Source organism: Hymenobacter swuensis DY53, from assembly GCF_000576555.1.
In the GTDB taxonomy this organism is placed as follows: domain Bacteria; phylum Bacteroidota; class Bacteroidia; order Cytophagales; family Hymenobacteraceae; genus Hymenobacter; species Hymenobacter swuensis.
The window spans coordinates 57,672-112,207 of the sequence record NZ_CP007144.1 but is presented as its reverse complement, the minus strand read 5'-3'; the positions used below and the strand labels follow the sequence as shown (position 1 = coordinate 112,207).

Sequence of the window (54,536 nt, the reverse complement as noted above, 5' to 3'; positions counted from 1 at the left end):
TCGATAGCTTAAGCATCTGGAGGAATGGGGAGGCCAATACCTTCACTACTTATACGCCTACTGGACGGGTGGCACGCCTGGACCGTATGCATGGCCTAATTACATATCCGATAGCTCCTTACCAGAAGCAAGTGCTTACGACAAGTGGTGCACTTAATGCCGACTCGACAGCTATCGTAGCCCTGAGTTTGACTCAAGGTGGTGCCACTAAAGTCTTACTGCCAGGAAGCTCCTTAGCTACCCTTTTTCACGCAGTTGAAAACCTGCCGGCGAAAGACTACAACTGATACCAACGCCAGCTTACTATTTGGCCCACTCTTCGAGTTGAAAACTAAAGCTTTTTAGGTGCTTTGTTCCACACAAGCCAATGATAGTGAGGTGTTTTAGGCAAAAAAAACTTGCCTTGTGACTGGAGCAGGAAGCGCAGCGCCAAGTGGCCCAGCAGCGCGTGCGTCAGGCCGACCAGCAGCACAGCCGTGGCGGGGTTAGCATATAAAGCTCCTACCTTGTTTGAACCACCGTGGCTGTTGCAGAAGTCTTGCTGCAGGTCTGCCGAGTGAGGATTCAGCGAGCTGAACCAAACTTCAAAGACTCCCGAAGGGGCTTTTATAGGCCCCCTAGCGTTTGCATATACGGTTATTATACTACCCCCTTGACTTCTGCAACAGCCACGACCGTTTTCCTGAACAACGCTACCTACTTTCACGGGCCGTTGTACTTGCTTTTTGTCGTTGTTCCAGCTTATGAGTAGATGCACTGTCTCCGACCTTTCTCCGCTCGACTGGTTGCCATTGGCCAGCGACGTGCCCGCCGTTTCGGGACTGCCCTTGGGCTTTGCGGCGTACTTAAAGCTGTTGCCTCCGCTGGGCATTGATCGCTCCGTTCCGGTAGCAACCTATTCGTTCAAGGCCCGCACGGTGGAGCAGCTCAACGCCCGTGCTACGTTTTGGACCACATACGGCATCGTTGGGGGCCAGCCTGCCCCGGACCGGTTAACCCCCATCACCTACCGTCAAGTGGCGGCGGAACTGGGCGTGGCCTATACCCCCGCGTTTGGTAACGAAGCCATCTCCCGCGCCGACGGCGGCTGGCCCCCGCACCTGGGCAGCAGCTTGGCCTTGGAAGTGGCATTCGCGCAGCAACTGATCGCCGTGCTCGGCCCCCAAACGGACACGTACTTTTTTGGCTCGGTGGGCGAGGGCAATTACCGCTGGGACGCACAGGACATGCCCACCGACTGGCTGGAGCAGGGGCAAGCTGGGAACGTGGTCGATTTGTACCAGCAAGAGCGCCGCTGGCCCACGTACACGTTTGCCGCGGACCGGGCGTGGTGCCTCTATCAGGGGGAGGACCAAGAGCTGGCGCTGGGTTGTTCGCTGGCCACAGCGCAGCAGCTGCAGACCCACCCCACGTTGGAAGCCTGGCCCTTCATGTAAGAAGGGCCAGACTTCCTTCAGAAGTCTTCAAGACCCTGTTTAGATAGACAGCTTACGTACTAGTTTTTACCTTCCTCTTTATCGCTTGGTGCGTTACGTGATAGATTAATAGTTATCATGACGATAGGTAGGTAGAAAAGCACGTTTACCCACCCCCCAAGTTCTTTACTAAATTCGCTGCTGAGCCAAATTGGTAGCATGGCCAGCGCGAAGGCAAATACTTTAGACTTCTGGGATGAGTTTGGCTTCGTCATCCAATAGAGGGGTGAACACAGAGCCAGTACTACTGGAGCTAGAAAGAGCAAACCAGCAAGAGCTATGGGGGTATTTTCCGATAGAAGGAGCGTCAGCCCAATGGGGGTCATGTGTGCTAAACCCGTCAAGGCCATCTGTAAGTGAATCATTTATCAAGTTTACCGCTCCTTAAACTGAATTGCTGCGTTTAGGCCACCACCGTTTAGGTGAATGACTCAAATGACCTCTACCTTTCCTTCTAATATTTGCCTAGTTCCATGCCAGACAAAGTCAGTACCTTACCGCCAATAACAACACATCAGGCATTTTTGGACTTTCTGGAATTGCTTCAGGAAGACTTTCGCGGACACGGTAGTCGGTGGGAAAACGGCAACCTGTCCGATTATCTCGAAGCGATGCAAGCTTGGACAGCTGACATGAATGGGTACTACAGGAACACTGGCCAACCTGTTCCAGAAAATGTGCCTTGGCAAATCTTTGCTGACATCCTGCGAGCAGCCCGGTTCTACGAATAATCACTCATTTAGCGGAGCTCGTTTACGGTACTACCATTTTCGTGAACTCACTTTGTTAATGGACTGGCTTAACCAGCGAGTGCGTCACGTTGCTCTTGTGCGGCGCGCAAGGCCAGCATAAGGTCTAAAAAAGAGCCATATAGCAGCTGCGTAGGTGCCGGGTCTTGATACATATCTAAGACGCGAACCACGGCGCAATCCTGTCCGTCCGGGGTACAGTGGTTAAAATCAAAGCAAATCGGCTGCAATTCGAGGTCGTACGCGAATTGAATATAGCCTTGCTGCCGGAGGGTGCCCGGTTCCTGTAAAAAGAAGTAATGGTCCAGTAAGCCGGCCTTCCACTCTTTGGGGTCGTGCAGGATGAACGAGACGCCCGTGACGTCATCCAAGTCTAAGAAGTGGCGGTAACGTAGAAATTCGACATACAGCGCCGGGAAAGAGTGGCCGATGGCAGCTTCCAACTCGTGGATATCTGCCTCGGTGACAGTACTGGCAATGGGCTTCCAGGACGCCCAGTCGCCTCCCCAGCCCTCTTTTAACGGTCGCGAAGGGTCTAGCATGGCGGCATCCACGAAAATAGCAGGCTCCCACATCAAATCGTGAGCGGCCCGAAATGCCAAGGCAGCGTCTATATAATCTCGAACGAGTATTTGACCATCGTTGCTCATGGTTTTAAAGTAACGCTCCTTTCCTTGAACCCCAAGCCGAGCAGCAGCCGGAGCCCCTCCTGTAGCTGCAAGGGCTCCTTGCGGCCATAGTCGAGTTTAAGAAACTCGTCTACGATTCAACGTTTACGAAATGCGCCGAGGGGATGAGTTTCGTAAACTCACCAAGGGTCCCGGCAACACAGGGGGAAGGGCGTTCCCAATGGGTTCGGTCGGGCAGCCGGCGGGTAAACCCGGCCTTTACCTTGCCGCCTGGATTATATAACAAACGCCCCCGTTGCCGGACGGCAGCGGGGGCGTTTGTTATATAATCCCACAGGAGCAGGAAACGGCTTTGCGGCAAGACCGGCGGTTACACCCCGGTAAATTTCACGGTCACCAAGGGCTGGGTCTCGTCGCAGCGGAGGAGGTACGGCTGGCTGGCCAGCAACATCGCGGAGTCCTTGTAGGCAAAGTCGAACTCCTGCAGGATGCTGCTGTCGAAGTCGCCGTGGCGGTTGAGCAGTTCCGAAAACTGGCGGCGGTAGGCGTCCTTGTCCGTTTTCTTGAGCGAGTGCCAGTGCTTGAGCGTGTCGGTGCGGCTGTACCGGCGGCCGGCCCCGTGCGCGCAGCTCCACAGCGCCTCCGCCCCCGCGGGGTCCCAGCGGTTGGGCTTAACGATGAGCGACCCCCGGCTCATGGACAAGGGGATCACGACCTCGGCATCGCCCACCAGCTGCGTGCTGCCCTTGCGGTGGATCACCCCGTCGGCCGTAAACTCCAGCAGGTTGTGGCAGCTGTCCGCCAACGCCGGCGAACCGGCCGCTACGTACCGGTTGCGGAGCAGAAAGTCGTACGTTTTGTACACAAACTCCCGGCGACGGCTCGCCGCGTAGGCCAGCACGCGGTTGTACTCGCGGACGTAGTCGGGGGTGGCTACGTCCCTCGGCAGCCAGTCCCGACCTGGGTTGTGCTCCTGCAACAGGGCACAATTCTGCTGGTACATGTAGACGCCTAGGTTGCGGCTGCCGGTGTGCACGACGAGGTACAAGTACTCCTGCGAGGCCTCGAGCGACAGAAAATGGTTTCCGCCGCCCAAGCCTTCGTCGGTCATGCCGTGGACCTCCCGCTCAAAGGCACGGTAGTGCTTGGCTTTGTCGAAGGGGCGCAGCACGTCCTGGCGGGGAATGCGCAGGTAGGCCACGCCGCAGCCCATGTCTTTGCCGGTGACCAGCGGGTAAAAAACCTCGGTGGTTTGAAAGGCCACCCCGACCGGAATGGACCGTTCGGAGCAATAGTGAATGTCGGGGAATACGGCGATTCGGCCGATGGATTCTTGTTCCTCGAAGGCGAGGAGGGACTGTAGCGCGTTCTGCTCCACGCCGCTACGATCCGTAAAATAGACTGTTTTCACGGGGGTTGGGTTTACCAGAAAATAAAAGGGCGCGCGCCGGGGAGCAGCCGCAAGAAGTGCGCGCGAGGAGGGGCCTCAGCATAGGCCGTCACGAAGGTAGCAGAATTTGAGAGTTCAGAGTAAGGAGCGTTATTTTATGAGATGAAGCAACTGCTTTTTGTCTGGATGTGTCTGGCGTGGTGCTGGGATGCCGTGGCCCAATCCGCTGGCCCGTTGCCCTTGCGGCCCGCGTTCATCAATGTGAATGCGGCGGCCCACGGCCTCCCGGGGTATGACACGGTGGCCCGCCCCGGGGTACAGCAAATTCCCGGGCGCCTAGCCTACGTGGGACCGTACCGGGTGTGGGTGTCGGGGGCCGGCGAGGTGGCCACGCATGCCGTGGCGGACCGGAATGCGCCGCACTTCGTGTATTCCCCCAGTAGCGCGTTTGGCTTTGCGGACTTTGCGCGCTGCTCCAGCGTGCATGGCAATAAACTCGTGTTCGTCAGCATCACCGACGGCTACTTGCAACCCCGGCGGTACCGAGTAGTGGAGATGTCGCTGGACCGCCAGGCCGTGGTCCGCCATTACCGCAGCCGCTTGCCCGTCTGCGCCACCTACTCCGCGGACGGCACCCACATCGTGGTGGAAGCGCAGGGCCGCCAACAGAGGGTGCCTTCCGCATATTAGAGGCCCTTCGCCAAACCCCTGCGGCGACCCGATTACTCGAGTTCCGCTTCCTGCCCATTGAGTCTACTTTAAGGGTCGTGGCTTAAACGCATTTTGTTCAACCGAAGGAGGAAAAATAGGTAAATTCAATCCCTGTTAGCCTATAGCCTCTGCTTATGAAACCTGCCTTGTTAGCCCTGTCGCTTCTGCTGAGCGTAAATCAAGAAGTGACTGCCCGCAATCCCGAGTGGGTAAAACTGGACCAAGAGCTGATTCGAGCAGTTAACGCGCTGGTCAACCAAAAGCCGGCCGTTGTCCAGCAATACTTTGCAAAAGGATTGGAAGGTACCCACCACCTCGGTTTTGGATGGAAGTCTAAGGACTTCGCTGCCTCTGGAGGCTATATGACCATTAAAGCTAGGTGCTACTATTACCACGATACCTTGGTTAGCTACACGATTGCGCCTTGGCTCCCGACGGAGAATGCAGTGAAGGACTTATATGTCAACCAGTTTTCTGCTGTATTTAAGCCCACGCCGGGGCAAGTGCGCCCCTACCACTACAACCCCGCCTCGCTTCAGAAAGCCCTGGGCTCTTACCGCCCATCGTACCCGCTTGCTACTACGCCTGCGACCATTGCGGACTACATGTCACCCGAATCCGGGCTGGAGTACGGGTATTCAGGGGGAGAGGCACCGGTTGTTCTTCCAAACAGACGCGCCTTTATTCTCCTCCAAGACCAGCTATCTACGGCCGATATTGTACTACTAATGCATGCTGTAAACCCGGCGAGTCGGTTGACCGCAATTGAATACTACCTAAAAAACAAAAAGCGCTTCACCCACGCAGAGCAGCAGTCCCTTAACCAATGGGTAAAAGTGGTTTTTAAAGAGTTGCCGAAGGTAGAGAGTCTACAAGGCTGTATCGGGGGATTGTACAATGCCCGGGAGCTAGTGGCAAGGTTTACTAAAACTACGCTGTAGCCGATCGTACTCTGGTAGCGTGTCCAGCCAAACGGTTGGCAATCAAAAGGAGGAATTGCTTTCCCCGTCTAACCAGACAGCCATGATCGGAGCCCCCACACGTTACACCGTGCGTAAAATGGTCCGAGAAGTCCTTGCAAGAATCTTCTGGCTTATTGAACGGCAACCGGCGTGGACGGGAACGAGATGGCGAGTCGCTTGCCCGATGGCAACACGCAGTGAAACGACCCGCTGACGGTGCGACTGCTCGGATTATATACCGACTGTCCCGTGGCCATCGTGGCGTCTCCTTTTTCGGTGCTCACCCGCACGAGGTCGGTCTCGTTGAGGAACTTCACGCGGGGACTGGCGGTAAAATACGCCCGCAGCCGACCCTCCACCACTAAGTCGCCTGTTACCACCAGCAGCGGTGCTTGGTCGTATCGGGCTTGTTCGATACGGCCTCGACCCAGCGGGAAAGGCAAGAAGCCGGGCTGTTGGGCGGTGAGCGATACATGGGGCCAGCGCTGCTGGACGGCCGCTAGCTGACGGGCCTGCCACTGCCGGTGCCAATTCCAGCCGAAGAACCCGACGAACAGCAGGACGAGTATGCCCAAGGTCCAGGCGACGGCATCCTTTAGAACTTGTGGCGCCCACTCACTGCGGAAGAAAGCGCGCAGCAGGCCCCAGGGAATGAGCACGTACTGCGCCAGTCCCAGGGCTACGATAAAGAGCAGCGCCAAGAGCCAGAAAAGGATGATGAATAGGCCTTCTATCACTACGGAGAACTGTGTTTACATAAGATCTGCTAGGGGCCATTCGCCGGCTTAGCCACCACTCTTGCCCATTGTCAGAAAGCCGAACACCAGCGCCAGAACTCCGCCGATAACGAGCATGAGCGCAGATACAGCGTAGCCACCCGCTCTTTTTCGCTGCGATGGTAGCAGCAGGAAAACGACGAGCAGGGCCAAATTCACCGCTACGAGGTACCCGAGTAGCGGCAACAAGGAGAATAAGAACACGTCTTTGGGGCCCGATTCCCGGGACGCAATTGCGGACATAACGGTGACGCCGATGACCACCAGGCCCAGGTTCATCAGCACAACATCTTTCAGCACAACATCTTTCATGGCAACGGACATGGCCAAACGGCAGGCCTGGGGAAATAGGGGCTCACAAAGCCCTAGCGGCTACTTATAAGCAACCCCATACAGGACCGTCATATTCCGGTATTCCTCATTGACGATCAACACCTTAGTTGCTCCTAGTTTGGCGGCTGCAGCCCGCAGCTTTTTGATGGCCCGTTTGTCACCCATCCCACTGGTCACCCCACCGCCTAGTGGCGAACGGCCTTCTACCTCTCCCACCTTCGTCATCCCGACCACCTCATTCGCGTCGCGGGTGATCATAATGCTGCCATTGTCTACTTGCAGGGCTTCTGTAATAACAGGCACACTAACGTGAGTACTGGGCGAAACCGGCCACGAACTGCACGAAGCGGCAGTGGGCGACGCCAATAGGCTTGTCCATAGGATAGCGGCGAAGTAAGCGTTCTGCATGAGGGTAAACAAAGCTGAAGGGGATGAATATAGCGGTAAGGCCGCAGCACCGAAAGGTACGGCGTGCTATCATTTTTACACAGCGCGAAGTTGTCCAGAAAGAGTAGACAATGAAGCACGATGGACAAGTGTTCAGTAAAGGGTAGCTTGCCTTGGCTCAAAGGGCGCCGGTGTTGCCGCTGACGAGCGTTACCCAACGAGGGCTTGCACAAACGAAACCATCAAATACAGAACGCCGAGCCCAAGCCCCGCCAGGACGACTTTGCCCGTCACTTGCTTGAGCGGGCTGGGGCCATCGACCCACTCCAAGGCTTTCTTGGCCAACGCGAACATGCCTAGGATGGGAAGCATTATCAGGCCGAAACCGGGTGGACCGAGGACTACACGGGCGAGCAGCAGCAGAAGCACCACGGAAAAGCAGGGATAAAAAATGGCCGGTGAGCCAAGATAGGCAAGCCGACCGCCAATTGGCTAGAAGAGCCCCCAGAAATACGTGCGCTTGGTCTACGCAAACGGTCCTACTACCTGTCCGACCTCGTGAAGGCGTAGCTCCGCTTGGGCGACGTGACAGGGGCGACCTACACCGCGCAGCTCATCGACCGGCCCGAGGAACAAGGGCCCGCGTTACGGCTCATAGCCGACGCCATGCCGCACTAGTCAATGACTAGTGCGGCAGTAGTTAAAGAGGCGTTCGCGTGGTTTCTGACTAGTCACGACCTCAATGGAAAACACCGGCGCTTTTTTTGACCATAAAGCAAGCAGCCCAACACGTTAGCAAGTCGGAGCAGACCATCCGGCGACCAGTCAAGCAGCATGCTAATACTAGTCATGTCCAGGTCGAGCAGCCCCCCAAGGGCAACACGTATCTATCTCCTTAGCGCGGACTGTCTTGGTTGCCCTTTTGTTTTTTGAACACAACAGAGGCCATGAGCAAGGCCGCGCCCCCAATGCACAGCGGCGAACCCAACCTCGCCAAGGGGTCGTTGCTGCCAGAATAGTGGCCCATCATGAAGGCTCCGGCCAAGGCCATGAGTATGCTCAAGGTAGCAAAAAAGAAGAAGAGGGATGGGGTTTTCATGGGGATTCGCAGTTGATGGTATCGTGGAAGAAAAAAGGTATCGAGGCCGTGGGTCACTTCTGGCAAATCGGCCAGTTGGATTGGGGTGGTCCAGTAAAAACGGACAGTGAGCTAAGGTAGGTTGGATTGCAATTCCTGTTCAAATTGATGAGGCGAGCGGTAGCCGAGGGCGGAGTGGCGGCGGTCGAGGTTGAAGCACGTATCGAGGCAAGGGGCTACTTCCAGGCGGGCTTCTTCGAGCGAGGCGAAAACGGAGCCGGGCCAGCAGGGGCAGCAGCCCGCAGCAGAGAAGGAGCAGGTGTTTCATTTCAAAAATGATTTTAAAAAACAGCTATAAAGCACCAAGCGGAGCTTAAGCCGGCAAGGTGGCGGCTCCCCGCTTGGTCCCACAAAGCTGCCACTCGTCCGTAGGCCGCACCGCGCACTTTTACACGAGTGCGGCAAAACACCCGTTGGTCGCCGTCGAAGCCACGCTGATGTGGTGTTCGCGCGCAAACAGCCGACGCCAATCGGCACAAGTTGGGGACTGTACCATCTGCGCTACCAGCGACCACAGCCGTAGCACCGTATCGGTTTGCCAAAGCAGTTACGCGACGGGACCGTTCATACGGCTGCCAGGAAGCAGACGCCGAGAGCACGCCCTTGCACGGTGGGCCGAACATGACCCTGATGGCGGCTCTCACCCCGAACGGCCTGCAATCGGCCATTGCGGTGAGCGTGGACAAGGTCCTCACCAGCGCGGCGAAGCCTGGGCAACAGTGAGAGGTGCCTACCTTCGGGTGCGAGGCTATTTACACGAGTGCGGCGAAACAGGCACCGGGCGAGGCGGCAGCAGGGCGCCGGCGGTGCTCAGCACCAGGGAGGTGGTTTTGCTGCTGCCACGCCGGACCACGTTTTTCCGCGCTCGTGGAAAAACGTGGTCCGGGGCCCGGGTTATTGGACTAGTTTTGACTGCTTACTTTGGGGCTGCGCCTTTTTCAGGGGCCGTATTCGCAGCGTCCTGCTCATCGGCTTTCCTCCTTTTTTATGCAACACTATTTCCGCGCCAAGCCCTATTACTGGTTTTTTCAACTGCTGGGCTGGGAGGCGTTCTGGGGTACGCAGGTGCATGCGGCCTTCATGCTGAAAAAGTACCAGCCAAGTACGCTGAATTGGCTCACCATGACGGTCGTGTTTGGGCTGCTGCTCACCCATGGCTACCGGACGCTGCTGCTGCGTTTCGGGGTGCTGCGCCTGCCGCTGGTTTGGCAGGCGGTGGTGGCGATGCTGGGCCTGCTGGGCCTCTCGCTGAGTATGCAGCTGCTGCTGCCCGCTGCTTTTACGCTGCTGGCCGGCAAATGGCAGTGGCCTTACACGAGTGGCGTAGCCGGCTTCGTGTTTGGGGTGATAGACATCGGGCGCTACCTGATTGTGTGGGTGCTGGCCTACCATTTTTTCGTAGCGGGCGAGTGGCTGGCCCAGGCCCAGGCGCGGGAGCTGCACGCTGCTGCTGCACGCCGCCAGGCCGAGTTGGATTTGCTGCGGTCTCAAATCAACCCCCACTTTCTGTTCAATGCCCTGAACTCGGTGCGCGCCCTGACCCTGAGTGACCCCCACCGCGCCCGCACCGCCGTCACGCAGCTCGCCGATTTGCTGCGCTACACCCTGAACTATGAGCAGCGCCAACTCATCCCGCTGGGCGAGGAGCTGGCCGCCGTGCAGGACTATCTGGCCCTGGAGCAAACCCGCTTCGGCCCCGAACGCCTGCGCCTCGACCTGCAAGTGCCAGAGGCCCTGCTGGCCTGGCCCGTGCCACCTGCCGCCCTGCTTACGCTCATCGAAAACGCCGTCAAGCACGGCATCAGCGCCACGCCGGGCGGCGGCTTGCTGCGCCTCGTGGCGCAGGCCGCGCCCGCCGAGCCGAACAACAACGCCCCCGCCGCCGAGTGCCTGCACCTGGAAGTCAGTCAGCCCGGCCACCTGCCTGACCCAGCGGCCGTGCTGCCTGCCTGCCTGCCCGGCCAAACCGGCGGCCTGGGTTTGGTGAATACCCGTCAGCGCCTGCTGGCCCTCTATGGTGACGGCGCCCGCCTCACGCTGCGGGAGCAGCCAGCGGGCACCGTGGTGGCCCGGCTAAACGTGCCGGCAGCGGTGCTGGGGGTAAAACTCATCGCTTGAATCGCCAGCTAGTTGAAGTCGCCCTGCGCGTGCTGCCTCACCCCCGCCCACAGAGAGGGGGTGAGGCAGCACGCGCAGGGCGACGATTAGGACCGCTAAAATGTTATACTCCCATGTCCACCTCTTCTCCCCTCATCCGCGCCCTTCTCGTCGAAGACGAATACCTGGCCCGTCAGGAAATGCGCTACTTGCTCAAAGAAGCCCACCCCGACGTGGACATCATCGGCGAGGCTGCCGATGCCGACACCGCGCGCCGCCTCATCCGGGAGCTACGGCCCGACTTGCTGCTGCTCGATATTTCGCTGCCCGGCGAAACCGGCTTTGACCTGCTGGAAAGCCTTGACGAGGTGCCACACGTGGTGTTCGTAACCGCTTATGACCAGTATGCCACCCGTGCCTTTCAGGTGTCGGCCCTGGACTACGTGCTCAAGCCCGTGCACCCGGAGCGGCTGGCCCAGGCCCTGCGCCGGGTGCGGCAGACCCTGCTGCCGCCCGTTTTGCCGCCCGCCGCTGCTGCTCATCCGATAGAAGACGATACTGCCGCTGGCCCGCCCGCGCCACCCGCGCCGCCGCTCACGCCCCAGAGCCAGGTGTTTATCAAAGATGGCGAAGCCTGCTATTTTGTGCGGCTGGCCGATATTGATATGTTCGAAGCCGTAGGCAACTACGTGCGGGTGTACTTCGGGACGCAGTCACCGCTACACCACAAGTCGTTGCAGCAGCTGGAAGACAAGCTTCCGCCCGACCTGTTTTTCCGCGTCAACCGCCAGCAAATTCTCAACCTGACCACCATTGAGCGGGTCCATGCCTACTACAAAGGCGGTCTGCTGCTGGAAGTGCGCGGCGGCCGGCGCATCGATGTCTCGACCCGGCAGGCCGTACGATTTAAGGAGTTGCTGAGCTTATGAGGCCGGCAGTTTTGAGCAGTGGCGCTTGTTCACGAAAACGGTCGATTTTCTATTAGGGCTTGGGATACTAATCTTCCAGAATGCTGTACAACTCGCGGTTGACGTAGTAATGATTGCCGCCAATGGTCTGCTTTTCCAATACCTGCAGTTCCACCAGCTTATTGAGGTAATCGCGGGCCGTGTTCTCGGCATAGGTCCGGTCCTCGGTCAGGTGCTTGACGCGGGTAATGGGCTGGGTAAAGATTTTCTGCACCAACTGGTCGGGGCGGCGCAGGTTTTTCTGGCCCGCGACCACTTCCCCGATGGCGTCGCGGGCGGCCAGGATACGGTTGATTTTGTCAAAGGTCAGGTTCGCCGTGACTTCCACGGCTGTGAGCATGTACAGCAGCCAGGCTTGCCAGTCGCCGCGCTGCGAGACGCCGGCCAGCGCCCCGTAGTACGCCTCCTTGTGGGCGACGATGTAGCGGCTCAGGTACAGAATCGGGTAGTCCAGCAGCCCTTTGTGCACCAGGTAGTGGATGTTGAAAATGCGCCCCGTGCGCCCGTTGCCGTCCCGGAATGGGTGAATAGCTTCGAACTGAAAGTGCCCAATGGCCATTTTGAGCAAGGGGTGCAGTGGGTAGGCGTGGTCGTCGTTAACAAAGGCCAGTAGGTTGTCTAGCTTGGCTTCCACCACGCCCGCGCCCCGGGGCGGGGTGTAGACGGCCTTTCCGGCGTTGTAGCCGCTGCCGCCCTGGCGGATGATGGTCGAAGAAAATGGGGGGCGGATGCCTTCCTCAACCTGCTTGATTTCGCGAAACATGCGCACGAAGTAGTCGCGGGTAAAGCCGGCTTGCGTTTGCAGGTACGCGTGGCCGCTCCACAGCGCCTCGCGGTAGCGCAGCACCTCCTTGGCCGGCCCCTCGGCCTGCTCGGCGGCGGTTTCGCTAAAGGCGCGGTACAACTCGTCGTCGGTGGTGAAGATGTTCTCAATCGCGCTGGAGGCCTTGGCTTCCTGCAAGCTGATGGAGTTCACCAGCAGCCCTTGGTTGGGAATGGCCACGCTGCGGCCGTGCAACCGCCCCAGGGCTTCGCGGGCATGGCCGAGTTGCTCGAGCACTTCGGGCGTGCGCCACAGTTCCTGGGCAAGAGGCAGCTCCGGCAAGGCATTCCAGGGCACGTCCCGGCTGGGATTAATGGCGTACAGGGGATGAGCTGGCATTAAAACGCAGAATAAATAAGGTTAGCAGGCGTGTGCTACCGCAAATGTATCCTAAACACCTGGTCAAAACATTAAAAATAACTTTTTTTAATGTCAGCCCATCAACTGCGCCTTAAAACAGTTGCTTCTCCCCTTCGGGGATAAAAGTAGGGCTTGCGGATGCACACGAACTTCTACAGTAGTTTACCCAAAGGAGCGTAATTATGCCCTTTCACTAATTTTCTTCCGATGAGCGACGCCTTGCCGGTGTTGTTCCTTTGTTTTGACGATGATGACCTTTGCCGACGTGGTGAGCAACAGCGGTGATTCCGTGCTGGAGTCCTATACCTACGCCGAGGGCCGCCTGCAACTGGTGCTCGTTCTAGGCGAAAACGACCAGAAAGTCGCCTTGTCCCTGCCTACGGACTGCCTCGCCTTTGCCGGCTCCGTTCTAGCCAGTAGTGAGCGTGCCTACCGTAGCTGCTTTCTTGCCCTTGAAGACTTATCGCAGGTACTTGCCGTGGAAAACGGGGTTTATGTGCCCGCTTCCGACTTTGGCAAGCTCATGCAGCAGACCCGGGCCAACTATCACTTGGCGTATGGTAAGAAGGCAGCCGAATGGACGCATCTTCTTTCCTTGGTTGGGTATAGCCGTTTGGCATCTTGCTTAGTGGCTGATGTAGGGGCAATCTCTGTCACAGAAATAGCAGCTTAAGCACCCCTCTAGTTTACGCCGCCAAATTCAGCGAAACGGTGGTGGCCTAAACGAGGCAATTCAGTTTGAGGAGCGTATTTTGACGCGTTTTCAGAACCTGTGCACCATGACGGAAGAAGAACAAAGGAGCCGCCTCGTTGCCGCGCGTGCACGGCTTCCGGCCCTACAAGAACACTTGGCCGAAGCACCCGGTGGCCCGTTCGTTTTTCGGGCCTCCACGCAGCCGAAAGCTCGGCTGCTGCGCATCATGTCATTGCGGCATCACCACAACTTGGAACAAGGCAAGGTGATACAGGGCATGCCCACCCTACTCGAAGCAATAGAGCAGGCGAGCGGCGAACAGATTGCCAGTTTGAGCCTCTACCTGCCGGATGGTACGCCGTTCGTTGGCCAGCTGCTGGCCGCACTGTACTACACGCAGGAATATGACAACTTGCTCGGGGCGCTTTGCTACTCACAGGGCAAAGTGGTTTACGAACCAACCGTCCAGGGCACGCGGGGATGATGGCTTGGCTGATGCAGTCATTCGCCCTTGTTCAGCAAAACGGTCCAGGGATAAACACGGCAATTTGGTTTAAGGAGGCTTTACTCGTTCGGGCCGCGGCTGACAGGCGCAGCTTCTGTCGGCACCGGCCACCCGTGGTAGGCCAGCCAGGCCCGCATCATGCCCACGTACGCCTTCAGGTAGTTCGCGCTCAGGAAGAAGTTCGTCCAGTCGAAGCGCTGCACTTGCACCCCCAGATAGAAGAGCCACACGGCCGCTCCAGCCGCCGGCACAAGCTGCCGCTCTTCGACCGAGAGTGTGCGCACGCGCTCGTAACCGGCCAGAAAGTGGGCCGCCTTGTCCTCGTACTGCTGCTTGTCCGCCTCGATATTGAACAGCTGTAGGCAGAAGTAGGCCACGTCCAGCACGGCCGGGCCGTTGCCGCAAAAGTCAAAGTCAAACACCGTCATCTCGTCTTGGTCGGTGATGGCCATGTTGTCGTACCAGAAGTCGAGGTGCACCGCGCCGGTCGGCAGTGCGGCAGGGCCCGCCTGCGCAAACGCGCGCGCTATCTGTTGGCTGGTGTCTAGCAGGTACTGCATCTCGGGCAGTTCATCAGAAAAAAAGGTGCGCGCCGAGGCGTAGGCCTGCGTGAGCAGCAGCTCGGGCGTGTAGGTGGGGCGAGCAAGAGGCTGTCCACGGGTGAGCTGGTGCAGCTGGGCCAGCATAGCGCCAAGTGCTGTGCAGGCCGCCGGGGTCAGGAAGCGCACCTTGCCGCCCTCAGCAAAGGAGAAGAGCACCAGGTAGCGGGGGCCTTCCGGGGCAGCCACTTCGTGGAGGAATGTTCCGACACTGTCGGCTAGCGGGTAGGAAACGCGCAGCCCCTGTTCCTGCAGGTGCCGCAGCAGGGCCAGCTCGGCCTCCACCTCGGCGCGGGTGCGCCAGTTGTGGCTGTACACCCGCAGCACGTACCGGCGCTCGTCATCGGCGAGCAAATACGTATGGTTAATGCCCGTCTTGAGCAGGCGACAGGTGCTTTTCGGGCTGAGGCCGTAGCGCCCGGCCACGAAGCGGCTCAGGGCGTGGGCGTCAAGCGTCGAGGCCGACACGGGAAAGAGCTCCGGCACCACCGGCGCTTGGGCCAGAGCTAGGGTATCGGCGATAAAGCCCGCCTTGCCCAACACATAGGCCCCGCGGTCGTGCTTAAATTGTGCCGCCAGTGCCAGCTTGAACTGCTCGTACTGCCGGGCGCGGGCCGGGTGCGCGTTCAGGTAGTCACGGAACGCGAGTTGCTTCCACATCGTGTTGCTGGCCGGGCAGACGTGCAGGTGATAAATCTGCTCGCTCACGCCCCCTACCCGGTAGCCCTTGCCGAACGACATGTAGGCGTCAATGCTCTCGCGCTGCGGCACCTTAAAATAGGTATAGCCTAAGGCCTCGAACTGCTGGATGAGGCCGGCACTGAACAGGTGCTCCGATGGAATGGCCACCAGCACGTCAATGTAGGGCTTAGACTTAATCGCCGCAATGGCCGAGCTGCCGAAGTGTTCAATGGCCAGCAGGGTCTCGGGGCCGATGGCGGCCAGCAAGCGCTGCTTTTCCTGCTCAAACAAGTCTTTCCACCCCGCATCGTGCGCCACCAGTTCAACGGGGAAGAAGGTGTTCCATTCTTCCTTGGTCAGGGACCGTAGTTCTTTCGACATGTACGAGATACGATAAGGCAGGGAGAGCAAACAGCTGGCAAAAGTAGACAGTCACCCCACTTGTTCACGAAAACGGTTATTCAGGTAACCAGTCCTCGGTGTGCCGGTGTTGTCTCAAGCCCACTGCCTCAAAGGCGTCCTGCTGCCCCCGCGTGGTGACGACACCTAGCTGTGCGAGCAGGGCATTGATGGCGCCCTGATTCGGCCCCCATACCTGCCGCTGCCCGTTCTGCCAGCACAAAGCCGCTTGCTGGCCGTGCCCCCCGAAATAGTCGGCTTCGACGTAGCCGACAGCCACGAGGCCGATGTGTGAGCGTACCTGCTGTTCCAACTGCGTGGGCATGAAATCGAAAGGCGCGATGTCTGCCGAAGTCACTCCGTTCACGATGGCATCGTAGAGCACGTCCGTGATGGGAATCAGGCAAAGGCCCTGTGCGAGCGGCACGCGTACGGCTTCTGGGTAGGCTGCGGCCAATGGGCGTAAGGCATTAGTGGATCCAATAAATGCGCGCAGACTATAACCCATAGAGCAGTATATGAAATCGTTAGATCGGTGAACACGGGCCACTCAAAAATAGGAGCGTTTTAGGCCGGTTTGCATTGAACCCACCACTTTTGTCGTCATGAAAGCAGAAATAAGGGGCTACTCGGTCACCGAGAACGAAGACCTGTCCACCTATGAACCTGAGGCGCAGCAGGTGTTCGGCTTCACGTTGTTGTTCGAGATTGGCATACAAGGCCAAGAAGGGTCCGATTTCTTTGAAGTAGAGGTCGCCTCTCCTGCCTTCTTGGAACGCCTTGCGTCACACCCACTTTTTCTGCGGCACACCATCTTAGCCACCGATTACAACATTCCCGCAGCCGTCGCCCTAGTGCGCAAATATGTGGAGAAGCTGGAAGAGGACTCGTGGGAAAAGTTAGCAAGCAAGATCAGCCGGGTCCTTCGATGGGAATTTGAAGATTACAAAGGCTAGCAAAGTCAGTTTGCAAAAACGGTCATGGCCTAAACGCGCTGTGTTCAGAGTAAGGAGGGTAAGTTTACATTCGCCGCTGTTGCTCGACCTTTATGCTCCCTAAAACGCAAGAGGCCAATACATTTCTTCATAAGGTCCTGCACAAGGCGTTTGTTGAAAGCTTTGGCCTTTCCCACCAGTTCTTCTTTCTGGAATTTCGAGATGAGGCCGGCGAAGACCACCTCTTGAACATTGACACCGAAGTCACCTCGAACTATGAGTGGGACGAAAGCTGGGGCTTGACCGAGGAAGAACGCGTTCTGGTGCTGTTCAACAAAGTGAACTTGAAGTACCTCACCTACATCGCGTGTGACGATGAGACCAATCTGGTCCTGCGGTTTGAAAATGGTATCGTAGTGCGGTTAAACGGCTCAACAGCGCACGGCTATCCGGAACCGTGGACCCTCGGAAACAGTCCTTCTCAAAGGCCGGGGGGCTACACGCTTAGGGCCTTCTCGGGCGACACGTACAGTATCTCGCAGTACTCAGCTTAGCCACGTATACAAAAACGGTCGTGGCCTAAACGCGCTTTGTTCAAATTTAGGAGCCTTAGATTCACCACACACTGTCTGTTTAAATGTGCTTTCTAGTTCACCGCCCCCACTATGTTTGCAACACATCCGGCATCCATTTGCCTAATGGCAAGTGTATCGCCTTTTGGTCAGAGATTACGCGTGTAGAAGGGGGCAAACTAGCCACTGCTGAGCATGAGCTTGACGATAATCTGTACTTCCTTTTTGTGCATGCGCGAGGCTCGGTTATCAAAACCAACAGCGATTTCGACAGCATTGACGGCTATGTAGCCATTGAGCAGGGGCTCCTACGCCACTTGCTTGGCTTCAATCCAGACTGGCAACAAGTGGTAGACCGCCGGTTTGCCCAAACCCCGCGCTGGAAGACGGAATTGTTCGTCCCCTTTTATTACGTAGACAAAGTTGTAGTTTATCCACTGCCTTAGTTCATGAAAAGGGTGGTGGCCTAAACGCGGCAATTCAGTTTAAGGAGGGTTTATGGAAGGGGGATTGTATAAGGAGTCCACAGCTACCTTACACGTGTAAGGATTACCTTGAAGGGAGCAACGTTCCAAAACCCGTATGACATCAAGAGTTTTAGCTTCGTCTGATGTGATCAATTTCCCTGATCATGACTTCAGTGATAATGCTATAATGGCTTTGCTTAAAGCGGAAGCAGATATCATACTTCAAGACTTCGCGATAGACTCGCTGGCCGGTTGGGAAGTCCTTTATCGTGCTGTCTATGGCAACAGGCCCACTATTGGTGTCTGCACACGCATGCCTTCTTATAAACTGGAAAAGCAAAAGCTCATCACTATTCATATTCCTATTCCCACCCGCGATATTGTTTCCTGGGGTGTTGACCCGAAGCAGCATATCACGCTTGGCGTACATCCCAGTGAGCATAAATACATCAAACCGCTAGCAGTCGAATTCACGGATTTCACCAATTGCACTGACTATATAACAGGCTCTATGCGTCGTGCGATAGCGTTTTGCTTTGAGAACGGATTTAGAGTCAATAGCATCCTTATAAAAGCGAAACAACCAGCAAATTCGCGTTAGTGCCAGATACGGCTCCTACAGTTCAGCGAAACGGTGAGTTCCTTAGCGTGCTATATTTTCCGTTTTCTGAGAGGTCCCCATCTACACCATGGCAGGGTTGGTCAGAATCTGCTTTCTGACCAACCCTGCCATGGTGTTTTTTCATGTGAGCTGTCTAATGCCCGGCTGCACTACTGTCTACGCCACTAGGCTGTCGGTTTCCACGTTCCAGAACTTGCCGCTTTCGGGGCGGGCCTTGATGCCGCGGAAAAGGCCGGCGGCCGACTCTTCCACCGTGAAAGGAGCACCGCTGCCGCCCATGCGCGTCTGCACCCAGCCGGGGTGCATGGGCGTCACTGCAATGTTGCGCTCGGCCACGCGCTCGGCCAGGATGGCGGCGTACATGTTAATGGCGGCTTTGGAAACGCGGTATGCCGGGCTATCGGGCCCGGCGAAAGCGGGCAGGCCCATCTTGGAGGAGAGGAAGACAATCTGGCCGCCATCGCGCACCAGCGGCAGCATGGGCTCGGTAAAGAGGATGGTGCCGTCCACGTTAGTGGCGAAGGTGTCGCGCAGGAGTTGGCGCTCGGGCGCGAGGGTGCCCAGGTCGGAGCCCACGCCGGCATTGTTCACCAGCACGTCAATACTAGGGGCCAGATGACCAATGGCAGCCACCGCCTGCTCAATGCTGGCGTCGTTGGTAACGTCGAGGGTAACAACGGTGAGGTTGGGGTGGCTGAAATCGGCAATCTGGCCCGAGCGGGACGTGCCAATAACGCGGTAGCCTTCGGCCAGCAGCTTTTGAGTGAGGGCCAAGCCAATGCCGCTGTTCGCGCCGGTTACCAGGGCTGTTTTTTCGGGGGTGTTCATCAATTTTGGGGTAAGAAAAAAGGGGGAAATATCAGGTGGTGACGACGATTTTGCCGCCGGCCGCATTGCTGTCCATTAGCTGGTGCGCGGCCACGATGTCGTCGAGCGGGAAGGTGCGGCCGATACCCAGCTTGACTTGGCCGGTTTCAACCGAGTTGATAAAGGCTTGTAGGGCGGAGGCCGGGGCCGTTACCTGGCCGCTGTCGTAGATGGTCAGGCCCACGGTGGCGGGGATGAATTCCATGGGGGCAAAATCGGGAATGGACCAGCTTTCGGAAAGCATGCCTGTCATGCAGCCTAGCCCACCGGGCTTCAGGCAGTTGAGCGTGTCGCGCAGCGCGGTGGCGCCCACCAACTCCAGCGCCCGGTCTACGCCCTGCGGAAACAAGGCCCGCACCTGTTCGCGTAGCTGGCCGTCATCAACCAGCACGTGGGTGGCACCATTGGCCATGAGTAGATCGGACTTCGCGGCATTACGGGTGGTGGCCAGCACCGTGAGGCCGTCTATACGGGCGAGCTGCGCGGCCAGCAGCCCAATGGACGAGGTGCCGCCGCGAATCAGCAGCGTCTGGCCAGCCTGGATTTTCAGGGCCAGGTGCAAGGAGCCGTACACCGTCTGGAACAGCTCGGGAATGGCCCCAAGCTGCGCCCAGGGCAGCTGGCTGCGGAAGGGGTAGAGAATGGCCTTGGGCACCACGGTGTACTCGGCGTAGCTGCCGTCATAGTCGCGGCCCAGGCCGCCCATCAGGGCCGCCACCCGCTGGCCGGGCTGGTACTGGCCCGAAGGGTCCTGCACCACTTCGCCCACACACTCAATGCCCAAGATGCGCGGAAACTGCACGCCCGGCGACAGGCCCTTGCGGGTCATCAACTCCGAGCGGTTCAGTCCAAAGGCCCGCACCCGCAGCAGCACCTGCCCGGCGGCGGGCACCGGCACTGGCCGCTCTTCCAGCCGAAACTGGTCGGCGGCGCCGGGGTGGTATAAAACGGCAGCTTTCATAGCATAAGGGGCGTTATTTTGTTGCCTCCAGGTTGATGAGGGCGGCGTCGAACTCGGGGTTGACTTTTTTGTAGAGCGGCGTCGGCTCCACCGTCAGGATCAGCTCGATAGTGGGGCCGCAGATCAGCTCGAACAGGTGGCCGCCGTGAATGAGACCATCGAACGTGGCCACGTTAATGTGGCTGTGGGCCACCGGCTTACCATCATGCACGGCCACGTCACCCGTCAGCGAGGTCACCTCAACGGGCTCCGTAAACGGGATGACCTTGAAGGCTTTGCGGCCGTAGTCAAATACGCCCACCCGCGCCGACAGAGCGTCGCCGATGGCCTGGTAGTGCGCGCTCTTGACGTTATTCTTTTGGGCGAATTCCGTCAGGCCCGACACGATTTCATCGCCTTTCGAGAAAACCAGCACGTAGGTTTTGGTTTGCCCGCTGGTGCTTAGCAGCTTCACTTTCAGGTTGGGCGCCTTGCCCAGCGGCACGGGCTTGGCCGTGGTCAGCGAAACATACTCCTGGGCCTGAACTGCCAGGGAGCTGGCAGCCACCAGTACAGCCGGGGCCGCGAGGAATTTGATGAAGGAAAAGCGCATAGGATTACGGTTTAAGGAAAGGCTGGATACCCGCCCACACGGCCGGGAAGTTGCTGAGAAACGCCCCGTGCGAGGCGTTGGGAATGATAGCCAGCTGGCTGCGGTGCAGGTCCTGGGTTGTGCGGAGTAGCCGCTCCACGGGGTTGCCCTCGTCCCGGTCGCCGGCCATGACCAGCACCGGGCACCGGATGGTTTGCAGCAGGGCGCGGTCCACGGTCAGGTGGTTGTACATGCTCACCACTTGGGCAAACATCTCCCCCAGGCGCTGGGGCTGGGGCATCAGCGTCAACTGCTGGCGCACGTAGGCGCTATCCAGGGCTAATGCCTGCCGGGGGCTGAAATCGAACTGCCGCTGGCCGGCCGTCACTTCGCTGGCTCCGATGGTGATGAGCTTGCGCACCCGCGCGGGGTAGAGGCTGGCCAGCTTGTAGCCCGTAAAGCCTCCGTCGCTGAAGCCCAGCACGATGGCGCTGTCGGGGGTGACGGCCCGCAGCACGGCCAGCACGTCGTTGGCCCGCTGCTCGTAGGTGAGCGGCGCCGTGCCCAGCTCCGATTTGCCGTGGCCGCGCGTGGAAACCGCAATTACCTGGTAGGTTCGTGACAGGCTGTCAATGAACTGGCGCATCTCGTAGGTTGAGCCGAGCAGACCCCCGTGCAGCAGCACCAACGGCCGGCCCCGGCCATACACCTCGTAGTAGATCCGGGCGTCGCCGGCCTGGGCGTAGTGCCCGGCCCGGGGGTTGTTGCCGTACTGCACGGCCCCCTTCGGCGAGGGCGCAGCCTGCAGGAAGGCCCGCAGGGGCTTGGCCGGTCGCGGCTGGCCGAAGGTGGTGGTAGCCAGGAGCAGGAGCAGGAAGAAGAGTGAGTACCGGGTCATAAGGGCATCGTGTTGAGCAATGCAAAGGTCCGGCCTCCGTCGCCCCTGCGCCCTTAACCTAGCGTAAGAAATAGCCTTAGCTCAGGTTAAGCCCGGCGGGCTTTCGGGACCCGGTCTTTGCGGATTTTGCTCAGGAATTCCGGCGTCATGCCCAGGTAGGCGGCAATCTGGGTGTTGGGCAGGCGGCGGGCCCAATGCGGGTGCTGCGTCAGGAAGTTCTCGTACCGCTCCTCGGCCGGGGCACTGATGCTTTGCAGCAGTCGGTCCTGCAGGACAATGTAGGCCCGCTCGACGAGGATGCGGAAGTTGCGGTCGAACGTATGGTAGCGGGTGAACAAATTCAGCAAATCATCTTGCCGGATTTGCAGCACCGTGGCCGGCTCCAGCGCTTCGATGTACACGCGGCTGGGCTGCTCGGCGTAGAAGCTGGCCAGGTCCGTTATCCACTCCTGCTCCACGGCAAACTGCAGGTTGTGCTCCTTGCCGCCCGGGGCTACGGCATACAGCCGAAAGCAGCCGGCCACCACGAAGCTGGCAGACCGGCACACCTCCCCTTGCTGCAACAGAAACTCCCGGCGCTTCACCGGCCGCGCCGTAAAGCGCTGCGCCAGCTCTTGCTCTTCCTTATTGGTAAGTGGGAAATAGTTGCTTCGGAAATACTGGCTGAGCGCTTCCAGTGGGAGGGAGGGTTGGGACATAAAGCAGACTAAGGGAGCAGAAACAGCAGAATAGGCTACTGAGGCAGCGGCACCCGCCTGGCGCAATGGGGCCACGCGGCAGCCAACAGGAAGTGCGCGCCAGGCCAGCCGGCCGTCGGTGTTGCTTTTTCGCTACCAGTTGCCGCCCCGGTTGCAGGCCGCTATGCCCGCCCGGCGCCAGCACCAGGGCCGTCCCGGCTTCCCGCACGAGTGCCGGAAGCCGGGGCGGCCTGGCTGCTTAGCGGGTAGCGACGCCGCTGGCTTTGGCAATAACGTTGAAACTGAGCGTAAATACGTCGTCGATGGCCTTGTCGGCGGCGGCCCCGAAGAAAGTCGAGCCGTACTTCACGTTGTACTTGCTACGGTCGATGCTGGCCGTGCCCGAAGCGGCGGCCACGCCGTTTTTCACGCCCACTTTAGCCGGGAAGCTGAGCGGGTTGGTTTTGCCCTTGATGGTCAGGTTGCCGGTAATGGTGGCGTTGTTGCCGGTAGCGTCCCCCTTCAGCGCCTTCACGCTGGTGATGACGAACGTAGCCGTGGGGTTTTTCTCCACCCCGAAGAAGTCGTCTGATTTCAAATGACCCACCAGCTTGGCGTTGTAATCGGCATCGGTCAGGTCGGTATTCTTCAAGGACGTCATGTCCACCACGAAGGTGCCGCCAATCAGCTGGCTGCCTTTCACTTGCACGGTGCCTTCTTTGATGCCGATGGTGCCGCTGTGCTGGCCCCCGACTTTCTTGCCCGTCCAGCCGAGCGTGCTCAGCTGGGGCTGCACCTTGTAGGTTTCAGGCGCGGCGGCGGCCGTAGCGGGTGCCGCAGCGGCCGGACCGTTGGCAGCGTACACCGGAGCCGACAGCACAGTAGCGGCCAGCAGGAAGGGGAACAAAAGGTTTTTCATGGGTTCTTGGGTAAAAAGGGGTGAGTTGAAATAGGTAAAAGGGAAAGGGCAGCCCCTGTGTCAGGACTGCTGACGCAGCCACTGGCGGGCGGCGGCCAGGCCAACGGCCGAGACTTCGTGCCCGCCCTCGAAGGCTTCGTAGTGCGGATGGATGCCCAGTGACTGCAGGAACGTCACGGCCTCATCGGCATAAAAGGCCGGCAGCTTGTCGTCGTGGCGGCCGTGGCTGAGGAAGAAGCGTACCTGCTGCACCGCCGCCGCCGGGGCGTGGTGCTGGCGCGATTCGGCCAGCATCCGCCCGCTGAAGGCCAGCACGCCGCGCACCAGCGCCGGGTGGGTCAGGGCCACGTCGTAGGCCATGATGGCGCCCTGGCTGAAACCCAGCAGGTACACCTGCCCCGCCGCACTACCGTACCGGGCCGAGGCTTCCCGGATGAAGTCGAGCAGCAACTGCTGCCCGGCCAGCTGCTGGGCGTGGTTGAACACGGGCTTGCCTGAGGAAAAATCAACCTCGTAGAAGCCGAAGCCCAGCGGTCCGAACACCAGCGGGGCCCGTACGGAAAGCACCAGCGTGTGCGTACCCGCCAGCTGCTCGCCCACGGGCAGCAGGTTGAGCTCGTTGCCGCCCACGCCGTGCAGCAGTAGCAGGAGTCGTTGGCCCCCCGTGGCCTGGGTCGGGTTGAGTGGGCGGTAAGCCAGAGATAAGTCGGTGAGCAGCGGGGGCTGCGTCGTGGTGACAGTTGTCATGGAGGTAGTTGGAAAAAGAGCGGAGAATGGCCGGCCCCAGCTTACGCCTGGCCCGGCGCTGCGGCACGCAGCAGCACCCGAATGCCCCAGGGGTCGGTGGCTATTGGTCCGTCGGGCGTCGGGTCCACGGCATAGCCGGCGGCTTGCAGGCGGGCGGCAGCCGCGTCGCGGGAGCCGGCATCGGGTAGCCACAGCTCCCAGCGCAGCAGGCGGGCATCGGCCTCGGTGGCGACGGGCGAGCCGGCGGCCCATACGTTCAGCCCCAAATGGTGATGGTAGCCGCCGGCCCCCACGAACAGCGCCCCCGACAAGCTCCAGGTCTCAATATCAAAGCCCAGGGCCGAGTGATAGAAGGCCGCCGCGTCGGGCAGGCTTCCAGTATAAAAGTGCAGGTGGCCGATGGTGGTGCCCGCCGGCAAACCTTGCCAGGGCGCGTCGCCGGCCGCGGCCAGCACGCCCGCCACATCCAGCGTGTCCAGCGCCGACTGCACTTCGCCCTGCTCGCTCACCTGCCACTCGGCGCGGGACCGGTCGCGGTACACCTCAACCGTGAAGCCGTCGGGGTCGGTGATATAGGTGGCCTCGCTGTACTTATGGTCGGAGGAACCCACGTGCAGCCCCCGGCCCCGGGCGTGACGCAGGAACCCGCCCAGGTCGGCCCGCGTGGGCAGCAATACCGCTAGGTGGTAGATGCCCAGCCGGCCGCGCGCGGGTACCGGCCGGGCCCCCGGCTGCTCGTGTAGCTGCACCAGCGCCTCGTCGCTGCCGGCCACGCCAAGGGCCGCCGTGGCGGACTGGCCGGCGGCAGCCCCGGTGCGAGCCAGCACCCGGAAGCCCAGCACCGACTCGTAAAACGCCAGGGAACGGGCCAAGTCGGCCACCGTTAGGTGTACCGTGCCCAGACGAATGGTTGCCGGCAGGCGGGCCGGGGCGTGCCTGCCGATGCGCTCGGCAGGCAGCGAGGAATACGGAAGCAGCTTGGCCGTCATAGCGTTAGAAGGCAAAAAACAGGAACAGAAACTACTTGGCCAGCCCGAGTTGCTGCAGGTAGGACTGGTTGTCCCAGTAGAGGTATTCCTCCACCATCACGCCGGCTTTCCACACCCCAATCGTGGCCATGGGCAGCTTGAACTTCTTGCCCGTGGGCTGAATGAACTTGCCGTCGCCGGTGGGCATGGGCTTGGTAAAGGTGCCGGTCATCACGCCGCCCACGGCCGTGAGGTTGCCCTGACCCAGCTTGAGCGGGTGCTGCTTGATTTCCGTGTCGGGGGCGTACACGAACATGGCCTTCAGGTCCGTGATGTGGCGCTCGATGCCGGTGGTGGTGTGGCCGTCGGGCCAGTGCACCAGGATGTTCGGGGCGTGGCTCTCGTGCAGGCGGTTCCACTTCTCGTTGCTGAACACGTCGTAATCCAACTCATCGAAGGTTTTCAGGTGTCGAGCCACCGGGTCGCCGACTTTCGTGGCGGGCCTGGCGGCGGCAGGTTTCGTGGCGGGAGCCTGCGCCGCGGCGGTCAGGGAAGCGGCCAGCAGGGCGAGGGGAAGCAGGATCTTGTTCATGAGTCGGAGGCTGTCTGTTCTTTCGGGGTGAAAGAGTAAGACAAAGGTCCCCCGCTGGCCGGCCCTGGGCATTATCCTAGGATAAGAACGTGTCGGCCCGGCGCGCATGCTGGAACCCTCGCCCGGCATGGGGCAGGGGGGAAGGGCCGTTAATTCAAACTATAGGATGCACAGTGCGGGCAGCACCGCCTGGGTAAGCCACGAAGAAGAATCAACGGCCAAAAACGGGCAGAAAACCTACTCGCACGAAGTGCGAATGCTGGAAAAGGTAGGCGGCCAATGGAAGCTGGTGGGGCAGTCCATTCACCAGTACAAGCCGTAAGGCACCATTACAGTAAGTACGCTGTTGCCCTATAGCTGCCGCCGCACGCGGCTCAGCGACTCGGGCGTGATGCCCAGGTAGGAAGCAATGAAGTGCTGGGGCACGCGTTGGGCAATGCCGGGGTATTTGCGCAGAAAGTGCTGGTACTTCTCTCCCGCCGACTGGCTCAGCGCGGCGTTGACCCGCTCCTGCAGGGCCACGAAGCGACTTTGCATCAGCAGCCGGAAATACCGCTCAAATACCGGAAAGCGCGCGTAAACAGTTTCCATATCTGCCTGCGCCAGCAGCAGCACCTGCGCGTCTTCCAGCGCGTCGATGTGCAGGGCGCTGGGCTGCTGGGTCAGCAGGCTGTACATATCCGACACCCACCAGTCTTCCGGGGCAAACTGCAACGTGTGCTCCTGGCCCTGGGCATTAAGCGAGTAGCAGCGCAGGCAGCCCTGGGTTACGAAGGCCAGGTGCGTGCAGGGCTCCCCGGCCTGCAACAGGTGCTGCCGTTTGCGCAACGTCAGGGGCTGCAGATACTGCTGGAAGACGGCAAAGTCGTCGTCAGAAAGGCGCACCCGCGCCTGTAGGTGGGTGCGCAGCAACTGGTACGCCACAGGTAACTCCATGCCTGAAAGGTAGGGGTAGCAGCGGATTCTCGCCACTAGGCGCACCGCCTGCGCGCCGATAACAGCGAGATTGTCCAGTCCGGCGAAGGCTACACCAGCAAAGCCAACTGCGAGAACGGTATCCAGCGCATCAACGCCCACTGCCCGCCCCAGCGCTTCGAGTCGTTCTTCACCGCCGGCCAGTACGGTTGCAACCATGTGGCTGCTAACAGCGAAATCATCGGCCGCAGCGAGAAGTACCCCACCGCCCCGGCCCGCGACCACGGCCTGCCAGTCATCATGCGCGAAGCCCCCGAGGCGCAGGTACAGGATCTGTGCTACCCACCCTGCTTGCCACAAAAAGCCCGCACTTCCAGTCAGGCAATACGGGCTTTTTGTGCTGCATGGCAGTTGGTTACTGTACCTGTACGCTGAACCTGCCGCCGGAAATGATTTTGGTGACCCCGGAACCAAGGTGCTGCGCCGTAAAGCTGAACGTGCCGGTCACGGTGCCTTCAGTGTAGCTATCGACCGTCACGGTGCCGCTGCCGTACACCGTCCCGGCCTTGGTTCCGGCGTAGTATTTTTCCGTAACAGTGCTTTGAGTATTGGCCCCGTACACATACGTGGTGAGAGTCGCGCTACCTGCCGCAGGCACGGCCAGATTGTAGGTGCCTACCGCCTTCGGGAACCGTAAATCGATGCCGAGGGAAGGCGCTGGGGCCGATTGAGGGGCGTAAGTACCCACCATGATGCTATCATTTCTTGTCCTTCCGCTAAGATTGGCGGATGCATCATACTCCGTCCCATCCAGCGTAAACCGCATAGATTTTTCGGGAGCCGGCGTACCGGAGCCGGAACAGCTCAGGAAGGCATCCAGCAGAATAGAACCCAGGTAAAAAGCGAATAGTAGTAGACGCATAGCAAATGAGAAAAGAGACAATTTAGGAGAACGTATAGTAACTGGTATGGACCGGTGCATATCAAGTAGCGGAAGTTCCGGCCCCTGGCTGAGCGCAAGATAGGATAAATGCCTCACTCCGAACCCATTCCCACCCTCCGCCGTTCACACCGCGCCGCCCTCGCGGAACATGCCTACCTTTGCTCCCGATGCGCCTGTTTGCTTTGCTGTTTGCCTTGTACCTCGCCTGCCTTTCGTGTCTGCCCTGTGCCGACGATGAGGTGCCGACGTGTGCGGAGCCAGCGCAAACGAGCATTAGCGCCACCCCGCATTCCGACTGTGGCCGCAACGCCTTCGGGAATTGGTGCTCGCCGCTGTGTCAGTGCCATTGCTGCGCCGGGGCCGTCGTCAGCTTTGTCGGGGCCGCGCCGCTGGTCTTCCCCGGGTCCGCGCAGTGGGCCGCCGGTCCCCGCCACGTTCCGTTGGTCGTGGCCGCCTCGACGCGGATAGCCGCTGCCGTGTGGCAGCCACCGCGGGCCTAATTCTTCTCCTTTTTCCTGCTGATCCCGCCGGGTAGCCGGGCGCCGTGTGCGCTCCAGCTGCCCCATTCGTGCGTTTCGCACCATGCCGGGTCAAGTCGCCGCCGCTCCCGCCCACCGGGCTGGGGCTGCCGCGCCGCAGGGTTTCACGGAAGCGTTAGACCTAACCCCCACGCAGCGGATGTTCGACCGGCTGATTCATTTTTCCATTCACAACAAGCTCATCATCGGGCTGCTGACCCTGTCCCTGGTGGCCTGGGGCAGCTACTCGCTCCAGCACTTGCCCATCGACGCGGTGCCCGACATCACCACCAACCAGGTGGTGGTGTACACCGTGGCGCCCTCGCTGGCCGCCAGCGACATTGAGCGGCTCGTCTCGTTTCCCGTCGAGCAGAGCGTGGCCACCATTCCCGACCTGGAAGAGGTGCGTTCCTTCTCGCGCTTCGGCCTGTCGGTGGTCACCATCGTCTTCAAAGACCACGTGGACATTTACTGGGGACGCCAGCAGATTGCCGAGCGCCTGCGGGAAGCCGAAGAGCAGATTCCGCCAGGAGTGGGGCGGCCCACGCTGGCCCCGGTGAGCACCGGCCTGGGCGAGATTTATCAGTACGTGCTGCGCCCCGCGCCCGGCTACGAGAAGCAGTACGATGCCCGCGAGCTGCGCACCATGCAGGACTGGATAGTGCGCCGCCAGCTGCTGGGTACGCCCGGCGTAGCCGATGTTTCCTCGTTCGGCGGCCTGCTCAAGCAGTATGAAATTGCCCTCGACCCCACCCGGCTCCGCTCCCTGGGCGTGAGTGTGGACGAGGTGTACCAGGCCGTGGCGCGCAACAACCAGAACACTGGCGGCGCTTACCTCGACGTCAACCCCCAAGCCTACTTCATCCGCACCGAAGGCCTGGCAGCTACCCCCGCCGACCTGGGCAACATAGTGGTGCGCAAAACCGCCACCGGTCTGCCCGTGCTGGTACGCGACGTGGCGCAGGTGCAGCTGGGCTCGGCCGTGCGCTACGGCGCCATGACCCGCAACGGCCAGGGCGAAGTAACCGGCGGCGTGGTACTCATGCTCAAAGGGGCTAACGCCAACGAGGTGATTCAGGCCGTGAAAGCGCGCATGACGACGGTGCAAAAATCCCTGCCCAAGGGCGTCATCGTCGACGTGTACCTGGACCGCTCCGAGCTGGTGGGCCGCGCCATTGGTACCGTCACCAAGAACCTGGCCGAGGGCGCGCTGATCGTGATTCTGGTGCTGGTGCTGTTTCTAGGCAACTGGCGCGCCGGGCTGGTGGTGGCTTCGGTGATTCCGCTGGCCATGCTGTTTGCCATCAGCTTGATGCGCGTGTTCGGCGTGTCGGGCAACCTGCTCTCGTTGGGCGCTATCGACTTCGGGCTAGTGGTGGATGGGGCCGTCATTATCGTGGAGGCCATCGTGCATCGCCTGCACGGCGGCACGCTCACGGCCACCGCCCGGCTCAGCCAGGACCAGATGAACGAGGAAACCTACCAGGCCGCCGCCAAAATCCGCTCCTCCGCCGCCTTCGGCGAAATCATCATCCTGATTGTGTACCTGCCCCTGCTTGCGCTGGTAGGCACCGAGGGCAAGATGTTCCGCCCCATGGCCCAGACCGTGGCCTTCGCCATTCTGGGGGCCTTTATTCTGAGCCTGACCTACGTGCCGATGATGTCGGCGCTGGCCCTGAGCCGCAACACCCAGCATCAGGCGAACTTCTCGGACCGGATGATGGCCTTTTTCACCCGCTGCTACGAGCCGGTTTTGCTGTGGGCGCTACGGGCGAAGGCCCTGGTGCTGGGTACGGCCGTGGCCCTGCTGGTAGGGGCGGTGCTGCTGTTCCGCACGCTGGGCGGCGAGTTTATCCCGACTTTGTCGGAGGGGGATTTTGCGGCCGAGATGCGCACGCTGGTGGGCAGCTCTTTGGAGTACACGACCAACAAAACCCAGCAGGCCGAGCGGATTCTCTTACAGCAGTTCCCGGAAGTCAAGGAGGTGGTGGCCAAGGTCGGGTCGGCGGAAATTCCCACCGACCCCATGCCCGTGGAAGCGGCCGACCTGATGGTGGTACTGGAAAAGGATAAAAGCAAGTGGACTTCGGCCAAGACCCAGGAAGAGCTGGCCGAGAAGATGACCGAGGCCGTCAGCGTCATTCCGGGCGTCACGTTCAGCTTCCAGCAGCCCATTCAGATGCGCTTCAACGAACTCAGCAGCGGGGCCAAGCAGGACGTAGTGATGAAAATCTACGGCGAGGATCTGCAGCAGCTCAGCCGCTACGCCCGGCAGGCCGCCGCGCTGGCCCGCAAAGTCCCCGGCGCGGTGGACATCTACGCCGAAGAGGTGACCGGCCTGCCCCAGATTGTGGTGACGCTCGACCGCAACCGCCTGGCCCAGTTCGGGCTCAACGTGGAGGACGTGAACCGCACGGTGCAAACGGCCTTCGCCGGCCAGACCGCCGGGCAGGTGTTTGAGCAGGAGCGCCGCTTCGACGTGGTGCTGCGCCTGCGGCCCGATCTGCGCCAGGACATCAACTCGGTGAAACAGCTCTTCATTGCCGTTCCCGGCGGCACCCAGGTGCCGCTGGAACAGGTGGCCACCGTGGCCCTGGTGGACGGCCCCAACCAGATTCAGCGCGACGACGCCAGGCGCCGCATCACGATGGCCTTCAACGTGCGGGGCCGCGACGTGGAAAGCGTGGTGACGGACCTGCAGGCCCGCGTGGACCAGCAGCTGCGGTTTGCGCCGGGCTACTACGCCACCTACGGCGGGCAGTTCGAGAACCTGCGCCAGGCTACCGACCGCCTGCTGGTGGCCGTGCCGGTGGCGCTGCTTTTGATTTTCGTGCTGCTGTTTTTCACCTTCCGCTCCCTCAGGCAGTCGGTGCTGATTTTTACGGCCATTCCGCTCTCTGCCATTGGCGGGGTGTTGGCGCTGTGGCTGCGCGGCATGCCGTTCAGTATCTCGGCCGGCGTGGGCTTCATTGCCCTGTTCGGGGTGGCCGTGCTCAACGGCATCGTGCTCATCGGCTACTTCAACCAACTCAAAACCGAAGGCGTGACAAACCTGGTGGAGCGCATCCGGCGCGGGGCCGAAGTGCGCCTGCGGCCGGTATTGATGACGGCCACGGTGGCCTCGCTGGGCTTTCTGCCCATGGCCCTGAGCACGTCGGCCGGCTCGGAAGTGCAGCGGCCCCTGGCCACAGTGGTCATTGGGGGCCTCATCACGGCCACGCTGCTCACGCTGCTGGTGCTGCCCGTGCTCTACGCGCTGGCGGAACGCAACGCCCCGAACCCGACGATGCCAGATGAGGCAGTAGAGGAGGTGCCCAATGAAAGCAGCTCCCGCACGCTGCACAAAATCCTGGGCCGCCTGCTCTTACTGCTCTGCCTGTTGCCCTTGGCTGGCAGGGCGCAGCAGGCGCCGCTTTCGGCGACGCAGGCCGTCACGCAGGCCCTGCAAGCCAACGGCACGGTGACGGCCGCCCGGGGCGCGCTCGAAGCCCAGCAGGCCGTGCGCCGCGGGGCCGTGGACGTGCTCGGGCGCACTACCATCCAGGGCACCTACGGCCAGTTCAACTCCTACCGCCGCGACAATCAACTCAGCATTACCCAGCCGCTGAGTCTGCCCGGCGTGTACCGCAGCCAGGCCCGCCTGGCCGCCGCGCAGGTTGCCACCCGCGAGCTGGAGCTAACCCAGGTGCAGGCCGAGCTGCGACGGCAGGTGCGCCTGAGCTACGAGCAGGCCGTCTATGCGCGGCATCACCTGCGGGTACTGCGCGGGCAGGACAGCATCTACGCGGAGTTTCTGCGGGCCGCGAATCTGCGCTTCAAAACCGGTGAGGTGGCCCGCCTGGAGCCTGCCACCGCGCTGGTGCAGCAGGGTGAAACGCAGGCTCTGCTCCGGCAGGCCCGCACCGAGTATGCCGTGGCCCGGCGCCAGCTGCAAGCCCTGTTGCAGCAACCTACCGCCGTGGCCCTAACCGACAGCGTCCTGCGGCCGCTCACCGCGGCCCTCGTCCCGCCGGTTGGTGCCGATACTGCCTTGCTGGCCCAAAACGCCCAGGGGCTGGTGCTCCAGCAGCAGGTGCGCGAGCGGCAGGCCACGACCCGTGCCGAGCAGGCCCAGGGGCTGCCCAGCTTCACGCTCGGCTACTTCAATCAAAGCCTGATTGGCCCCCAGACGGTGGGGGGTGTGGGCGGCCCGGAGCGCTACTACAGTGGCTCCGACCGGTTCCAGGGCGTAACGGCTGGGGTGGCGCTGCCGCTGTACCGCAAACCGCAAAAAGCCCGGGTGGAAGCGGCTCGCCTGCAAGAACAGGTGGCTCAAACCCAGGCCCAGCGCTATCAGAACGAGCTGGTTGCCCGGATAGAAGAGCTGCAGCTGCAGCGCCAGGAGCTGACCGAGCGGGTGCAGTTCTACGAGCAGACCGGCCTGCCCCAGGCGACCGTCATCGTGCGCCTGAGTACGCGCGCCTTCAAAGCCGGTGAGATGGGCTACTCTGAGTACCTGCTCAACCTGGACCGGACGCTGCGGCTGCGCACCGCCTACCTGGATGCCCTGCTGGCCCACAATCAAACCATCATCGAACTCGACTACCTGCTCGGCACCGCCGCGCAGTAGTATTTTCCTCCGCTGACTTATCTGATGCGCAATCCTCTCTTTTTAGTGCTGCTGGTGGGCTTCTCCCTGGCCGGCTGTGACTCCAAACCCAAAGAAGCGGCTCCCACCGCAACGGAAGCAACGGCCGCCGAAGCCGACCCGGATCTAGTGACCCTTTCGCCTGCCGAACAGCAGGCTGGCGGGCTTGCAACCGGCCGCGTCAGCACCCGGCCCATGGGCACCGGCCTGGCCGTGACGGGCACCCTGGACGTGCCGCCGGAAAGCTCGGTGGCCATCACCGCTCCGCTGGGCGGCTTCGTGGAAAGCACCACGCTGCTGCAAGGCACGCGGGTCAGCAAGGGCCAGGCGCTGGCCGTCATCCGCAACCCTGACTTCGTGCAGCTCCAGCAGGATTACCTCGAAACCCGCGCCCGCCTCGAATACGCCCGCGCCGAGCTGGCCCGCCAGAAAGAGCTGTACGAGCAGGAAGTGGCCCCCCAGAAAAACTACCAGCGGGCCCTGGCCGACTACAACGCCCTGCGCGTGCAAACGGCGGCCCAGGCCGCTCGGCTGCGGCTGGCGGGTTTGCCCATGGGCGGGCGCATGGTGAGCACGGCCACGTTGCGCGCCCCGCGGGCGGGCTTCGTGAAGACGGTGAACGTGACCGTGGGCCAGAGCGTGACGGCAACGGAAACGCTGTTTGAAATCGTGGACCCCGAGCACCTGCACGTCGAGCTGACCGTGTTTGAGAAGGACGTGCGCAAGCTGCAGAAGGGCCAGCTTATCCGCTTCAGCCTGCCCAGCGACTCGGTCAATGGCAGCCAGGAGCGCACGGCCCGGGTATACCTCATTGCCCAGGCTATCGGCGCCGACCGCACGGTACGCGTGCATGGCCACCTGGATAAGGAGAACGACCCGGCCCTGCTGCCGGGCCTCTACGTGCGGGCCACCATCGAAACCGGCCGCGCCGACGTGACGGCCTTGCCCAACGCGGCGCTGGTGCGCTTCGAGGGCCAAACGTACGGCTTCGTGGCCGAGGCCGCGGGCCGCTACCGCCTGGTGGCGCTGCCCACTGGCCGCAGTGAGGACGGCTTTACCGAAGTCACCCTGCCCGCCGACCTGCCGGCTTCTACCACCTTCGTCACCGACGGCGCGTACTCGCTGCTGGCCAAGATGAAAAACGCCGAGGAGGAGGAATAATCCCTTCGCAACAAGTCTTTTTCACCGTCCTGCTATGCTGTCCATCATTAAACCCCTGCTCGTATTTTTCCTGGCGGGCCGTTGCGAAATCGGGGGCGGCTACCTGATGTGGCAGTGGCTGAAGGCCAACCGCCCGGCCTGGACGGGCCTAGTAGGGGCGCTGCTGCTCATGCTCTACGGCTGGGTGGCCACCTGGCAGCCCACCTCCTTTGGCAAAACCTACGCCGGATACGGAGCCGTGTTCATCGTCCTATCCATTGCCTAGATCGCGTACTTCGACGGCTTCCGGCCCGACCGGTTCGACGTCATCGGGGGGCTGGTTTGCTTCGTGGGCATTGCCATCATCCTGTTCTGACCCCGCCCGTAAGTGCTTTGCGCCAGCTCTTTCCTCCCGCTGGCCGGGGCGGGGCGGCTCGTTTTCCCCTTTCTTCTTTCCTTAGCTACTCTCTTTTCTTATGTCCGACCCGTCATCCGATAACCTCAGCGAGGAGCTGAACACCGCCAAGCAGGTGCAGCCCGAAAACGTGGGTGCCCTCACCCGCGACCAGCTTACGCCCGAAGCTGCCGCCGCGCCCCAGGGCCACGACGTACCCGGCCATGACCATGCCCCGGCTGCCGCTCGCCCCGCCGACAAGCACGCCGGCCACCATCACCCCACCAGCAAGCGCGTGGTGGATCTGGGCAGCCAGGTTGAAGAGGAGCACGCTGGTCACGACCACGACAACGGCGACGACCACGACGGCCCGGCGGGCAGTAATCCATATCTGGTGCCCGGCCTCAGTCTGGCGCTGCTGCTGGCCGGCATTGCCCTGGATTACTATAAGCTGGGCTTTTTCACCGGCTACGTACGCTTGGTGTGGTACGGCGTAGCCTTCGTACTGGTAGGCTGGAAGGTGGTGAAAGCCGCCGTGCTCAGCATCCCCTCGGGCAACCTGTTCAACGAGTTTCTGCTCATGAGCATCGCTACGCTCGGGGCCTTTGCCATCGGCGAGTATCCGGAGGGCGTGGCCGTCATGCTGTTTTACACCGTAGGCGAGCTGTTTCAGGATGCGGCCGTAAACCGCGCCAAGCGCAGTATCCGGGCCCTACTGGAAATTCAGGCTACTGAAGTCACCGTCATCCGTAATGGGCTGCCCCTGGTGCTCGACCCCAGGGAGGTCGTAGTGGGTGACGTAATCGAAGTGAAGCCCGGCGAGAAAGTGGCCCTGGACGGCACTCTTACCAAAGGTCCGGCCGCCTTCAATACCGCGGCCCTAACCGGCGAGTCGGTGCCGCAAACCAAGCAGACCGGCGAGGCAGTGCTGGCGGGCATGGTCAACCTGGAGAGCCTGATTCAGGTAGCCGTCACGGCGGGTTACCAGGACACTAAGCTGGCCAAAATTCTGGCCATGGTGCAGGATGCGGTGGGCCGCAAGGCCAAAACCCAGCAGTTCATCACCAAGTTTGCGAAGGTCTACACGCCCATCGTGGTGTCCTTGGCCGTGCTGCTGGTCCTGGTGCCCTTCTTTGTGGTGGATGATTATGTATTCCGCGCCTGGCTGTACCGGGCGCTGGTGTTTCTGGTGATTTCCTGCCCCTGCGCGCTGGTTATTAGTATTCCGCTGGGCTACTTCGGCGGCATTGGCGCGGCCTCCAAAGCCGGCATCCTGTTCAAGGGCTCCAACTTCCTGGATGTGATGCGCGAGCTGGATACGGTGGTGATGGACAAAACCGGCACGCTCACCCAGGGCGTGTTTGCCGTGCAGCAGGTGGCGCCTGCCGCGGGGCTCGCTGCCGACCAGCTGCTGCGGCTGGTGGGCGCGCTGGAAACCAAATCCACCCACCCCATTGCCAAGGCCGTTGTACTGCACGTGGGCGCGGCCGCTACCGGCGTGCCGGTAGAGGACGTAGAGGAAATTGCCGGGCACGGTCTGCGCGGCCAGGTGGACGGCCGGGACGTGCTGGCCGGCAACACCAAGTTACTCACCAGGTTCGGCGTGGCCTACCCGGCTGACGTCGACCAGATAGTAGATAGCATTGTAGTAGCCGCCGTGGATGGCAAGTTTGCCGGTTACCTCACCGTAGCCGACTCCCCCAAGGCAGATGCCGAACAAACCGTGCGCGAGCTGCGAGCCGATGGCATCACCAAAATCGTGATGCTTTCCGGCGATAAGGACAGTATCACGCAGCGCGTGGCCAAGGAGCTGGGTATTGATGAGGCCCACGGCGGGCTGCTGCCCGAAGACAAGGCCCGCTACGTGCAGCAGTACCTGGATGCGGGCCGCAAGCTGGCCTTCGTGGGCGATGGGGTGAACGATGCGCCCGTGGTGGCCCTGGCCGACGTGGGCATTGCCATGGGCGGCCTGGGTTCGGACGCCACCATTGAAACGGCCGACGTAGTGATTCAAACTGACCACCCCAGCAAGATTGCCACGGCCCGGCGCATTGCCCGCGCCACGCACGCGGTGGTCTGGCAGAATATCTGGCTGGCGTTCATCGTCAAGGGCATCGTGCTGGCCCTGGGGGCCGGGGGCCTAGCCACGATGTGGGAAGCCGTGTTTGCCGACGTGGGCGTGGCCCTGCTGGCTATTCTCAACGCTGTGCGAATTCAGCGCATGAAGTTCTGATGCCGCGCTTCGCCTACCTCACCCGTGCCGTCTGGCTGCTCGCGCTCATCAGCCTGTTCACCGACCTGGCCAGCGAGATGCTCTACCCGGTCATGCCGCTCTACCTGCAATCCATCGGCTTCTCGGTGTTTTTCATTGGCTTGCTCGAAGGCGTGGCGGAAGCCGTGGCCGGCCTGAGTAAGGGCTACTTCGGGCAGTGGTCGGATAGGTTGGGCCGGCGGGTGCCCTTTGTGCAGTGGGGCTACGGCCTGAGCGCCCTCTCCAAGCCCATGCTGGCCGTGCTGGCCACGCCTGCATGGGTGTTGCTGGCCCGCACCGTGGATAGGTTGGGCAAGGGTCTGCGCACCGGCGCCCGCGACGCGCTGCTGTCTGACGAAGCCACGCCCTCTACCAAAGGCAAGGTCTTCGGCTTTCACCGCTCCATGGACACGTTGGGGGCGGTGCTGGGGCCACTGGCGGCCCTGGGCTGGCTGGCCGCGCACCCGGGCCAGTACCGGCCGTTGTTTCTGTGGGCCTTCGTGCCGGGGGTGGTAGCCGTTGTCATCACCTTCGCGCTGCGGGAGCAGCGGGCCGTGCTCTCGGGCCGGCCGGTAGTGCCGTTCTGGGCCTCGCTGGGCTACTGGCGGCAGGCCCCGCCGGCCTACCGGCGGGTGGTGGGCGGGCTGCTCGTGTTTGCCCTCTTCAACTCATCCGATGCGTTTCTGCTGTTGCTGGCCCGGCAGCGCGGGCTCCCGGCCCCCACGATTATCGGCCTTTACATCCTGTATAATCTAACCTACGTGCTAAGCGCCTGGCCGATGGGCCACCTGGCTGACCGGCTGGGGCCGCGCCGCCTGCTGGTGGGTGGTTTGCTGGTATTCGCCAGCGTATACGGCGGTGTGGTGCTGGCCCACGACCTAGGGGCGTTTGGGGCGCTGTTTGCGCTCTACGGCCTATATGCGGCGGCCACTGAGGGGGTGGGCAAAGCCTGGGTGAGCACGCTCTGCGCCAAGGCCGATACCGGGGCCGCGCTGGGCACCTTCGCGGGCCTCAGCAGCTTGGCGGCGCTGGTGGCCAGCACTGGGGCCGGCCTGCTCTGGCAGTGGTACGGCCCGCTGCCCACGTTCGGGCTGACGGCGGCCGTCGCGCTGGCAGTGGCCGCGTACCTGGCCCGCGTGCGGCTGGGCATGGGCAGGGACTAAAGCAACCGCCGGCCGGCCGCCGCGTGCTGAACACAGGAGAGCATCAAAAAGTGTGGGGCAACTGTTCAAAATGATTTACAGTTGCTTTGTTCCTCTTTTCAAGCACTGAGTGTAGAGCTTACTTGACTGACTGCAGAACTGAACTGCCCCACACTTTTTGATGCTCTCCCAGTACACGCCCTCCGGCAGTTGGCTGGTGGGTAAAGCCTGCGTATGCGGGCCCGCCGCTTGCCGTTGCACTGACGTTATCTCAGCGACGGGGCGGCCCAACATATCCACTACCTGCACGGATACCGTGGCGGCGGCTGGCAGGTAGTAGGAAAGCGTTGCGGCTTGCTGCGCCGGATTGGGGAACAGCTCCAGGGCCAGCTCCGGCTGGGACGCCTTGGTGGGCGTGGCCGTGGTCAGCGTGTACCAGATAGGAGAGGTCACAATCCGGTCCCCGTCCTGCTGAATAATGACGGCGTAATAGTTGCCGCCTACCGTCAGGGCCGCGTCGCTATAGCTCAAGGCCGTAAGGCCCGTGACCGTCGCCACCGCTTGCGCAGCTTGCCCACTACCGGGCGTCCCCTTGAGCAAGGTAATAGAGCGGATAGCTTCCCCATCCAGATCGTTGAGGGAAAGCGTCAGGGCCGGGACAGTGCCCCCCGTGAAGATGCCGCCCATCGGCTGTCCGTTCAAGGAGAAGGTTACCTCCGCGTTCCAGTCGTCGGAGGCGTAAAAGCTGCGCTGCCGCAGGGCCGCGAGCAGATCGGTCTTGATCAGGCTGGGGGCTACCACCACCAGGCGCCCATCGGTCGTGCGGTTGAAGGTCGTATTGTGGTGGTCGTAGCTGATGCCCACGTGGTAGCCCTTGGCCAGCAGCGTCGTGTAGGTGCTCTCGTAGCTGCTGGTCGAGGGGTTGCTGTAGGCCGTGTTGGTCGAGGTGGCCGGGCCGGAGCGCAGCACCGTGCCCACTACGGCCGAGTCGGCCCGGGCATTGAAGGCGGCGGTGGTCAGGTTGTTGTAGTCCCCGCTGGAGGGGTGGGCCAGCGGGGCAAACGCGCCGGGGCACTTGTTGATCTGTCGGAACAGGGCCTGGTAGTCACTGCGGGGCACGTACACGTCGTAGTTGCCCGTCTCCCAGCCCAGCAGCTCGTTGACCCCGTACACGAGCACGTGGCCGCCGCCGCTGATCACGCCCCACTCCATACCGTAGAGGGCCACGAACTGGCTGTTGGTGGCCTAGTCGGCCTGCTGCAGGCCCCGGGCGTAGTTGGGCAGGCTCATGCCGGCCTGCGCATGGTTGTGGTCCGAGATGCCCAGAAAGTCCGAATGCGCGCTCCGTTCAAAGTAAGGAGCGTTTTGGGCTAGCATGAGGTAAACCGCATTCCGACTGATGTCCTTTTATCAGCCCGTAATAGGTTGATGGCAATGACAGTATCGGGTCGGGGTGCCGTGGGTAAAGTCGAGAATAGCAAACGATTGGCTCGCGGGGGGACAACGAACTCGTTACGTTTGTATCTCGGCTCGCCTTTCGGCCGCGCTTCTCGTCTTCCGCTGTGAACTCTTCCCGCTTCTTGTTGCCTTTCCTGTTGCTTGCGGCCGTGGGCTGCAAAAAGGAACGCACCGAACTTGACCGCCTGCCTGACGCTACCCAAGAGGGCAAGGGCACGGCCGGTTGGCTGCTTGACGGCCAGGCCCAGGTGCCCAAGCGCAGCTCCATCAGCACGAGCCACCCGGTGGGCGGCTATTGGCGCAAAACCAGAAACGGCCGCTCGCTGAGCATCAGCTTTTACCAATTCTCGGTGGACGAGGACTGGGGCGTGAGCTTTTACCTGCCCGACATTCGTCAGCCGGGAACCTTCCCGCTCAACCAGGCGCCGCCCCCCCTCACCCCGCAGTTCAGCCCCGCCTACGGCCAATACAGCCGCTCCCGGCCCGACCCCGACCGCAACGCCTACACCGGCCCCGACGCACCGGGGCAACTCATCATCACGCGCTTCGACACGGTGAAAAACATTGTCTCGGGCACGTTCGAGATGACGCCACAAGAGGCAGGCAGCTCCGGAACCTACGCCGTGACCCACGGCCGCTTCGACCTGCACTTCGACCACTAGGCCCAGCTCTAATCTGAGGCCGCCCTTGAGGTTCACGCAAACGGTAGCTTGCCATAAACGCGCGCTGCTCAACGTAATGAGTTATTTCTTCTCCCCCGCTGCGTTACAGGTTGTCCGTTTCGATGGCGGTGTAGCCTGTCAGGTGCGGCCCGAAATAGACGTTAGCCCCCCGTTTGGCTTGGTTTAGTTCGGCGCTTGCGATGACTTTGCCATCTGCCATCAACTCCAACTTTAACGACGTTGAGGCGCCTATGGCGGGGCCGCTGCTGGCCATCACGTTCGTAAAGCCAACCGTAGCTTCCACCTTATCCGCCGGGCCGTAGGTACCCAGGTCGTAGGTGTTGCTGATGCTAGAGGAAAAATGCTCGGTCAGGAGGCGTTTTCTTGCGCCCTGGGTGTAATAATCGCGCACCTCCTCGATTTGGAAGGCTGCCTGCAGGCCACCCAGATCCCTACCGGTCACCCGGGCTTTGAGGTGGTGGGTGATGCCTTCTGGGGTTGGCTCGTTGGATTCGCTAGCGCAGCTGCTAAGCACCCCGCCAGCCAGGGAAAAGAGGAGAAGGGTAGCTTTCATGCGGGAAAGATAGAGCCCGGGCGCAACTACTCCTCTTACCCAACCGCGCAGAAGGGCTTTAGCACCGGAGCCTTGCGCTTTTCATCCAAGCCGTTCCAGCAAGATGGCTTCCACGGCGAGTACCGGCCCTTTGCCCAGTTTATGTAAACGGGCTGAGTAGCAAAACGAGCATTTATGCTAACAGCGTCTGGGGATGGAGAGGCCCTGAAGAATGTTGTCGAGGCTGATATTATACTGCTGCTGCAACGCGACAGTTAAATCGTTGGTGAATTGAGTAAAAGCTTGCTTGAAGTCCGCATAATCCGCCGTAAAGTATCGGTTAGTATCTTCCTCCCCGTCAGCCAAGTAGGTCAGCTGGTAGCGCGAATCATCCACTGGGGCGAGTTGGAAAAGTTCGACTGAAAACGAATCGGGAAAAAAGGAGCATGCTCGCTCAATGGGTGGTAAATTACTAGTACTCGTGAGCCACTGGGTGAGCCAAAGGGCCAACTCAATCAGAGGCACGTGTTCATCGAAAGCAAATACGCCGTTGTCATCGTGAATACGTAAGGGGCCATCGATAAGGTAGACCGCGTGGCCTTCTTTTACCTCTTGCGGGCAATCGTCATCAAACGAAAAGGAAAAGCTGAGCATTGGGCAAAAAAGTAATCCTGATGTTCACTTTAACGGTGCTATCGCCGGTCATGGCCGCGCGACAATAGACCGACAACGGGATAAAAAGCTTCACTAACAGCCCATTTCCACCATGAAAAAACATTGCTCTCCAACGCAAGCGTTTGCTTTTCTGGCCATCCTGTTTTGGGGTACTGCCTGCAACGGGCCAGCGGAAAAAGCATTGCCCACCGAAAAAGGCAGTGAATCAAACGGACTAGCTGGTGACCACCCAAAACTGATTAAAACTCTCGGTAACCCCCGGTACGGTAATGTGAATTGCAGCCTGCAGGACAACGCCGGCAACCTGTGGTTTGGCACCACCCAAAACGGGCTGTATCGATACGACGGGCACTCATTTCGGCAATTTGTCGTGGCCGATGGGCTGCCCAGTAACGAGGTTTCTTCCCTATTGCAAGACAAAGCGGGTACCCTCTGGATAGGTACGCGCGCGGGCCTTTGTCGATATGATGGGAAAACCTTTGCCCCCGTCCCGATTCCGTTACCCAATAACCTGCCGCCCAACACAAATCCCTACTACAGCGACTCGCACGGGGTGTCCAGTATGCTACAGGCAAGAAACGGCAAACTATGGTTTGTCACCATCGACGGGGTGTACGTCTACGACGGCCATTCCTTTACGCCGTTTGCAGTTGATGCGGCCGCAAATGGTTTTTTGACGAGTAACGACAAAGCAGAACGGGTTTTTGAAGACAGAGCCGGCAACCTGTGGTTTGGTGGACGGACCAACGACGGCGTGTACCGGTACGATGGGAAATCGGTCACCCACCTCCCGTTACCGGAATTATTTCAAAATGGGCCAAAGCCCAAAGCGCACAGTTGGGGCTGGCCGCAAGTGCAAGACAAAGACGGGAATATCTGGTTCAGCAACTGGGGCGGGGCCTACCGGTACGATGGCACATCCTTTACACCTTTTGACTTACCCGGTGAAATCATGCGGATTGTAGAAGACAAAAAGGGAAACCTGTGGTTTGGCGGCAATGAATTTAGCCGGTACGATGGGAAATCGTTCACCCGTTTTACCACTAAAGAGAGACTCGCCACGCCGGGGGTGTGGTCCATTTTGGAAGATAACACTGGAAAGCTGTGGGTGGGTACGAGAGAAACAGGTCTCTACCTGTTCGATGGAAAAACTTTTAGTACTTATTCGGACTATAAACCCAAGCCGGCAACCAATCGCTAACATCAAATTTGCGGCTGTTCGCAGACGAATAAACCCCCATTTTGCTGTTCGGACCGTTTCGGTAAACACTGGAAAGTGGAGGCATTTTAAAAGTAACTGTTCCTACAGGCCATTAATGGCCTGCAGGAACAGGGTTTGATTTCCACTTCTTTAGGAGTGAGAAAACACCTCACTGGCCTGACTGCCGGCCAATTTCAACGGCGGCGCGGCTGTTGTCCTCCGGCCGGCGGTCGACGAGCAGCAGATCCGGGTCGATGACGGCTTTTTGCGGGACGGCGGGCACGATTACTTTCAGGACTTTGCGGGGGCCTGTCACCAGCACCCGCTGGCGGTAAAGCACCTGACTGGCTGTGCCGTACAGCGCCACGTCGATGTAGTCGTGCAAAGGCGCTTCGGTTTCCTTGCCCAGCTCGTTGGCGTAGCGCTTATGCGCTTCCAGTTGGATAATGGCCTGATAGCGGCCGTCGGGGAGCTTCTGGTAGGCGACTTCCTGCACCTGATTATCGTAGAGCGTGATGCGCTTGAGCTGGTCCTGCACGAAATAGTGAAGGGAGTCGGGGGCGGCCCGCAGCAGGTAGCCATACAGGTCTCCGGAGTTGGGGTAGGGTGCGGGACGGCCCTGGTAGTCGTGCATGAACTGGGCCAGCGCGCCGTGGAGGCGCTTTTCGCCCAGGTAGCTGCGCAGCGAGTACAGGGCTAGCGAGCCTTTGGCATAGTGGATGTGGGGCTGGTCTTCGTTGTAGAGCAGGGGCAGCTCGCGCACCTTCTCGGAAGCCCGGCCGCGCAGGTAAAAGTCGAGGGCGTAGCGCCGCAGTGTGAGCACCTTGGCCGGGCCGTAGAGCCGCTCCAGCATCAGCACCGAGAGGTATTCCGACACCGACTCCGACAGGAAGGTGGCGCCTTGCACGGCCGCGCCGGTGACCTGGTGTCCCCACCACTGGTGGGCCATTTCGTGGGCCACCACGCGGTAGGTGCGGTCCACGTCGTGGTCGTCGGGGCTGGGCTGGGCGATGAAACCGAGGCCTTCGGAGTAGGGCATGGTGCCGGGAAAGGCCTGGGCGAACTGCTGGTAGCGCGGAAACTCGATGATGCGGGCCTGCTGCTGGGGGTAGGCCCCGAACTGCTGGCCGTAGTAGGCCACCGAGGCGTGCATCGAGCGCATCATGCGGTCAAGGTTGTAGGGGTGGGCGGCGTGGTAGTAGATTTCCAGGTCCACGCCGCCCAGCTTTTCGCGCCGCACCTGGTAGCGGGCCGAGGTGATGGAGTAAAAGTTGAGCACCGGCGCAGCCAGGCGGTAGTGGAAGTAGCGGCGGCCGTTTGCCTGCCACTCCTTCAGCAAGGTACCGGGAGCCACGGCAATCTGGTCGGGGCTGGTGCTCACGGTGGCCTCGAAGCGCAGGCGATCAGCGTCGGTGGAAATGTAGGTATTGGCGTAGGCCGCGCGGTCGGTCTGCGGGGCCATGCGGGGGCGCTCGGGCAGGCCCAGCCTGGCGCGGTCGGTGGCGCTTTCCAGCTCCAGGTTGCGGGTGTAGCCGATGGTGGGCGCCAGCTCGAAATTGTTGAGGAAGGTGCCGTTGCTGTTAATCAGGGGCCGGGAAACCTTGTTTTCGAAGCCCCGGGCACGGTACTGGGCCGAGTAGCTCAGCACCAGCGAGTCGCCGGGGGCCAGGGCGGGGTGCAGGGCGTAGCTACGGAAGCGCAGGCGCTGGTCGTTAAGTGCCAGCCGCGCGCCGGGGATGCGGAACCGGTAGTCTTCGAGGTAGCTACCGTAGGACAGGCGCAGGGTGTCGAGCGGGCGGCTGGTTTTGTTAACGAGCGTCAGCTGGCCCTGCACCTGCACGGCGCGGGCTTCGGGCACGAGGTCTACTTGCAGGCTGACGGCCGTTACGCGGGGCTGGGGCGACCGTTCGAAGCGCTTGTATTGCTTTTCGTAGTCGGCCTGTACCTGCTGCTCGCCGGCTGTGGTGGCGTAGTCGTTGCGCACCGCCACGTTGTAGTTAATCCAGGCACCCAGGCCCAGCCAGGCCAGCAGGCCGGTGGCGGCCATTGCCCGCAACACCGGGGTGAAGCCCTGCCGCAGCTGCGAACCGCTGAAGGTGCCGCCCACGGCCCGGCCCCGCACCCACAGCCCGGCCGTAAGGGCTACCAGCAGCAGCGTAAAGGCCGCCCAATAGAGCTTAAACCACAGGATGCTTTCGGCAAAAGGCCCGAAGCCGTTCATGTCGGAGTAGGTAAAGGCCGGCGTATCGGCGAAGCGGAAGAGGTTGTTGTTCCAGTCCAGGGCCGCGCCGCTGATGCTTTGCAGCAGAATGATGACCACCGTCAGGCCATAGGCCAGAAACTTGTTGCGCAGCAGCACGTGCAGAAACACCGTGCCCACGGCCACCATTACGTAGCGGGTGAATTCGATGCCGAACACGGCCTTACCGTACAGGCCCCACTCGAAGTTGGTGTAGCCCTGCAGGGCCTGCGCCGCCACGCATACCAGCACGCCCACGGCCGTCAGCAGGGCCGCAATAACCACCAGGGTCAGTAGCTTGGCCGCGTAGGGCACCCACGAGGGGCGCGGCGCGGCATCGAGGATGCCGTCGAGGCAGGCGTCCTGCTCTTTCCATACCAGCACCCCGCCGTAGTATACCAGCACGGCGATGACAAACAGTCCGTAGGTACCGTTTATCAGGTCGAGCATGGTGTAGGTGACCGGGAAGAAGTGCCCGCCTTCGCGCTCCGAAGCCGTGGCTGCAATGCTGAGCAGGTTCACCACGCCCAGCCCGAGCAGCAGCCAGAACGGTACGCTCTTGAGGATGCCCAGCAAGTCCAGGCGAACTTGCTGCGTGAGCTGCACCAGGGCCGCGCCGCGGTCGTGCCGGGGCTGCACCCGGGGCCGGGGCGTGGGAGTTGAGGTCCGCTTAGCCGTAGGCGCGTCGGCCAGCCGGCGCTTTTTGGCGGTGCCGGTTGAGGTGGTGAAGGAAAACACGCCGTGGGTGAGGCCCATCAGGGCGCCGGCGATGCCCAGCCACACCAAGCGGTTGGTGAGCAGCGGTCCGGCCAGGGCTAGCACCTGGGTGTTTTTCTCCGACACCGTCCAGTACTTGGTCAGGGCGTGGAGGGTGCGCAGGCCGAAGGGGTCAAGCAGCAGCACGCTGGCCGGGGTTTCCAGGTTGGGCGTGAGCAGGCCCACCAGCAGGAAGCCCACCAGCAGGCCCAGCGCCGCGATAAAAGCGTACACCGTGTTGCGGGTGAGCACCGTCAGGCAGTAGATGATGGCGCCGGCCAGCACCACGTTAGGCACGATGAACAAGCCGAAGGCATGCAGGTAGGGCGCCAGCTCAAACGGGCCCACGCGCGCCTGGTCGCTGAGCGGGGTGCCCAGCGCGATGGCCACCAGCACGCCCAGCAAAGCCAGCACGGCCACCAGCACGCCGCCAGCAAAGCGGCCCCAGAGGTAGCCTGCTTTTTCGAGCGGCGCAGCGTACAGCACCGGCGCGTAGCCCGAACCGGAGTCGCGGGTGGCCGTGCTGGCCATGATGGCCGTGATGAACAGCAGGCACAGCATGGTCATGGCCGCAGCCCGGCTCAGGATGGCAAAGGGGGCGTTGACGTGCAGGTTGCGCAGGTCCTGGCCCATCTGCAGGTTGGGCCAGAGCATGGCCAGAAACGTCAGGCCGAAGGTGACGGCCAGGAAGATGTAGCTCAGCGGGTGCTTGCGCCAGGTGGCCAGCTCGAAGCGAAGGAAGGCAGTGAACATGAGCGGGCGGGTTTAGGCGTGAACGAGAACAGATTGTGCGGCTTTTCCCTGAATGGTGGAGAAAAACACGTCTTCGAGGCTAGGCTCCACGGCCTGGAAGCCGGCGGTCCCCAGGTCGTCGCCCACCACGTGCAGTAGCGGCTGGCCAGCCAGCAGCTTAGTCGATATCACGGCGTATTCCTGCTGGTATTCGGCCAGCTCGGCCTTCTCAATGGTGCGCTCCCAGACGCGGCCCTTCAGCTCGTGCATAGCGGCCTGGGGCTGCCCGGCAAACAGCACCCGCCCTTCGTTGATGATGGCCATGTTGCGGCACAGCTCGCGCACGTCGTCCACGATGTGGGTGCTCAGAATGACGATGATGTTCTCGCCGATTTCGCTCAGCAGGTTGTAGAAGCGGTTCCGCTCGCCGGGGTCGAGGCCGGCGGTGGGCTCGTCCACGATGATGAGCAGCGGGTTGCCGATGAGGGCCTGGGCAATGCCGAAGCGCTGCTTCATGCCGCCCGAAAACGTGCTGATGCTGCGCTTGCGCACGTCGTAGAGGTTGGTTTGCTCCAGCAGGGCCTTCACCGTCTCCCGGCGCTCACCGCGGTTCACAATGCCTTTCACCACGGCCATGTGGTCGAGCAGGTCTTCGGCCGACACCCGCGGATACACTCCGAACTCCTGGGGCAAGTAGCCCAGCACCCGGCGCAAAGCCATCTTATCCTCCAGCGCGTCGATGGCGTCGAGGTGGATGCTGCCGCTGTCGGGAGCCTGCAGCATGGCGATGGTGCGCATCAGCGAGCTTTTGCCGGCGCCGTTGGGCCCGAGCAGGCCAAACATGCCCTGCGGAATGGTCAAACTCACGTTGTCGAGGGCCTTCACCCCGTTGGGGTAGGTTTTCGACAGATTTTTGATGGTCAGTTCCATGGTGCGGGTCGGGAGTGAGAGGGTGGGGTCGCGGCAGCTGCCACGCGGTTTACTGGGACAAACGTCCACCTATTCTCCCGCTCCTGAAAGGCACAATGAGTAAGTGGTCAGCCCCGGCGAGTATCCGGCAAGCCTGACGTAGTTCTTCATCGCTAAACAACTGGCGGTCCGGCATTCGGCTCCGGGCGGTAGAGGCCGAATGAGTCGGAAATCACGCCTGAAACCGCTTCATCAGCTCGTCTTTTTTACGGCGCGACACTTCGATAATCGAGTCGTCGCTGAGCTGCACGTAACCGCCGCTGCCTTTGATGTAGCGCTTCACGTGGGCGGCGTTGATGAGGTGGGACTGGTGGACGCGGATGAAGCCGTAGTCGCTGAACAACTCCTCATATTCCTTCAGCGTGCGGCTGACCAGGATTTTCTCCTTGCCTTCGAGCACGAACAGCGTGTAGTTGTCGTCGGCCTGGCAGCGTACCACGCGGGCCACGTCCACTACCTCGAAGCCCTGCATGGTGGGCAGCACCACCTTGCCCGCCGGACCGTTGCGCTCGCGCAGGTTTTCCTGAAACGTGTGCAGCTGGGTGGCCACGGGGGCTTGCTGGCGCTGGGCTTTGGCCACGGCCTCGCGCAGCTCGGCCACACCCACGGGCTTGAGCAGATAGTCGAGGGCACAAAACTTGATGGCCCGCAACGCATACCGGTCGTGGGCGGTGGTGAAGATAATGTCGAACGAGGCCGTGCCCAGCATGTCAAGCAAGTCGAAGCCCGAGCCCAGCGGCATTTCCACGTCCAGAAACAGCAGGTCGGGCGTTTGCTCGCGCAGCAGCTGCAGGCCTGCTTCCGCCGAAGCGGCTTCGCCGATAATAGTCACGTCGGGACAGTAGTGCAGCAGCAAGCCCCGCAGCGCCTCGCGGGTGTTGGTTTCGTCGTCGATGAGGATGGTGCGGGTCACGGGCAAATTGCAGATAAGGGCGAATAGTCAGGAATGCAGGCGCGGAATGCGGACCACCACGCGGGTGCCTTGGGGCGGGGAGTCGGCGCTGTTCAGGTCCGTGATAACGACGGTAATGGGGTGGTGTGCCTGCCGGTTCAACAGCGCAATCCGTTCCTCCATAATAGCCGAGCCCCGCGACGGGTAGCCCACGTGGTTGCCCGGCTGCCCGGCCGCGCGCTGGCGGCCCACCCCGTTGTCCTGCACCACGGCCACCAGGTAATCGGCTTCCCGGGTCAGGCGCACATCGATGTGGCCCCGGCCGGCTTGGTGGGCCAGGCCATGCCACACAGCATTCTCCACGAAGGGGTGCAGGAGCATGGCGGGAATCTCCTCGTCTAGCAGGGCATCGTCGGCCGCTACTTGGTAGGTGAACTGCCCCTCAAAACGCAGGGCCTCCAGCTCCAGGTAGCTGCGCAGCATGCTCAGCTCGGCCCGCACCGGGAGTAGCGGCTGGCGCGACTGCTCCAGAATCAGCCGCATCAGCCCGCCGAACCGGGTGAGGTAGTGCTGCGCGGCCTCGGCCTGCTGCCGCAGGATGTAGTTCTGAATGGACTGCAGGGAGTTGAAGATAAAGTGCGGGTTTATCTGGGCCAGCAGGGCCCGCTGCTCAGTTTGGGCCAGGCGCAGCCGCACCTGCTGCCCCCGGCGCCACTGCCAGCCACCCCACAGGCCGCCACCCGCCAACAGGAGCCCGCCCGCCGTCCAGCCCAGCCACTGCCAGCTAACCGGCTGCTCTTTCGGCAGGCGCCGGATTCCCTTATTGGTGACGAATACCCAGTTATGGGCATCCTCGCCGACAAACGCGACGGCAGTGCCGCGCAAGGCCGTTACCGGCTCCAAGCGACCACCGGCGGAGCGCAACGCGCCGGCACTGGTCGCAATCCAGAAGTCACTCCCAGGTGACTGGTAAAGCGCCGTGATGTGCTTGCTGGACAGCCCCTGCGCGTAGCTGATTTCCCGAAATTCCGCCCCTTCGTACACCAGCAGTCCTTCGCGGGTGCCCACCCATACCTGTCCACTGGCATCCTGGGCAAGCGCCGTGATGGTATCGTTGCTCAAGCCGTTTTGGGTGGTGAACTGGGTTTTCCTGGTACCCTCACGGAGCCAGAGGCCCCGCTGGGCGGCTTCCCATATCCTTCCCTGCTGGTCAACTAGAAATGCTCCCCCGGCAGGCCATTCGTGCTCGTTCCGCCCGGTGACACCAAGAGGGAGCAACACCAGGAAAACCAACCACGCCAGCAAGCGCAGTCCTCTCACGTATATGCCCATCGGCTAAAAGTAGGGGAATTAGGCACAACCTGTTCTGCCTGAAAGCACTATCGGCGCGGCAACAGAAGAAGTGGGATACCCCTCGTACTTATATAGAAAGCGACGAATGTTTGAATGCCAGCGCACTAGGGTTTACGCGATGCTAAAAGCAGGTAATAAAGCAGAAAAGCCAGGCAGCAGCTGTTTGCTAAGCCTGCGGTTGTTGCGGGTAATGACGGAGACTCTCGCTAGGAACTGAACCTACGACCATCGGGACCATATGCAAAGTGCCGCACAGGTTTCACCGCTGCGTCTGAACCACTTGCACGCTCGATTGAGGAAGAAAGTGTAGGGTTGCAAGCTAACGTCGTAGGGACCCGTCATCCTGTGGTAACATTGGAACGCTGCTTCAACTGAATTGCCGCGTTTAGGCCACGACCGTTTCGCTGAACGATACAGATGCGGCTTACAGCGATGCTAAAAAGTCGGCGACGGCCTGTTTTTTTTCCGATTCCTTGTCGGGGCCCAAAAGAATGTTTAGTCGCTCTTCTCCTATGGTTGGGTCAATCACATGCAGGTCGAGCCATTCGTCACTCCAGAAATCGAACCCGCCCATCAGTCCTGTGGATTCAAATTCGACCCGCTCCAAGGTGCCAAAATCGCCTTCCCCAAAAGAGCGGTAGGCCAGCGAGAACCCGGATAATCGGGGCTCGATTTCGCTTCGGAACCAAGCAAGTGTATAGCGGGTGGCCATGTAAAACCAGTGATTTAGAAGAGGTTTCTAATTGCTCAAACATACCCTCCTATGATTTAATGGCGCGCGTTTACCTTGCCACCGTTTTCTTGAACCCTCGATGCGTGCTTTGCGTCCCAGGCCGCTCATGTTTTAATTTCGGTATCAAACGGGGCTGCAGAATTGCGTTAGGAGGCTCAAACAGAAGCGATTTGGAAATATTAAATAAAGGGCTTCGGCTGCTGATGGGGGTCTGTTATGCGATACAGGCCTATCGAGGGGAAATCGGGCGCATCAAAGCGGCCTTTTTCTTGGGCTGCTTTATTGCCCTTCCGGTCGTGGCGTGCGTGATGGTCAGCCAATGGGCCCTGCACCTGGCACTGCCCGGGTGGTCGTTGCTTCTGATAGCCGGTGGCATCATGGCCTTAGGCCAAAAACTGGCGGATGTCTGTTACAAACGCATGTTTTTTCCTGAATTTTCACTGCGGGGCATCAAGAAGGGGCTGCTACGCGTTGGGGTCCTCCTAGTGTGGTTTGCCCTGTTGGCGTTCACCCTTTTGCTGTCCGTGGTTAGTGCTACGAAAGCGTAAGGATGTGCTGCCAGAAGCAGCACCTGAAATAACACCGACAAGCGAAATGCTCCTTTCGCTAATCCGACCGTGGCTGTTGCAGAACTCGGTCAAGATGATCAAAGGCTACCTGAGCGAGCACTCAGCACGTTAAAACCGCCTGAGAAACGGTGTTTTCGAGTAATGGTTAGCTCGGAAAGCCGCTTTGTGAGGCCTTGCTGTGAGTTCTGCAACAGCCACTATGGCTTTTTGGCCCCACTGCCGCGGTCTTAGGTGTTCAAACAAATTGTGGAAAAGCTCTTACTCGGCCCTGCTTTGCAAACAGCTTGCTGTCCGTTGTTTTTAGTCTGACAGCTGTTTGTAAGACGCGATTATCTGCCAGATAAGGTTGTCAACAGGTTGTCCAGGTTGCCCAGGGACATCTTCATTCCCGTGGTGAAGCCCTCAAGTATCCTTTCCATTCTTTCGAAGGATTCATTGTACACCGAGATGCGCACGGTGGTGGTGCCGTTTTGCTCGCTAAACGTATAATTCCATTCCGAACCGGGCAGTTCGGCGTTTTCATCTTTGTCGGCAAACGCATTGTACAATACGAAGTTGGTCTTCGGCGTAATGGCGGTGTATTCCTGCAGGGCCCAGCGCTCCTCGCCTGCGGGGCTGACCATAGCATAAAATCGTTTGCCACCCACTTGGAAGTCTTGGTATTTGGTTTTGGCGGTCATAGGATGCGGGGGCAACCATTGGTCCAGTAGTTCGGCTTTGGTAAACGCATCCCATACCAAGGAAAGGTCCGCGTCAAATTCCCGGGTAATGGTTACCGTTCTTGCTGCTTTGTCAACAGCAAAATCAAATGCTACAGGGTCGCTCATGTTTTCGGGTTTTTTAGGGTGGATAATACGTTGTCCAATTGATTGAACCGCGTTTCCCACAGCGTCCGGTACTGGCCCAGCCAGTGATCCACTTCTTGCAGCCGTTCGAGGTGGAGGGAATAGTAAATTTCCCGGCCGTGTGGTTCCGGTGTGACCAGTTCACATTCCGTTAGCACACGAAGGTGTTTGGACACCGCTTGTCGGCTGGTCTGGAAGTGTTCGGCAATGGCGTTTGGGGTCATTGCCTGTAGGGCAATTAAGGCGATGATAGCCCGCCTGGTCGGGTCGGCTATGGCTTGGAAAATGTCTCTGCGCATGGGAATTCATTTTTATGAAACCGACTGGTTGCAAATATATGTGCAACCAGTCGGTTTCGCAAATGCCTTTGCAATCATTTCTCTCGAAGTCGTCTAAAACGTTTGCTCAAGTATCTGTTCGGGGAGGGGCGTTTCAAACACGAGCACGGAAAGTCGCCTCAGAAGCAACAGCGAAGGTCAATGCGCGATGGAAACGGGACGGCCACCGCGCGAACGACACAGTCAGGCAGTAAGGTGGAGTATTCGGCAATCCACGAAGGAGCATCGCGGGTACTAGGAAGCGTTGCCAAGTCCTACACTCAGGTGCCCAAAGCTTCAGGCGAAACGAGCCGGAGGTTTTGTTCATAAACACCCGGTGCTGGGCGTGAACAAGGCGGTGCCCAGTGACCGGTAGGCAACGCCTCGTTTAACCTTTGTACCAAACTGTTAACCAAGGCCGCCACTGCTCGCTATCAACTCGCTGGCTCCCTACGTGCTCACCTGTCTCATTAACCGTCCCGCCCGGATGGTGTACCTCAGCTCAGGGATGCATCGTCAGGGCAATGCCAGCCTGCGCGACCTGCTCTGGCAAAGGCGGCCCTGGAACACTAGCCAAGCCTAGCCTTAGTGAACAGTTTGGTACAAAAGTTAAACCAAGGTCCATTTGGGGCTGAGCATCACCGGCGCGACAAGAGGCCAGTCCCTGCATGTCGATTACCAACCGGACAGCAAACAATACATTTCCATCAAGGCAGCGAGTCTCTTAGGGGGACGTCGGAAAAACTACACTCCCGCCTGAGATGGCAACACTTCAGGCGGGAGTTGGGTAGCTTGCAGCAGGTAAGTAATTACTTGACAGGCAATAATGCATTCACCTTATTTCGCGTTTCGGGTATTTCCGCCAGTTGCAGCGCTTTCTTAAAAAACTCTATCGCTTTGGCTTTATTCCCGGTTTCGAGGTAAAAGTCGCCTATTGAATCGTACGTGTTCGCGCTGTTAGGATAGTTTGCTACGTTCAGCTCAAACAATGCCTTAGATTTTTTCAATTGCTTTGCTCGCAGCATGGCGTAAGCTAGGCTGTTGACCTGGTTTTCGCTGGGTCTAACCGCGTAGCCCATTCGCTCTGAAACGTCCTGGTAGTGCTTGGTGAGCAGGCTCTTCAAATCAAAATCGGGGTTCTGCAGCTCGCTGTCGTAGATTTTCAGCTGGTAGAAGCCAAAAGCGAATCGCAGGGCATCGTACTCGCCAATCAGCCGCACGGAGGCATGGTCGTCATTTTCGTAAAACTTGTGTTTAAACAATAGATTATTTGCCTTATTCTTCTTGACTTCCTGGATAAAGCGAAGGTTGCTGCGCAGAAGATCAGTCGTTGAGCCCGTATCTTTCAGCACACTTACGGTATCGACTCCCCGTTCCAGTCGATTGGCCAGCGCCATGAACAGTGCCTTGCCCTTGTACTGTTGAGTGAGCAATAGCATCTGGGCTTCTCTCACTACCTGGTGCTCTCGCCACCAGAGCGCCCCGTCCAGTGAAACGTAGGCGTTAAACAGACTGGGTTGATGTAGTAGCGTATTGACGACTGTCAGCCCACCGACGGAGTGACCGATAAAGGTCCGGTAGGTAGTCGTTGGATACGTTGCATCGATATAAGGAATCAACTCCTTTCCCACGAAGGACATAAACTTTTCGCCCGTGCCGACCGAGCCCGGGAATTCCTTGTCGACCCCGGTGGTGAGCTCCCGTAGTCGGTCTTCGTGCGCGATGCCCACCACCATCATGGGTGGACAAAGGCCTGATTCCTCCAGGTGCTCCACGATGCTCACCACGGAGTTGAAATTGTCCGGCCCATCCAGCAGGTAGATGACCGGATAACGCCCTGTATCTTTCTTCTTATCTCCGCCATTACTCACGGGCAAGTGAATTAACACGCTGCGTTTCAGCCCCAGGATGGCGGAAGGAATCGTTTCCTCAAATCCAAGGATAGGGGGGCTGCTGCGCTGCGCACTGGCGCCAAATGAAAACAGGAATAAAGCGAAGAGGAGGGAAATGGATTTCACGGAATGGTGTCGGAATAAGAGCTTGGAGAATGAAAAAAGATGGCGGGTACCGAGGCTCAGCAGCCAAGGCAGGGAGGAGAAGAAGAGAAAACATGGGTCGGGCATCCTATTCCACCGAAGATGCTGCCTGAGGTGACCGATTAGGGCTTACATTGGTACTGGTCGACGAATGCGCGAAACGTCTGGCGGTAGGAGGCGCTGACGGGAAGCCAACGGCCCGCCACCCGCACCTGGTCCCGCTCAACCACCTCCAGGCCGGTCAGCCCGACGATATAGGAGTGGTGAATTCGCGCAAAGCGGTCTGCCGGGAGTTGCGCTGCTAACCCCTTAAGGCGTAGCAGACTGACAATGCGCTGCGAACGGGTGTGTACGGCCACGTAATCGCGCAGCCCTTCGATAAACAGAATCTCATCCCGGTTCACTTTGTGCTGCCGCGCCCCATCCTTGATGAACAGGAATTCCGGCTCTGCCGGTATGGGGGGGTAGGAGCGGCGCGGCGGCGGGAGACAGTCGTCGGTCGCCGGCCTTGTGGGCCGCGCGCAGAAACCGCTCGAACGTGATGGGCTTGAGCAGGTAGTCGACGGCATTCACCTCAAAGCCCTGCAGAGCGTACTGCGAATGGGCGGTGGTGAGGATGACCAGGGGCGGGTGCGCCAGCGTGAACAGCAGCTCCAAGCCGGTGAGCTCGGGCATGTGCACGTCGGGCAGCAGCAAGTCAATGGGGTTGGTGCGCAGGATGTCCAGCGCGGCCAGCGGGCTGGCGCAGGCGGCGTGCAGCGCCAGAAACGACACCTTACCCACGTACTCGGCCAGCAGCTGACGGGCCAGGGGCTCGTCGTCCACAATGAGGCAGCGCAGGCAACTCATGACAGGTGCAAGGTAAGGTGGACGTGGAACTGGTCAGGCGCTTCGGTCAGCTGCAGCTCGTGCCGGTCGGGGTAGGCCAGGGCCAGCCGCCGCCGGACGTTGAGCAGACCCGTGCCGGGCTGGGGTACGCCGCTGCGGGCGGGTCGGCGGCCGTTAACCACGGTGTATTCGCAGGTAGTGGGCGAGACGCGTAGGCCTACTCGCACCCAGGCGGCGGGGTCATCATCGCGCACGCCGTGCTTGAAAGCGTTTTCCAGGAAGGTCATCAGCAGCAGCGGGGCCACGTAGATACCGG

At 60.5% G+C, this 54,536-nt stretch carries 59 protein-coding genes and 3 pseudogenes (1 of these 62 only partly in view); 24 read left to right on the top strand and 38 right to left on the bottom strand.

The window, feature by feature from the left end; translation table 11 throughout:
* The first annotated feature begins 743 nt into the window (after positions 1-743).
* Entirely contained in the window at positions 744-1,436 is a 693-nt protein-coding gene (locus tag HSW_RS00770; RefSeq protein WP_197031863.1) for a hypothetical protein, read from the top strand.
* A gap of 59 nt (positions 1,437-1,495) precedes the next feature.
* On the opposite strand, the gene HSW_RS00765 is transcribed toward HSW_RS00770, so the two are convergent.
* Positions 1,496-1,840, bottom strand: coding sequence for a hypothetical protein (locus HSW_RS00765; RefSeq protein WP_044000376.1), 345 nt, complete (start codon positions 1,838-1,840; stop codon positions 1,496-1,498).
* A 108-nt stretch (positions 1,841-1,948) separates the two neighbouring features.
* Here HSW_RS00765 and HSW_RS00760 point away from each other — a divergent pair, with 108 nt between their 5' ends.
* Complete coding sequence (locus tag HSW_RS00760; RefSeq protein ID WP_044000375.1) at positions 1,949-2,206, top strand: DUF7660 family protein; 258 nt, start codon at positions 1,949-1,951, stop codon at positions 2,204-2,206.
* A 68-nt stretch (positions 2,207-2,274) separates the two neighbouring features.
* On the opposite strand, the gene HSW_RS00755 is transcribed toward HSW_RS00760, so the two are convergent.
* Both HSW_RS00755 and HSW_RS00750 read right to left on the bottom strand, forming a co-directional pair.
* Positions 2,275-2,874 (bottom strand): SMI1/KNR4 family protein, encoded by a 600-nt coding sequence (locus tag HSW_RS00755; RefSeq protein WP_044000374.1) that lies wholly within the window; start codon positions 2,872-2,874, stop codon positions 2,275-2,277.
* Positions 2,875-3,223: 349 nt separating this feature from the next.
* Positions 3,224-4,264 carry an RtcB family protein gene (locus HSW_RS00750; RefSeq protein WP_044000373.1) on the bottom strand — a complete coding sequence of 347 codons (1,041 nt, stop codon included), beginning with the start codon at positions 4,262-4,264 and terminating at the stop codon, positions 3,224-3,226.
* A gap of 141 nt (positions 4,265-4,405) precedes the next feature.
* On the opposite strand from HSW_RS00750, the gene HSW_RS00745 reads away from it, so the two are divergent.
* Together HSW_RS00745 and HSW_RS00740 are read left to right on the top strand one after the other, a co-directional pair.
* Entirely contained in the window at positions 4,406-4,933 is a 528-nt protein-coding gene (locus HSW_RS00745) for a hypothetical protein (protein WP_155832743.1), read from the top strand.
* A 155-nt stretch (positions 4,934-5,088) separates the two neighbouring features.
* On the top strand, positions 5,089-5,895 hold the full coding sequence (locus HSW_RS00740; protein ID WP_044000371.1) for a hypothetical protein: 807 nt from the start codon (positions 5,089-5,091) through the stop codon (positions 5,893-5,895).
* Between the two features lie 152 nt (positions 5,896-6,047).
* Here the strand turns inward: HSW_RS00740 and HSW_RS00735 are convergent, their stop codons facing one another.
* The 6 genes and pseudogenes from HSW_RS00735 to HSW_RS25125 form a co-directional block, all read right to left on the bottom strand.
* Positions 6,048-6,617 carry a hypothetical protein gene (locus HSW_RS00735; RefSeq protein ID WP_155832742.1) on the bottom strand — a complete coding sequence of 190 codons (570 nt, stop codon included), beginning with the start codon at positions 6,615-6,617 and terminating at the stop codon, positions 6,048-6,050.
* Between the two features lie 84 nt (positions 6,618-6,701).
* The gene (locus HSW_RS00730; RefSeq protein WP_044000369.1) at positions 6,702-7,016 is read right to left on the bottom strand and encodes a hypothetical protein; all 315 of its coding nucleotides are present in this window, start codon (positions 7,014-7,016) and stop codon (positions 6,702-6,704) included.
* 48 nt (positions 7,017-7,064) lie between these two features.
* Entirely contained in the window at positions 7,065-7,328 is a 264-nt protein-coding gene (locus HSW_RS00725) for a hypothetical protein (protein ID WP_155832741.1), read from the bottom strand.
* A gap of 294 nt (positions 7,329-7,622) precedes the next feature.
* Positions 7,623-7,844, bottom strand: coding sequence for a hypothetical protein (locus HSW_RS00720; protein WP_155832740.1), 222 nt, complete (start codon positions 7,842-7,844; stop codon positions 7,623-7,625).
* Between the two features lie 463 nt (positions 7,845-8,307).
* A complete protein-coding gene (locus tag HSW_RS00715; protein WP_044000367.1) occupies positions 8,308-8,511 on the bottom strand; it encodes a hypothetical protein in 204 nt (67 codons plus the stop codon).
* A 111-nt stretch (positions 8,512-8,622) separates the two neighbouring features.
* A pseudogene (locus HSW_RS25125) lies at positions 8,623-8,766 on the bottom strand (IS3 family transposase); the annotation flags it as partial.
* Between the two features lie 771 nt (positions 8,767-9,537).
* On the opposite strand from HSW_RS25125, the gene HSW_RS00710 reads away from it, so the two are divergent.
* Positions 9,538-10,668: a sensor histidine kinase gene (locus HSW_RS00710; protein WP_044000366.1), complete on the top strand. Its 1,131-nt coding sequence runs from the start codon at positions 9,538-9,540 to the stop codon at positions 10,666-10,668.
* A gap of 113 nt (positions 10,669-10,781) precedes the next feature.
* Positions 10,782-11,576 carry a LytR/AlgR family response regulator transcription factor gene (locus HSW_RS00705; RefSeq protein ID WP_052345953.1) on the top strand — a complete coding sequence of 265 codons (795 nt, stop codon included), beginning with the start codon at positions 10,782-10,784 and terminating at the stop codon, positions 11,574-11,576.
* 67 nt (positions 11,577-11,643) lie between these two features.
* On the opposite strand, the gene HSW_RS00700 is transcribed toward HSW_RS00705, so the two are convergent.
* Positions 11,644-12,777 carry a Fic family protein gene (locus tag HSW_RS00700; protein WP_044000365.1) on the bottom strand — a complete coding sequence of 378 codons (1,134 nt, stop codon included), beginning with the start codon at positions 12,775-12,777 and terminating at the stop codon, positions 11,644-11,646.
* A 268-nt stretch (positions 12,778-13,045) separates the two neighbouring features.
* Here HSW_RS00700 and HSW_RS00695 point away from each other — a divergent pair, with 268 nt between their 5' ends.
* Together HSW_RS00695 and HSW_RS00690 are read left to right on the top strand one after the other, a co-directional pair.
* On the top strand, positions 13,046-13,471 hold the full coding sequence (locus HSW_RS00695; protein WP_044000364.1) for a hypothetical protein: 426 nt from the start codon (positions 13,046-13,048) through the stop codon (positions 13,469-13,471).
* Between the two features lie 106 nt (positions 13,472-13,577).
* Positions 13,578-13,976, top strand: a complete 399-nt coding sequence (locus HSW_RS00690; RefSeq protein WP_044000363.1) for a hypothetical protein — start codon at positions 13,578-13,580, stop codon at positions 13,974-13,976.
* A gap of 80 nt (positions 13,977-14,056) precedes the next feature.
* Here HSW_RS00690 and HSW_RS23690 read toward each other — a convergent pair whose 3' ends face one another.
* Both HSW_RS23690 and HSW_RS00680 read right to left on the bottom strand, forming a co-directional pair.
* Positions 14,057-15,658, bottom strand: a complete 1,602-nt coding sequence (locus HSW_RS23690; protein WP_081768196.1) for a GrpB family protein — start codon at positions 15,656-15,658, stop codon at positions 14,057-14,059.
* A 76-nt stretch (positions 15,659-15,734) separates the two neighbouring features.
* Complete coding sequence (locus HSW_RS00680; protein WP_052345952.1) at positions 15,735-16,133, bottom strand: hypothetical protein; 399 nt, start codon at positions 16,131-16,133, stop codon at positions 15,735-15,737.
* A 148-nt stretch (positions 16,134-16,281) separates the two neighbouring features.
* Here HSW_RS00680 and HSW_RS00675 point away from each other — a divergent pair, with 148 nt between their 5' ends.
* From HSW_RS00675 to imm9, 4 genes are all read left to right on the top strand, one after another.
* Positions 16,282-16,632, top strand: coding sequence for an immunity 8 family protein (locus HSW_RS00675; protein WP_044000361.1), 351 nt, complete (start codon positions 16,282-16,284; stop codon positions 16,630-16,632).
* A 92-nt stretch (positions 16,633-16,724) separates the two neighbouring features.
* Positions 16,725-17,165, top strand: coding sequence for a hypothetical protein (locus HSW_RS00670; RefSeq protein WP_044000360.1), 441 nt, complete (start codon positions 16,725-16,727; stop codon positions 17,163-17,165).
* An 83-nt stretch (positions 17,166-17,248) separates the two neighbouring features.
* A complete protein-coding gene (locus HSW_RS00665) occupies positions 17,249-17,629 on the top strand; it encodes a hypothetical protein (protein WP_155832739.1) in 381 nt (126 codons plus the stop codon).
* Positions 17,630-17,765: 136 nt separating this feature from the next.
* Positions 17,766-18,251 (top strand): Imm9 family immunity protein, encoded by a 486-nt coding sequence (imm9, locus tag HSW_RS23305; RefSeq protein ID WP_081768195.1) that lies wholly within the window; start codon positions 17,766-17,768, stop codon positions 18,249-18,251.
* Between the two features lie 177 nt (positions 18,252-18,428).
* Here the strand turns inward: imm9 and HSW_RS00655 are convergent, their stop codons facing one another.
* The 9 genes from HSW_RS00655 to HSW_RS00615 form a co-directional block, all read right to left on the bottom strand.
* Positions 18,429-19,100, bottom strand: coding sequence for an SDR family NAD(P)-dependent oxidoreductase (locus tag HSW_RS00655; RefSeq protein ID WP_044000357.1), 672 nt, complete (start codon positions 19,098-19,100; stop codon positions 18,429-18,431).
* 31 nt (positions 19,101-19,131) lie between these two features.
* Positions 19,132-20,100, bottom strand: coding sequence for a zinc-binding alcohol dehydrogenase family protein (locus tag HSW_RS00650; protein ID WP_044000356.1), 969 nt, complete (start codon positions 20,098-20,100; stop codon positions 19,132-19,134).
* A 13-nt stretch (positions 20,101-20,113) separates the two neighbouring features.
* Positions 20,114-20,692: a PPC domain-containing DNA-binding protein gene (locus tag HSW_RS00645; protein WP_052345951.1), complete on the bottom strand. Its 579-nt coding sequence runs from the start codon at positions 20,690-20,692 to the stop codon at positions 20,114-20,116.
* A 4-nt stretch (positions 20,693-20,696) separates the two neighbouring features.
* The gene (locus tag HSW_RS00640) at positions 20,697-21,569 is read right to left on the bottom strand and encodes an alpha/beta fold hydrolase (RefSeq protein ID WP_044000355.1); all 873 of its coding nucleotides are present in this window, start codon (positions 21,567-21,569) and stop codon (positions 20,697-20,699) included.
* Positions 21,570-21,655: 86 nt separating this feature from the next.
* Positions 21,656-22,267 carry a Crp/Fnr family transcriptional regulator gene (locus HSW_RS00635; protein WP_052345950.1) on the bottom strand — a complete coding sequence of 204 codons (612 nt, stop codon included), beginning with the start codon at positions 22,265-22,267 and terminating at the stop codon, positions 21,656-21,658.
* A gap of 238 nt (positions 22,268-22,505) precedes the next feature.
* On the bottom strand, positions 22,506-23,165 hold the full coding sequence (locus tag HSW_RS00630) for a YceI family protein (RefSeq protein WP_044000354.1): 660 nt from the start codon (positions 23,163-23,165) through the stop codon (positions 22,506-22,508).
* A 60-nt stretch (positions 23,166-23,225) separates the two neighbouring features.
* Positions 23,226-23,912 carry an alpha/beta hydrolase gene (locus tag HSW_RS00625; RefSeq protein WP_044000353.1) on the bottom strand — a complete coding sequence of 229 codons (687 nt, stop codon included), beginning with the start codon at positions 23,910-23,912 and terminating at the stop codon, positions 23,226-23,228.
* A 41-nt stretch (positions 23,913-23,953) separates the two neighbouring features.
* Positions 23,954-24,916: a VOC family protein gene (locus HSW_RS00620; protein ID WP_155832738.1), complete on the bottom strand. Its 963-nt coding sequence runs from the start codon at positions 24,914-24,916 to the stop codon at positions 23,954-23,956.
* Between the two features lie 16 nt (positions 24,917-24,932).
* Entirely contained in the window at positions 24,933-25,472 is a 540-nt protein-coding gene (locus HSW_RS00615; protein WP_044000352.1) for an ester cyclase, read from the bottom strand.
* Between the two features lie 166 nt (positions 25,473-25,638).
* Here HSW_RS00615 and HSW_RS23940 point away from each other — a divergent pair, with 166 nt between their 5' ends.
* Positions 25,639-25,794 carry a hypothetical protein gene (locus tag HSW_RS23940; RefSeq protein WP_155832737.1) on the top strand — a complete coding sequence of 52 codons (156 nt, stop codon included), beginning with the start codon at positions 25,639-25,641 and terminating at the stop codon, positions 25,792-25,794.
* 29 nt (positions 25,795-25,823) lie between these two features.
* Here HSW_RS23940 and HSW_RS00605 read toward each other — a convergent pair whose 3' ends face one another.
* Positions 25,824-26,408, bottom strand: a complete 585-nt coding sequence (locus HSW_RS00605; RefSeq protein ID WP_044000501.1) for a Crp/Fnr family transcriptional regulator — start codon at positions 26,406-26,408, stop codon at positions 25,824-25,826.
* Between the two features lie 48 nt (positions 26,409-26,456).
* Here HSW_RS00605 and HSW_RS25035 point away from each other — a divergent pair.
* Together HSW_RS25035 and HSW_RS24660 are read left to right on the top strand one after the other, a co-directional pair.
* A pseudogene (locus HSW_RS25035) lies at positions 26,457-26,507 on the top strand (hypothetical protein); the annotation flags it as partial.
* A 99-nt stretch (positions 26,508-26,606) separates the two neighbouring features.
* The gene (locus tag HSW_RS24660; protein ID WP_071883029.1) at positions 26,607-26,822 is read left to right on the top strand and encodes a YegP family protein; all 216 of its coding nucleotides are present in this window, start codon (positions 26,607-26,609) and stop codon (positions 26,820-26,822) included.
* On the opposite strand, the gene HSW_RS00600 is transcribed toward HSW_RS24660, so the two are convergent.
* Complete coding sequence (locus tag HSW_RS00600; protein ID WP_044000351.1) at positions 26,803-27,309, bottom strand: hypothetical protein; 507 nt, start codon at positions 27,307-27,309, stop codon at positions 26,803-26,805. The genes HSW_RS24660 and HSW_RS00600 overlap by 20 nt on opposite strands.
* A gap of 188 nt (positions 27,310-27,497) precedes the next feature.
* On the opposite strand from HSW_RS00600, the gene HSW_RS25120 reads away from it, so the two are divergent.
* From HSW_RS25120 to HSW_RS00570, 6 genes and pseudogenes are all read left to right on the top strand, one after another.
* Positions 27,498-27,830: a DUF6660 family protein gene (locus HSW_RS25120; protein WP_044000350.1), complete on the top strand. Its 333-nt coding sequence runs from the start codon at positions 27,498-27,500 to the stop codon at positions 27,828-27,830.
* 178 nt (positions 27,831-28,008) lie between these two features.
* On the top strand, positions 28,009-32,457 hold the full coding sequence (locus HSW_RS00590; RefSeq protein ID WP_044000500.1) for a CusA/CzcA family heavy metal efflux RND transporter: 4,449 nt from the start codon (positions 28,009-28,011) through the stop codon (positions 32,455-32,457).
* 24 nt (positions 32,458-32,481) lie between these two features.
* Positions 32,482-33,636 (top strand): efflux RND transporter periplasmic adaptor subunit, encoded by a 1,155-nt coding sequence (locus HSW_RS00585; protein WP_052345948.1) that lies wholly within the window; start codon positions 32,482-32,484, stop codon positions 33,634-33,636.
* A gap of 34 nt (positions 33,637-33,670) precedes the next feature.
* Positions 33,671-33,991: pseudogene (locus HSW_RS00580) on the top strand (YnfA family protein).
* A gap of 100 nt (positions 33,992-34,091) precedes the next feature.
* Positions 34,092-36,242 carry a heavy metal translocating P-type ATPase gene (locus HSW_RS00575; protein WP_044000348.1) on the top strand — a complete coding sequence of 717 codons (2,151 nt, stop codon included), beginning with the start codon at positions 34,092-34,094 and terminating at the stop codon, positions 36,240-36,242.
* Positions 36,242-37,423: an MFS transporter gene (locus HSW_RS00570; protein WP_044000347.1), complete on the top strand. Its 1,182-nt coding sequence runs from the start codon at positions 36,242-36,244 to the stop codon at positions 37,421-37,423. The genes HSW_RS00575 and HSW_RS00570 overlap by 1 nt, the downstream gene beginning before the upstream one ends.
* 75 nt (positions 37,424-37,498) lie before the next feature.
* On the opposite strand, the gene HSW_RS00565 is transcribed toward HSW_RS00570, so the two are convergent.
* Together HSW_RS00565 and HSW_RS24910 are read right to left on the bottom strand one after the other, a co-directional pair.
* On the bottom strand, positions 37,499-38,629 hold the full coding sequence (locus tag HSW_RS00565) for a T9SS type A sorting domain-containing protein (protein WP_155832736.1): 1,131 nt from the start codon (positions 38,627-38,629) through the stop codon (positions 37,499-37,501).
* An 18-nt stretch (positions 38,630-38,647) separates the two neighbouring features.
* Complete coding sequence (locus HSW_RS24910) at positions 38,648-38,779, bottom strand: hypothetical protein (protein ID WP_262489376.1); 132 nt, start codon at positions 38,777-38,779, stop codon at positions 38,648-38,650.
* A gap of 185 nt (positions 38,780-38,964) precedes the next feature.
* On the opposite strand from HSW_RS24910, the gene HSW_RS00560 reads away from it, so the two are divergent.
* A complete protein-coding gene (locus tag HSW_RS00560; RefSeq protein ID WP_155832735.1) occupies positions 38,965-39,522 on the top strand; it encodes a hypothetical protein in 558 nt (185 codons plus the stop codon).
* A gap of 103 nt (positions 39,523-39,625) precedes the next feature.
* Here the strand turns inward: HSW_RS00560 and HSW_RS00555 are convergent, their stop codons facing one another.
* Together HSW_RS00555 and HSW_RS00550 are read right to left on the bottom strand one after the other, a co-directional pair.
* On the bottom strand, positions 39,626-40,096 hold the full coding sequence (locus HSW_RS00555) for a hypothetical protein (protein ID WP_044000344.1): 471 nt from the start codon (positions 40,094-40,096) through the stop codon (positions 39,626-39,628).
* Positions 40,097-40,273: 177 nt separating this feature from the next.
* Entirely contained in the window at positions 40,274-40,729 is a 456-nt protein-coding gene (locus HSW_RS00550) for a DUF7878 domain-containing protein (protein WP_044000343.1), read from the bottom strand.
* A 112-nt stretch (positions 40,730-40,841) separates the two neighbouring features.
* Here HSW_RS00550 and HSW_RS00545 point away from each other — a divergent pair, with 112 nt between their 5' ends.
* Complete coding sequence (locus tag HSW_RS00545) at positions 40,842-41,951, top strand: ligand-binding sensor domain-containing protein (RefSeq protein WP_044000342.1); 1,110 nt, start codon at positions 40,842-40,844, stop codon at positions 41,949-41,951.
* 169 nt (positions 41,952-42,120) lie between these two features.
* Here HSW_RS00545 and HSW_RS00540 read toward each other — a convergent pair whose 3' ends face one another.
* The 5 genes from HSW_RS00540 to HSW_RS00520 all read right to left on the bottom strand — a co-directional run bounded on the left by HSW_RS00540 (position 42,121) and on the right by HSW_RS00520 (position 49,604).
* Positions 42,121-45,699: a M1 family aminopeptidase gene (locus HSW_RS00540; protein WP_052345947.1), complete on the bottom strand. Its 3,579-nt coding sequence runs from the start codon at positions 45,697-45,699 to the stop codon at positions 42,121-42,123.
* A gap of 12 nt (positions 45,700-45,711) precedes the next feature.
* Positions 45,712-46,608 carry an ABC transporter ATP-binding protein gene (locus tag HSW_RS00535; RefSeq protein ID WP_044000341.1) on the bottom strand — a complete coding sequence of 299 codons (897 nt, stop codon included), beginning with the start codon at positions 46,606-46,608 and terminating at the stop codon, positions 45,712-45,714.
* 211 nt (positions 46,609-46,819) lie between these two features.
* Entirely contained in the window at positions 46,820-47,560 is a 741-nt protein-coding gene (locus HSW_RS00530; protein WP_044000340.1) for a LytR/AlgR family response regulator transcription factor, read from the bottom strand.
* A gap of 27 nt (positions 47,561-47,587) precedes the next feature.
* A complete protein-coding gene (locus HSW_RS00525) occupies positions 47,588-48,871 on the bottom strand; it encodes a sensor histidine kinase (RefSeq protein WP_044000339.1) in 1,284 nt (427 codons plus the stop codon).
* Between the two features lie 445 nt (positions 48,872-49,316).
* Positions 49,317-49,604, bottom strand: coding sequence for a hypothetical protein (locus tag HSW_RS00520; protein ID WP_044000338.1), 288 nt, complete (start codon positions 49,602-49,604; stop codon positions 49,317-49,319).
* A gap of 191 nt (positions 49,605-49,795) precedes the next feature.
* Here HSW_RS00520 and HSW_RS00515 point away from each other — a divergent pair, with 191 nt between their 5' ends.
* On the top strand, positions 49,796-50,173 hold the full coding sequence (locus HSW_RS00515; protein WP_044000337.1) for a hypothetical protein: 378 nt from the start codon (positions 49,796-49,798) through the stop codon (positions 50,171-50,173).
* A gap of 350 nt (positions 50,174-50,523) precedes the next feature.
* On the opposite strand, the gene HSW_RS00510 is transcribed toward HSW_RS00515, so the two are convergent.
* The 6 genes from HSW_RS00510 to HSW_RS00490 form a co-directional block, all read right to left on the bottom strand.
* On the bottom strand, positions 50,524-51,021 hold the full coding sequence (locus HSW_RS00510) for an SRPBCC family protein (protein WP_044000336.1): 498 nt from the start codon (positions 51,019-51,021) through the stop codon (positions 50,524-50,526).
* A complete protein-coding gene (locus HSW_RS00505; protein ID WP_044000335.1) occupies positions 51,018-51,338 on the bottom strand; it encodes an ArsR/SmtB family transcription factor in 321 nt (106 codons plus the stop codon). The genes HSW_RS00510 and HSW_RS00505 overlap by 4 nt, the downstream gene beginning before the upstream one ends.
* 827 nt (positions 51,339-52,165) lie before the next feature.
* A complete protein-coding gene (locus HSW_RS00500; protein ID WP_071883043.1) occupies positions 52,166-53,374 on the bottom strand; it encodes an alpha/beta hydrolase-fold protein in 1,209 nt (402 codons plus the stop codon).
* Positions 53,375-53,514: 140 nt separating this feature from the next.
* On the bottom strand, positions 53,515-53,751 hold the full coding sequence (locus HSW_RS25030; protein ID WP_316931352.1) for a LytTR family DNA-binding domain-containing protein: 237 nt from the start codon (positions 53,749-53,751) through the stop codon (positions 53,515-53,517).
* Between the two features lie 31 nt (positions 53,752-53,782).
* Positions 53,783-54,241 carry a LytR/AlgR family response regulator transcription factor gene (locus HSW_RS23675; protein WP_052345944.1) on the bottom strand — a complete coding sequence of 153 codons (459 nt, stop codon included), beginning with the start codon at positions 54,239-54,241 and terminating at the stop codon, positions 53,783-53,785.
* A protein-coding gene (locus HSW_RS00490; RefSeq protein ID WP_044000334.1) for a sensor histidine kinase crosses the window boundary here: on the bottom strand, positions 54,238-54,536 show its 3' end. 715 nt of this gene lie beyond the right edge of the window; the window shows 299 of its 1,014 coding nt (coding positions 716-1,014); the start codon falls outside the window, past its right edge; its stop codon occupies positions 54,238-54,240. Before HSW_RS00490 ends, HSW_RS23675 begins: the two co-directional genes overlap by 4 nt.

Coding starts and splice junctions, on each gene's coding strand:
- HSW_RS00690 (WP_044000363.1), top strand. CDS start 13,578: ATGACGGAAGAAGAACAAAGGAGCCGCCTCGTTGCCGCGCGTGCACGG.
- HSW_RS00535 (WP_044000341.1), bottom strand. CDS start 46,608: ATGGAACTGACCATCAAAAATCTGTCGAAAACCTACCCCAACGGGGTG.
- imm9 (WP_081768195.1), top strand. CDS start 17,766: ATGACATCAAGAGTTTTAGCTTCGTCTGATGTGATCAATTTCCCTGAT.
- HSW_RS00730 (WP_044000369.1), bottom strand. CDS start 7,016: ATGTCCGTTGCCATGAAAGATGTTGTGCTGAAAGATGTTGTGCTGATG.
- HSW_RS00520 (WP_044000338.1), bottom strand. CDS start 49,604: ATGGCCACCCGCTATACACTTGCTTGGTTCCGAAGCGAAATCGAGCCC.
- HSW_RS00765 (WP_044000376.1), bottom strand. CDS start 1,840: ATGATTCACTTACAGATGGCCTTGACGGGTTTAGCACACATGACCCCC.
- HSW_RS00645 (WP_052345951.1), bottom strand. CDS start 20,692: ATGCGCTTTTCCTTCATCAAATTCCTCGCGGCCCCGGCTGTACTGGTG.
- HSW_RS00655 (WP_044000357.1), bottom strand. CDS start 19,100: ATGAACACCCCCGAAAAAACAGCCCTGGTAACCGGCGCGAACAGCGGC.
- HSW_RS00740 (WP_044000371.1), top strand. CDS start 5,089: ATGAAACCTGCCTTGTTAGCCCTGTCGCTTCTGCTGAGCGTAAATCAA.
- HSW_RS00745 (WP_155832743.1), top strand. CDS start 4,406: ATGAAGCAACTGCTTTTTGTCTGGATGTGTCTGGCGTGGTGCTGGGAT.
- HSW_RS00600 (WP_044000351.1), bottom strand. CDS start 27,309: ATGCGTCTACTACTATTCGCTTTTTACCTGGGTTCTATTCTGCTGGAT.
- HSW_RS00755 (WP_044000374.1), bottom strand. CDS start 2,874: ATGAGCAACGATGGTCAAATACTCGTTCGAGATTATATAGACGCTGCC.
- HSW_RS00615 (WP_044000352.1), bottom strand. CDS start 25,472: ATGAACAAGATCCTGCTTCCCCTCGCCCTGCTGGCCGCTTCCCTGACC.
- HSW_RS00505 (WP_044000335.1), bottom strand. CDS start 51,338: ATGCGCAGAGACATTTTCCAAGCCATAGCCGACCCGACCAGGCGGGCT.
- HSW_RS00545 (WP_044000342.1), top strand. CDS start 40,842: ATGAAAAAACATTGCTCTCCAACGCAAGCGTTTGCTTTTCTGGCCATC.
- HSW_RS00540 (WP_052345947.1), bottom strand. CDS start 45,699: ATGTTCACTGCCTTCCTTCGCTTCGAGCTGGCCACCTGGCGCAAGCAC.
- HSW_RS23675 (WP_052345944.1), bottom strand. CDS start 54,241: ATGAGTTGCCTGCGCTGCCTCATTGTGGACGACGAGCCCCTGGCCCGT.
- HSW_RS00635 (WP_052345950.1), bottom strand. CDS start 22,267: ATGTCCCAACCCTCCCTCCCACTGGAAGCGCTCAGCCAGTATTTCCGA.
- HSW_RS00670 (WP_044000360.1), top strand. CDS start 16,725: ATGCTCCCTAAAACGCAAGAGGCCAATACATTTCTTCATAAGGTCCTG.
- HSW_RS00710 (WP_044000366.1), top strand. CDS start 9,538: ATGCAACACTATTTCCGCGCCAAGCCCTATTACTGGTTTTTTCAACTG.
- HSW_RS00640 (WP_044000355.1), bottom strand. CDS start 21,569: ATGACCCGGTACTCACTCTTCTTCCTGCTCCTGCTCCTGGCTACCACC.
- HSW_RS00650 (WP_044000356.1), bottom strand. CDS start 20,100: ATGAAAGCTGCCGTTTTATACCACCCCGGCGCCGCCGACCAGTTTCGG.
- HSW_RS00705 (WP_052345953.1), top strand. CDS start 10,782: ATGTCCACCTCTTCTCCCCTCATCCGCGCCCTTCTCGTCGAAGACGAA.
- HSW_RS00695 (WP_044000364.1), top strand. CDS start 13,046: ATGATGACCTTTGCCGACGTGGTGAGCAACAGCGGTGATTCCGTGCTG.
- HSW_RS00570 (WP_044000347.1), top strand. CDS start 36,242: ATGCCGCGCTTCGCCTACCTCACCCGTGCCGTCTGGCTGCTCGCGCTC.
- HSW_RS00550 (WP_044000343.1), bottom strand. CDS start 40,729: ATGCTCAGCTTTTCCTTTTCGTTTGATGACGATTGCCCGCAAGAGGTA.
- HSW_RS24910 (WP_262489376.1), bottom strand. CDS start 38,779: ATGCTAGCCCAAAACGCTCCTTACTTTGAACGGAGCGCGCATTCGGAC.
- HSW_RS00510 (WP_044000336.1), bottom strand. CDS start 51,021: ATGAGCGACCCTGTAGCATTTGATTTTGCTGTTGACAAAGCAGCAAGA.
- HSW_RS00675 (WP_044000361.1), top strand. CDS start 16,282: ATGAAAGCAGAAATAAGGGGCTACTCGGTCACCGAGAACGAAGACCTG.
- HSW_RS00625 (WP_044000353.1), bottom strand. CDS start 23,912: ATGACAACTGTCACCACGACGCAGCCCCCGCTGCTCACCGACTTATCT.
- HSW_RS00605 (WP_044000501.1), bottom strand. CDS start 26,408: ATGGAGTTACCTGTGGCGTACCAGTTGCTGCGCACCCACCTACAGGCG.
- HSW_RS00575 (WP_044000348.1), top strand. CDS start 34,092: ATGTCCGACCCGTCATCCGATAACCTCAGCGAGGAGCTGAACACCGCC.
- HSW_RS00525 (WP_044000339.1), bottom strand. CDS start 48,871: ATGGGCATATACGTGAGAGGACTGCGCTTGCTGGCGTGGTTGGTTTTC.
- HSW_RS23690 (WP_081768196.1), bottom strand. CDS start 15,658: ATGTCGAAAGAACTACGGTCCCTGACCAAGGAAGAATGGAACACCTTC.
- HSW_RS00715 (WP_044000367.1), bottom strand. CDS start 8,511: ATGAAAACCCCATCCCTCTTCTTCTTTTTTGCTACCTTGAGCATACTC.
- HSW_RS00700 (WP_044000365.1), bottom strand. CDS start 12,777: ATGCCAGCTCATCCCCTGTACGCCATTAATCCCAGCCGGGACGTGCCC.
- HSW_RS00590 (WP_044000500.1), top strand. CDS start 28,009: ATGTTCGACCGGCTGATTCATTTTTCCATTCACAACAAGCTCATCATC.
- HSW_RS00585 (WP_052345948.1), top strand. CDS start 32,482: ATGCGCAATCCTCTCTTTTTAGTGCTGCTGGTGGGCTTCTCCCTGGCC.
- HSW_RS00770 (WP_197031863.1), top strand. CDS start 744: ATGAGTAGATGCACTGTCTCCGACCTTTCTCCGCTCGACTGGTTGCCA.
- HSW_RS00630 (WP_044000354.1), bottom strand. CDS start 23,165: ATGAAAAACCTTTTGTTCCCCTTCCTGCTGGCCGCTACTGTGCTGTCG.
- HSW_RS00760 (WP_044000375.1), top strand. CDS start 1,949: ATGCCAGACAAAGTCAGTACCTTACCGCCAATAACAACACATCAGGCA.
- HSW_RS00555 (WP_044000344.1), bottom strand. CDS start 40,096: ATGAAAGCTACCCTTCTCCTCTTTTCCCTGGCTGGCGGGGTGCTTAGC.
- HSW_RS23940 (WP_155832737.1), top strand. CDS start 25,639: ATGCACAGTGCGGGCAGCACCGCCTGGGTAAGCCACGAAGAAGAATCA.
- HSW_RS00665 (WP_155832739.1), top strand. CDS start 17,249: ATGTGCTTTCTAGTTCACCGCCCCCACTATGTTTGCAACACATCCGGC.
- HSW_RS25120 (WP_044000350.1), top strand. CDS start 27,498: ATGCGCCTGTTTGCTTTGCTGTTTGCCTTGTACCTCGCCTGCCTTTCG.